Origin of the sequence: Gimesia maris, from assembly GCF_008298035.1 — a bacterium.
Classification (GTDB): domain Bacteria; phylum Planctomycetota; class Planctomycetia; order Planctomycetales; family Planctomycetaceae; genus Gimesia; species Gimesia maris.
This window is the reverse complement of record NZ_CP042910.1, coordinates 4,664,869-4,722,539: the sequence shown is the minus strand read 5'-3', so window position 1 is coordinate 4,722,539 and position 57,671 is coordinate 4,664,869. Positions and strand designations below refer to the sequence as shown.

Here is a 57,671-nt window from a genome sequence, read left to right as displayed (position 1 = left end):
GTAGTCTGTATAAACCGTGAGCCCCACCTGCAACTGCTCAGGCATATCAGTGCGACGATATCGCTGATGGATATTCCAGTTTCCTTCCGGTGTTTTTTTCAGCAGGATGAAGTCATTGCCAATCCGAGCAATCTGTATCATCGCGGCTGGCGTTCCTGCGTCGGTGACTGCGAGCGTCGATCGACTGTTGACCGTGGTCTTGACTTCAAACTGAAAAGAGCCTGGTCGATTCGCAGCGCCAAGAGAGAGGAAGATATAATTCTCGCCACCTGGTTTCCACGTTTGCGGAGTGACATCGCGGGGAGTACGGATCATGAGGCCTGCCAGTGAATAATTACTGCGCGGTGCGCCATCGCCATCCCGTCGCGCGACGCGGATACTGGATGTGACTACAAAATCTCCTTTGACTTCTTTGTAGACCAGAACTCCCCGATAGTCCATGTACCAGGTACTGCTGTAGGGGACCATGACCATCCAGCCCGGTTTGGTTTTGGCGATATCAAATTTCTCGAGCTGGTCGGCATGGCTCTGTTCTGTCTGATAAATCCGAGACCACTGTTTCAAAGTAGAGGCGTCATCAAAGTCATCACTCAATCCTTTGAGGTCGTCTCGCGGGTTACCGGTTTGCTGTGCAGTAACATCAGCGATCATCAGCAAGCTGACTGCGAGTGATACGTAAAAGAAAAGACAGGCTCGGAATTGAAGTACGTGAAAATGGAACATGATCTCTTTTCCTGGAAGTCGACGGATGATGTACGCAGTTCAATGCTTTTCAGTCTGTTCGGACTGTTATTGGAGTGAATTCGTCAAAGATTGTGAAGATGCGACAAAAATTACGCGAAAAAAGATACTTTGTCTGAAATGAGGTGGAAGCTGTTGAATGCCCGTACTCTACGATATACTGGTATGCTGAAATTCAGAAAAGCCATTCATGAAAGCATGTCTCAATGTCTGTGATTGAAGAAACCGTCACACAGTGGATCGATCAGTTGAAATCAGGAGACGCTCAGGCTGCGCAGAGGTTGTGGGAATCGTATTTTCTGGAGATGGTGGAAGTCGCGCGGCAGAAATTACGAGGTGCACCACGGACGATGGCGGATGAAGAGGATGTGGCGCTGAGCGCTTTTAAAAGTTTCTGTATTGGGGCTCAGAATGGCCGCTTCTCACAGGTCACCGATCGGCAAAATTTATGGCCGCTGCTGGTGGCAATCACATCACATAAATCAATCGACCTGATTCGGCTGGAAAACAGACAGAAGCGGGGCGGAAGTGGACAAAATGACGCAGCTGGGACGAGTAAGAAGCAAACGTCCATGCGAGTTGATTTTGAAGAGATTATCCAGCAGCAACCCTCTCCCGAATTTGCCGTTCAGATGGCAGAAGAACTGGAACGGCTATTGAATTTATTAGACAAAACAGGTGATTCAGCCTTAAGACAGGTTGCATTGGCCAAAATGGAAGGGGAAACTACAACTGAAATTGCGCAGAATCAAGGTTGCGCCCGCCGAACCGTTGAACGAAAACTCCAGTTGATTACCCGTCTGTGGCAAGAGGATTGCAATTTGTGAAATCGCGAAATGAAACTGGTTTCGAACAGCTGCCTTCAGACCTGATGCTGCGAATTAACCAGCTGTGTGATCGGTACGAGTCACAATTGAGGCTGGGGGAACTCCCTTCAATTGATGACTACCTGGAACATATCGCGGTTGAATACCGGGATGTGATTCTCAGAGAATTAATTCCTCTGGAAATGGAGCATCGTTGCCAGTTGGGTGAATCTCCCGATGCTAATGAATACCTGGAGCTGTATCCCGGACTCGATCCGACCTGGCTGGCTTCCTCTCTGAAAACGACACAGACTGAACTGCTGACCGCTACAGGCATTTCTGCTGACCACAAACAACAAAGCCTGCCAGAGCCCGTCCTGCTGGAGCAGTGTCAACAGCGGATTGTGAAAGAGGGCATTCTCTCGCAGGAAGAATTGACGAAACTTCAGGAAGCGTCTGCAGCCGGTCAAGACTGTCAGACGTCTGAGGGGCTGACAGAATTACTGGTGCAGTCCGGAAAAATTACGAATTACCAGTCAGATGTGTTGTTGTCCCAAGACGAGCGACGGTTGTTGATAGCTGATTACCTGATTCTGGAACCGATTGGCTCCGGAGGAATGGGAACCGTTTACAAGGCGCTGCACCGCCGGATGAAACGCATTGTTGCCTTGAAAGTCATTCGGACTGATCTGCAGCATGTTCCTGATCGGCTGAAACGTTTTGAACGCGAAGTACAGACGGCTGCGCGGCTTTCACATCCTCACATCGTGACGGCATACGATGCGGGAGAAGATCGGGGAATTAATTACCTGATCTGCGAATATATCGATGGAGAAAGTCTGACGCAGATGGTCCGTGATTCCGGACCGCTCGACTTTTCTGATGCCTTGAACTGTATCATGCAGGTCGCACGGGGGCTGGAGTATGCCCACCGTCAGGGAGTGATTCACCGCGATGTTAAACCGGCTAATATCCTGGTCGATGATCAGGGGGATCTGAAAATCCTGGATATGGGACTGGCACGGCTGCAGCAGCCCGATGATGTCATCCTGGGCGGGGAGACGCAGCCTGAATTAACTTCCAGTCAGTTTTTTATGGGAACCATTGACTACATGGCTCCCGAGCAGGCGCGGAATACGAAGCTGGCAGATCATCGGTCTGATATTTACAGTCTGGGGTGTACGTTCTACTTTCTGTTGACCGCCCAGCCCGTCTATCCGGGAGAAACCACCGTCGAACGAATTCTGGCGCACCGGGAAGAACCGATTCCCCGACTGTCAGAGCGGCTCCCTCAGGTTCCATCCGGATTCAATGCGATTTTCGAAAAGATGCTGGCAAAGTCTCCCGATGATCGCTACCAGTCTGTAACCGCACTGATTTCTGATCTGGAAAAATTCTCTACGGACTATGAAGGGCAGACTACGGTAATTTCACTGGATGAGAGTTCTCAATCGCAGGTGACCGATGCCAACTGGGCAAGTGCGCCGACCGAAGTCCAACCCGCTCCCGTTGTCCCCGAGTTGACCATGCTGGCAAGTACCAGCGAGCAGCAAATGGCAAACTCTGCTGCTCTCCCTAAACGCGGACTGTTGTGGGGAGGGCTGGCTGTCACCACTGTGATACTGATCGTTGCTTTTTCCTGGAAACCGAAGATGACGGAACGTTCGGTTGCCGACAGTGATGTGGCAGCAGACTCGTCGACAATAAATCTGAATGGTGCGACAGTCGCTCCCCTGCAGCAGACGTATGCTGCCAGGATGAAACTGCCGGTTAAGGTGGAAGTTCCCATCGGTGCGGGAGGAACAAAAGTCAAACTGGAACTGATGTTGATTCCCCCCGGAACGTTTCAGATGGGTGATCGGATGGGGACATCAGCAGAATCGGACGCCCCACTGCATCCGGTGAGTCTCACCCGACCATATTACATGAGTTCAACAGAAGTCACGAACGAGCAGTTTCGTGAATTTGTCAACGCGACGAATTATCAGACCGATGCAGAGCGGAGTGGCGGTTATGGGATGACTGGTGGCAACTGGGTAAAGACGATGGACTACTCCTGGAAAAATCTGGGTGACTTACCGGTTCAGGATCAGGCACCGGCGGTCAGTATCAGCTGGAATGATGCGACCGCATTCTGTGACTGGCTTTCCGATAAAACGGGAGATCGCTATCGTCTGCCTACAGAAGCAGAGTGGGAATATGCGTGCCGGGCCGGAACCGAGACACCCTGGTTTTTTGGTGAGCAATCTGACCAGATGGATCAGTATGCCTGGTTCCTGAATAATTCCGGCGGGCGGGTTTATCCTGTCAAACAGAAACGCCCCAATGCCTTTGGCCTGTATGACATCTACGGGAATGAATGGGAATGGTGCCAGGATTATTACAGTCCCGGTTACTATTCTGATTCCCCTGTTGAGAATCCGACGGGACCCGCGCAAGGGCGAGAACGTGTCCGGCGGGGAGGGGGGTTCCAGCAACCGGTGGCTCAGCTGACTTCTTATGTCCGCGGGCATGGCGTGCCGGAGACACCGTCCCGCGGAGCGTTCCGCATTGTTCGTGACACACAGCTTGACTGATACCCGCGTTGTGAAAAACTGCCGGGAAAGATGCGGGATGTTTATCTACGCATGATCTGAAACAGTTCTGGAGTTGCCTGATGACCCCAAACGTGAAAAGTTACTTCCTGCCGAGGCAGAGAGAGGTACATAGGGCCGGCTGGGGGAGCGTTAGTGGACCCTTTTGCCGTAAAACTTTGTGAGGTGTGCCTGATAGATTTCGAGTGTCGCAGGAATCTGTGCTGCCTCCAGTTTGCCTGTTTCAACCAGACATTCTGCGAGTGCCTGAAGAGTCGCGGCTTGTAACGTTTCTTCGAAGATCAGCATCAGGCGACGTTCGACGAGATCGCCGATGGTCTCGACCCATTCGTGATTGATCGTCCAGAGTACGTACTGGCGGGGAATATTCGTTCCGGGGAGCAGGTCTGTGGAAAAGTCGGGGAGGGAATCCAGGATTTCTTCAATCATGGTTCCCTGGAGTGTCCAGAGGGCCTGGATGCTTGCCTGCGAAAGTTGATACTTTTCAGCGAGTCGATCCTGTTCCGCTTTGAGAATATCTGCGGTTTGCGGGTAATGCTCTGCACCGGGGATCAGACGGGTTTTTGATTCGGAGTGATAGCTCTTCCCCAGTTTTTTCAGGATGCGACCGGTGACGTTTTCTGCAAAGGCACGCCACGAAGTCAGTTTTCCCCCTACGAGAGTGACGATCCAGCCAGAAGGGCCTTCGCGTTCTTTAATTGAGTGATCGCGCGAAATGGAAGCGGCTTTGCCTTCCGGTTGATAAGGCAGAGGCCGCACGCCGCTGTAGTGCAGGTTGATATCGTCATTTGTCAGCTTTACCTGCGGGAAGACCATGTTGACCATGCCGACGAGGTACTCCAGTTCTTCAGGACTGGCAGTGACATCAAGCGGATTTCCTTCGACGCGGACATCGGTTGTGCCAATCAGGGTACAATCTCCAAACGGGAGAATGAAAACGAGTCGGCCATCACTGGCTTCGGAGTAAATCGCCTGTTCGCCCAAAGCATCCCTTAGACTCTGATTGAAGGTGATGATGTGACTGCCTTTGGTGCCTCCCATCAGACGGGGAGAGGCAACGTCAACCTGCTGGAGCGTGAGGTCTCCACAGGCTCCGGAAGCGTTGATGATGACTTTAGGAGCAAACAGTTCGTGATTTAAATTGGGGTTCTGCAGAGAAGTCAGTTGGGCGTTTCTGTTTTTCAATGAAAGCTGATGATAGGTGAAGAGTTCAAATTCGAGGCCTTTCTGCCGGGCAATTTTCTGACAGTCATGTAATAACGCGACGACGAAACGCTCGGGAAATCGCATTTGCGCGTCGGAATAGCAGGCGAGCCAGCGGAATTTCTCTTGATTGATATCGGGTAATCCCGGTTCTCCCACATTGTGAACTGAATGGCGGGGGAGGTTTCCTTTCGAGGCGAACCAGTCGTACATGGACAGTCCCATGTCGACGAGATACATACCCCGCTCAGAAGAGAAGGAGAACTGGTTGTTGAGCCAGTGCGCTCCCGGTACCCGAAACCCACTGAGAAAACGCAGGCCGGAGGACATGACACCCGTGGCGCGATGGGCCAGCGGAATCGCGAACCTCAGCGGTTTCACAAAATGCGGTGCCAGATCCAGCAGGATACCGCGTTCATGTACCGATTCTTTCACCAGCGAAAAATCACCATATTCCAGGTAGCGCAGGCCGCCATGAACCAGACGGGAGGATTTGGAAGTTGCTCCCTGAGAGAGATCTCCCTGGTCGATCATGCAGACCGGAATCCCGTTCAACAGCAGTTCACGGGCAATGGCGACGCCGTTGATACCTGCTCCCAGTATGAGTACCCGCTCTGTCTGATTCATAAACAGTCCATTTATTTTACGTAGAAGGTTTGAATTCCATTAACAGCCGATGTTCATGGGGGCGATAATAGCCTTCGATTATTTTTCTGATTTGAAAGCCAAAGCTTTCATACAGCTTCACCGCCGGTGTATTCTCGGGGTTCACAGTCAGTAATACAACTTGATCAGCTCGCTGCAGCGCCTGTTTCATCAAAGCAGAGCCGATTCCCTGTCCGCGAAAATCGGCATGCACCATGATTTTATGCAGAAAAATTTCGTCAGTATTCGTCGGAAACATCAACAGGGCACCGGCGAGTGTCTGTGGACTCTCTTTCCGGTAAGAAATCGCGATTAAGACGGTCGCGTATTCGCACCAGAGCCTCCAGGCATGTTCGCCATCGGGGATAAATGTGTCCGGTTCGATCGGCCATGCGATTCGATCCAGTGCTGCAATTTCCAGAAAATCCTGGGCGTGTGCCTGTTTGATCTGATAGTCCACGAAAGCCTTTCACGGTCAAGTCTTGTCTGTCATGGTGTAAATAAAGTTCATGAAGAGTATTGTACGAAGTCCGTCTATCTGTTTCGATCTTGATTGAACAGAAATCAGACTTGCTGTAAAAGATTACAATTAAAAATTGAAAAACGCCTCGCGCCGCATTCCACATAGTGATAACAACACGATTGATTCAACCATCATGGCGAAATCCAGCATACCACATGTGGCCTTATTGATCGAAACGTCCCGCTCTCACGGACGGGGTTTGCTTAATGGCATTCGTCAGTTTATTGCCGAAAAGGAAGAATGGTCGGTTTTCCTGATGCCTCGGTCACTCGATTCACAGGTTCCCGAATGGATCTCCCGCTGGAAAGGGGATGGCATACTCTGCCGGACGACCAGCCAGGAAATGGCGGACGCGATCACGAAGTCGGGGATTCCAGCATTAGAACTGCGTTCGACCAAACTTAAACATTCCTTTCCCTTCCTGGGGATTGATAATCGTGCGATGGGTCGCATGGTGGCGGAACATTTTCTGGAACGGGGAATCCGTCACTTCGGCGTCTATGAAATCGGTTGCGAAGTTTATTTCGAACAACGCTGCGAGAACTACATCCAGACCATCAATAACGCCGGTTATGAAGTGAGTGTCTTTTCTTCTCCCGATGATTCTGAAGTGCCGCGTGAATGGGAAAAACATCAGGAAAAAATGGTGAAATGGGTAAGTGGACTTCCCAAGCCGGCAGGCGTCATGGCATGCACCGACCTGCTGGGGTTCTGGCTGCTGGATGCCTGTGATCGCGCCGGAATATCTGTTCCTGATGAAGTTGCCGTCGTCGGAGCTGAAAATGATGATATTCTATGCATGATGGCGCGGCCGCCTTTGTCGAGTGTGGCTTACAACTCGACGCGTATTGGTTATGAAGCAGCGGCGCTGCTGAGCCGCATCATGAAAGGAGGCTCAGTTCCCGAAGAGCCCTATCTGCTTAAACCGCTGGGAATTGTCACGCGTCAGTCCTCCGATGTGGTGGCCGTGGATGATCCTGAACTGGCGCTGGCGCTACGGTTTATTCGCGAAAATGCCTGCAAGGGAATTCAAGTTACCGATATTCTGAAAGCGGTTCCCATGTCCCGGACTGCATTGGAACGCCAGATGAAATCGGCGATTGGCAGGTCTCCCAAGGCGGAGATCATCCGGACGCAGATAGAACGGGCCAAGGAACTGCTGGCTTCGACCGATTTATCACTCTCCCAGATCACGCAACGTATAGGTTTTCGCCACACGCAGCACTTCAGCACGCTGTTCAAAGAAAAAGTGGGTGAAACTCCCGGCGAGTTCCGTTCGCAGATGCATTGATCACATGCATACTCCTGTTGCCCGGGAAAAGCCTGAAATCAGAGACTTTCTGCATTTTCAGGTGTTATAATCTACGCAAAACCTGATAATGTTTATGAGATTCCGTAATGACCGGTCTGGATTCCTCAGTAGAATGGAATTCAATTCAATGCTTGAATTTAACGTAGAAGGAATGTTTTGAATGAATAAAGTGTTAATCATCGTTGGTGATGCAACTGAGACTGTCGACACACTTTATCCCTACTATCGACTGATTGAAGGGGGATACGAGCCCGTCGTTGCTGCACCGGAAAAACGATTGTATCAGATGGTCCTCCACGAAGTGAAACCGGGATGGACGATTACCAAGGAGTGGGAAGGCTATACGATTCAGGCAGATATTGCTTTCAAAGATATCAAAGAAGAAGAGTACCTGGGCATCTTTTTCAGTGGCGGCCGTGCTCCTGAGTACATTCGCGATGATGAAGACCTGATCCGCATCACTCAACACTTCTTTGAGATGAATAAACCCATTGCTTCAGTATGTCATGGCGTAGAAATTCCAGCACGCGCCGGTTGCGTGAAAGGGCGTCGTATGGCGACCGTTCCCAAATGCCAGTTTGATCTGGAAGTCTGTGGCGGCATTTTCGTGAATGAAGCCTGTGTGATTGACGGGAACATGGTTAGTGGGCGTACGTATCATGATCATGGTCAATACATCGGCCCCTGGATGAAGATGCTGGATGAGGCACGAAATCAGTACTGATCATTAAATTTGAAATCACTCGATCATCAGAGGAGACTGCGATGACTTCACAAAAACTATCTCGTCGAACGTTTGTTAAAACAGCGGCTGCCGGGCTGCCCCTGGCCTGTCTGGCGCCGGGAGTTTTTGTGAATACGGCTCGTGCTGCAGAAAAGGCCCGCAATCCGAATGAACGGTTGAAAATCGGTTCGATCGGCATGCGGTACCAGGGTTCGGTCATTGCGGACAAAGCCCAGCAGTATGGCGACATCGTGGCGATCGCCGACGTGGACCGGGAAATTGCAGAGAAGGCCCGCAAGCAGTTCGGCGGCAAAGCGACCTTGTTCGAAGATTATCGGGAGATGCTGGAAAAGGCGGACATCGATGTCGTCACGATTGGTGCCCCCGACCACTGGCATACCAAAATGCTGATTGATGCCTGTCGTGCCGGCAAGGATGTCTACTGTGAAAAACCATTAACGTTGACAGTCGATGAAGGAAAAATCATCAACAAGGTCGTTGCTGAGACCAAGGCCGTCGTTCAAGTCGGTACCTGGCAGAGAAGCGATCACCGTTTTCGTCAGGCCGTCGAAATGATCAAGGATGGCCGGATTGGTGATTTGAAGAAAGTAACTGTCACGCTCAGTAAAAACAAAACTGGAGGCCCGTTCAAAACTGAGCCGGTTCCTTCCGTCTTGAACTGGGATCTGTGGCAGGGGCAGACACCCGAAGTCCCCTATATCAAGGAACGCTGTCATTACACGTTCCGCTGGTGGTATGAGTATTCGGGGGGACAGATGACCGACTGGGGCGCCCATCATATTGATATCGCCCAGTGGGGGGCCGGCATGCAGGAAACCGGTCCCGTCGATATCGAAGGAACGGCGACATTCCCGAATGTCGAGAACGGCTATAATGTGGCCCTCGATTATCATCTGAAAGCCCGTTATGCCAATGGCGTGATTCTGGAAGTCAATGATACCGGACGCACCGGAGTCATGTTTGAAGGAGACGAGGGACGCATCTTTGTCAACCGGGGTACGATTGCCGGTAAACCCGTTGAAGATCTGGCAAAGAATCCCTTGCCTCGCGAATCGTTCAATGTTTATGCCCATGATAATCTTTCGCGACCGCCTCGCATGGGCAAACTGGATGCGATTGTGAATCACATGGGGAACTTCTTCGACTGCATCGAGACGCGTGCCACACCGATTTCCAGTGTGCAGAATCAGCATCGCTCGGTGACGGTCTGCCACATTGGGAATATCTCACAGCGTCTGGGACGCAAACTGACCTGGGATCCTCAACAGGAGCAGTTCGTCGGTGATGCCGAAGCCAATACATGGCTCAAACGCGAACAGCGCGCCGGTTATGAGATTAAGGACACATAACGTTCTTTGACTTCTATTGATCGTGATTGCTTAACCATTTCTTTTGAATTCAGGAGAAACGATGACTGTCTCGACCGGGATCATTACCGAAGAACATAAAAGACAGTTTCAGGAAGAGGGTTACTTCATTCTGGAACGGGCTATCTGTGAAGAACATCTGCAGATTGTTCGCGACGCCTGTGATCATCTGATTGATCTGATGCATCAGGAAATGGATCGACTGGGTACCGATCATATTCACATCAGCCATCGGGGTAAACGCTATCATATCGCGAAGAAATATGACCAGGCGCCCCGACTGGAAGAGTACGTATTCAGCGATCTGATGGCAGAGATCTGTCAAGCCACGATCGGGGATACATCGTACCTGTTCTACGATCAATATGTCGTGAAAGCGGCGGAAAAAGGAATCAAGTTTTCCTGGCATCAGGACTCCGGCTACCTTGGGTTCCTGCATCGGCCTTACGTGACCGTCTGGGCCGCCGTCGATGACATGACACTGGAAAACGGGACGGTCGACGTACTGCCTTATTCCACGGTCGGCATTCGTTCGCTGGTGGAACACATTCGCGATCCCGAAACCGGCGACAAAACCGGATACTTCGGCAAAGAACCGGGGGTGACCGCAGTCGTTCCCGCAGGCAGCCTGGCCGTGTTCAGCTCGTTGACGTTTCACCGCAGTGGTGCAAATACGACCGACAAAATGCGGCGGGCCTACGTGACTCAGTATTCTCCCGAGCCGATTATCGATCCCGAAACTCAACAACCCAAACATCTGGTGGTTCCCTTTCTGCAGGATGGGGAAAAGGTCGTTTCTTAAGCAGCAACTGATTTATCAGCAACAGAAAGATTCCGAATCATGAACGCTCAGCTCAGTCGACGCGATTTTAATAAACAGCTTCTGGGAACCGCCTGCTCGGCGGGTTTACTGGGAACGGCACTGGGAGCCGGAACGGAAGCTTCACAGAAGCCTTTCCAACTGAACTATATTGTCGCGTCCTGCATGTATGGCACACTGCCATTAGAAACGATTCTGCAGGAAACTCCCAAAACGGGAGCCGAATATATTGAGATCTGGGCAAAGCGTCACGGTAATCAGCGCGAACAGATTGACGAACTGGGTGTCGAAAAAACAAAGCAACTGCTCGATAAGTATAATGTCAAGCTGGGGAGCTTCACCTGTTTTAAATACGGCCTGTTTAACATGCGGGGCGAAATGGATCTGGTCAGTCAGCTGGGTGGAGACATGGTGATCTGCAACAGCGGTGGCCCCAGAGGATTAAAAGGGGCCGAGCTGAAAGCGGGGATCAAAGCGTTCGCCGAAAAACTCAAACCGCACATCGCTGCTGCCGAAGAAAAAGGGGTGATGATCGGTCTGGAAAATCATGGCGGCGGACTGATCAACGATCCAGACACACAACGCTGGCTGATGGAAATGCTGCCGGCGAAGAATTTCGGTATGGCACTCGCTCCTTATCACCTGGAACAGGACCCCGAAATGATCGGTAAGCTGATTACCGACCTGGATGATCGACTGCTGCACTTCCAGGCCTGGCAGCATGGCATGGGCTGTACCAGAAAACTTCCGAAAGAACAGGAGCTGCTGCAGTTACCCGGACGGGGGGATTTAGACTTCGTGCCTCTGCTGGCGGCGCTGAAGAAGATCAATTACCAGGGACGGACGGAAATCTTCATGCACCCGGTACCGCGCGGCATTCCCATTCAGCCGACAGCAGAACAGGTAACCGCGGAGATTAATCGCTCCCGTGAATATCTGGAAAATTGCCTGAAGCAGGCTTAATTCAGATAAATAAATAAGAGAGAACTGGTGAACAGTTCGATTAGCGAATATGATTTCGATGAGGAGGGACTGCTCATGTCCGAAAATCTGACCATCGAAACCAACAAGCTCGAATATCATAATCGGGGCTTACAGGCCATCGTATTACCTTCATTATACGTGCTCGCTGTCTGGGTCCCAGAGATTTGTTTTGTTCTCTATTCTTTTCTCGTTCGCGGCGTCTCCAGCAATGACCTGATTTATGCATTGTTCATCATGATTACATTTATGGCATCGCCAGACGCAGTCTTGATTCAGTGGGAAGCCTTAATCTTTACGGTCACTTTGTTAGCCGGAATCGTATTCGTCTGGCCTGAGTCCCTTAAGGGAAAAACCTGGTGTGCCGGACTCGTCCTGTTGCTTCATGGTGCTGTTGGCGGCTACTTAATCTATCTGCGAACTCGTTAGAGGATGCGATCTTTTGTTGTGAATCCTCTGTCTGAATAGTGAAACCTTAAGAATGACTCTGCGAAGGTAATCTGACTTATGAACCCGCGACGTATTCTTCTGAGTATGATTCTCCTACTTGTTTCCAGTCTGCTTAGTCTGGACAGCCAGTCGCTTCATGCGAAAGAAAAATCCCGGCAGCCGAATATTATTCTGGTCATGACCGACGATCAGGGGTATTGGGATACGGAGATATCCGGTAACCCCAAGATCAAAACTCCGACGATTAAAAAGCTGGCAGCCGAAGGAGTCACCTTTACGCGGTTCTATGCCAACATGGTTTGTGCGCCGACCCGGGCCGGGTTGATGACGGGCAGGCATTATCTGCGAACCGGTCTGTACAATACCCGCTTTGGCGGAGACACACTCGGTCCGAATGAAACGACGATCGCGCAGGTCCTGCAGAAAGCGGGTTATAAAACGGGACTGTTCGGCAAATGGCATCTGGGGCGTTACGCGCAGTATCAGCCGCAGCGTCGCGGGTTCGACCATTTCTTTGGACATTATCATGGACACATTGAACGCTATACCAACCCGGATCAGGTGGTCGTCAACGGGACTCCCGTGGAGACGCGGGGTTATGTGACCGATCTGTTTACGGATGCCGCCATTGATTTCATCCAGCGAAATCAGCAGCAGCCTTTTTTCTGTTATCTGGCTTACAATGCACCGCATTCTCCGTTTCTGCTCGATACATCCCATTTCGGTCAACCCGAAGGGGACAAACTGATTGAAAAATACCTGGCGAAAGGGCTGCCACTGCGGGAAGCCCGGATCTATGCCATGATAGAACGCATCGATCAGAATCTCAGTCGATTGCTGCAGACCGTACACGATCTGAAGCTGGATCAGGAAACGGTGGTCATCTTCACCAGCGATAATGGTGGTGTGAGTCGGGGCTTCAAAGCCGGACTCAAAGGGAGTAAAGCGAGTGCCTATGAAGGGGGAACCCGCGTCCCGTTTGTTGTCCGCTGGACCGACCATTTCCCGGCGGGAAAAACAACCGATGCCATGGTGGCACAGACCGATCTGTTTCCCACGTTCTGTCAGCTGGCGGGGGTGCCGGTCCCCAGTAATGTGAAGCTGGATGGAGAATCGATCCTGTCATTGATGGAGCAGGGGGGCGGAAAATCACCTCATCAATATTTATATCATACCTGGGACCGTTACACGCCTAACCCGTATCATCGCTGGGCAATTCATGGTCCACGCTTCAAGCTGGTGGGACATGATCCGCAGGGAAAGAAGAAAAAAGAGGGTGAGCCTCAGGGGCAGCTCTATGATCTGCAAGAGGATCCGGGTGAGAAAAAAAATGTGGCTGATCAATACCCGGAGAAGGTCAGTGAATTACGCGGTGAGTTCCTGCGCTGGTTTCAGGATGTGACGGCGGGCCAGGTTTATGAGCCGGCGGCCATTCCCGTAGGAGACGAGCAGGAGCCGGAAGTGGAACTACAACCGAGTTGGGCCCTTTTGAAGGGGGACGATCTGGAGTACTCATTTGACGGCTATGACTGGGATACAATCGACAACTGGAAAACGAATTCCGACACTGCCACCTGGCAGTTGGATGTACAGAAACCAGGCCGCTACGAAGTGGAGTTGAGTTATGGCTATCGGGCAGAGCCTCCGGCACCGGGACAGTTGCAGATAGCCGTGGGGGACCAGAAGCTTGATTATGAACTGCCGATGAGTACGAGCCAGAATGTATTTCTGAAAACGGACGTCGGGACTCTCGACCTCAAACAGGGGAAACAGTTTCTGTCAGTACGGGCAACTCAGCCTGAGGGGGTCAAGGGGCTGCGTCTGAATTCCCTCTGGTTGAAATCACTGGGTCATCCATAAGTAGATATTTCAGGAATCGATTCAGAGCGATTTGCGAATCCGCTGAAAACTAGCCTGGATCTCTTTTCCCACGTTGAACAGGGCATCAGTCACGCTACCGGCAGATTCCTTCATGGCGTCTTTGACGGGCCGATAATCGTCTTTTAATTTATCCAGCCGATCTGTGACTTGCCTCCATTCATCTTTCGCTTCCTGTTTACCCAGATGAATTTTCAAGGCAAGTTCGTCTTTCTGTTGCTCCAGAGCTTCGATCAGTTCATCCATTCGATTGCGATTGGTCATGATGCGGTCCTTTTATTGATTCGATTTTCCCGGTTCACGATTCAGGAATCATTGACAGACAATTAAGAATGATTCTACAGCATTCCTGGTGCAGGCTGTCCGTCCTCACCATTTATTATAGCATTTCTCAATGGGCGCCAACAGTTGGCAATTTGAAAGAATCTCCCGTTATGGCTGTTAAAAGAATTCAACTCAGGAAACCTTGATGGTGATTAACTGACTGCTTGACTCAATCAATCAGAACCAGGGCGTCATGTAGCTCATTCTGATCGTCTGAGGCACGGGGAAGAGGTGTAGAAGCCTGGCTGCCGATTTCCAGGATTATTTCACAGAGTGTGGTCGTTGGGTTTCCAGCATGCAGTCCCGTGGTGAGTTTCCGGCAGATTTGATCGAGGAAAGGTTGTCCGAGTTTATCAATGACGGACTGGTCAGCCAGTGCGACTGCCATATGCTCGAACAGGGAGATGTAGATCAGGATGCCCGTGCCCCCTTCGGTATGGTGAATCCGTTTATCGAAAAAGATTTCCCGGGCACGCGCGGCGACTTCATCCTGCATCTGAAGACGGGGAGTGAAAAGTCGTCTGAGCCAGCCAATCCGACTTCCGGCGATTGCTCCCAGAATGAATGCGAGGGCAAGCAGAATCGCAGCCAGAAACAGTTCAACGATCACGGGCATGCCGCCCCAGTCTCCTGCCTGACCGCCGTTGCGGGGGAAGAAAAACCAGAGACAAAGTGCAGTGATGATGGTCAACCAGAGCCCGACGACATCTTCCGGTCGGTCGTACCTTCCTGAGGATGTTGCGATGACGGGTACGATTTCACAGGATGTCTGCTGTTCCGCATCGACGACGGCCTGCTCCACCTGTTGCTGTTGTTCTTCATTTAAATAGTTAAATGCGCTTTGCATGAATTGAATCTTTTCTTAAGGCTGGAGCATGTATGGGAATGAGTGGTCGGGAATTACCATGAGCCCGTCGCGCCCCCGCCACCGGAGAAACCACCGCCGAAGGAACCACCACCAAAGCCTCCGCCACCACCTCCTCTGTTATTGAGCATCTGGTATAGAATGGTGCCAATGACCGCAAAGACGACTCCCCAGAACAGCCAGGCCCAGCCACTGGAGCCACGACGGATAAGGGAGACGACCGTAAAAATGACCAGACCAGCGGCTACTGCCATAATGACGTAGGTCCAGGGAGAAACCGGTTTAGTGGGCAGTTCCAGTTTTCGTGCCATTTTATCGAGTGCTTCGACCCCTACGAGGATTCCCTGGTCAAACTGCCCCTGTTTGAAATGGGGAATGATGTATTCATCCATGATCTGTCGGCATTGTTCGTCTTCACGACGTCCCCAGCCAGCTCCCAGTTCGATGCGGGCCTTGCGATCATTTTTGGACACGAGCAGCAGGATACCGGTATTCCAGTCCTGATCTCCGAGCTTGGCATGTCCGATCTGCCATTGATTAAAGAGGATCGTGGCGAAGGTCTCAATCCGCATGTCCGCACCGCCGTACTCGGCCATCGAATCGATCGTAACCACAATGATCGGGGTCGCTTTGTCTGTGAGCAGCTTATCGCAAAGCTCTTTGATCTTTTTTGTGGTCGGCTCATCGAGCATGCCGGCGAGATCGCGTACAAATTCCCGATCTCCCGGCGGTTCCAGAGTCAGTTCCAGCGCCTGGACGGAAGACAACCTGCTGAAGCCAGTCAGAATGAGGACCAGACAGAAAACGGCTGATTTGCTGTTAAGGTGATATTTCACATGATCTCGCTTGAAGTATAGAGCGGGCAGAAGAGATGTATCTAAGGCCAGTCTATGAATCTGAGCGAATAATTTCAATTCCACTTAAAGCTGCAGGTGTCTGCCGCGCTGATTCATTTTGCGGAACCAGTTCGAGCTGTAGATTATCTTTAACGGAAACTCCATCGAATTTGAGTGTCTGGGTTGGCTTAGTAGTCTGTGGGTTAAAGTCTTTCTGAACAACTTTTCCCTGCAGTTTGATCTCATACAGTGGTGGTTCCTGCTGATTGTTTAAAGAGACCGGTTCCAGGCCTGAGAAGGAGAGCTCCACCGTATAGTTCGTGGGAGAATCGCTTTTCCCCAGTAGAGGAATCGTACATTTCTTCAGCCCTTTGGCCCAGGATGTATAGACCCAGCCCGGTTCGGCGTTTTTGACAGGATGAGTGATTTCATTGAGGCTCTCATAACCTCCCCCTTCACTGAACTGGGGTTTGATATCAAATTTGAAGTCGAGACCGGTTTCCCGACTTGGCCTGGGTCGGGGATAAGCCATCCAGACTGTCCCATGCGCGTCGCGGCGGTCACCGGGGGCACCCATGTTCAATGCCATATGCTGGACCGGAGTTTTGGGGCCGACAGAACTGAAGATCGTCCAGTGAGTCCGTTCTTCGCGCGGTTCCAGCACAATGGTCGAAGAGATCGAGAACAGACAGACACAGCCTGCAGAGGATTCGGGAATCATTACCAGTCCGTTGGCAGGGATGGCATTGATCCAGCAGCCGGTACGATGGCCGGCGAAGTGCCGGGTGCCGGCGTCTTTTTCGAGGTCGTAGAAGCCTGTGTAGCCGGAACGGAACATCAGCAGATTTTCCGAGGCAGACAGCATGCCGCAATGATGACCTTCCCGCATGATGCTCCAGGGAACTTCCTGTCCGGTCAGGGGGTGTTTGCGTGTATGTTGAATGCCAGTGTAAAGATCGTAGGACCAGGGTTCTGCGATAATTTTATCACCGACAACGATCGGGCGATGACGATAGTTGGCGTCTTTTTTCCAAAGCAGGGCACCATCGCCGGCATTGAGGGCCACCAGGCGTCGGCGGGAAAAGTCACCGGCGATAAACTGTTTCCAGTAATGACCGTTGGCATTGGCTCCACAGAGCAGCAGTACATTGTTCTGGTACAGTAATGTCAGCTTTCCACCGCCGATCCCGATTTCGCTGCAATCTGTCACGTCGACAGGTTTGGACCAGAGTTTCTTACCGGTTTTGATGTCGAGTGCAACTGCCAGCCGCAGATCCTGTTTTTTGAGTCGGTCTTCGGCGATTTCACGTTCTTTGCCAGTCAGTTTTTCCAGATGAGATTTGTCCTGACGCAAAATCTCAGCACGTTGCTCGCTGGTGATCGAACTGTCAATGAAGTAAGCCGCTTCCGGTCCGATGGCGATCGTGTGATGGGCGATGTTTTTGCCCTGATAGCTCCATGCTGGTTTTCCGGTTTTGACATCGATGGCGAATAATGCATCTGTGGAGTCTTCAGTTTTGCGACCGCGGCGCACCTGTCGGGCTTCAAGTTCCTTGCGTGTAGTGGCGGTCCCGAAGATCAGTCCATTCTGGTAGGCGAGATAACCCCATTCATGTTTGCCATCGTTGAGTTTCTCAGGCAGGGGGATTTTGGCGACCGTTTTGCCCGTCGCAGCATCCAGTTGATAGCAGCTTTCTTTCATCATAAAGAACAGACTGTCATCGCTGGCGACCAAATTACCCGGGTTCTGGTTCTGGAACACACCGGTACGAATGGCCTGAGGGTTTTCTCGCTCCCAGAGAAACAGGCCATTGTAGGCATCAAACGCCATAATGGTACTCTCACCCTGAATAAACAGACGGCCGTTAATTGCGAGAGGCCCGACTGCGCCATCATGACGGTTGACCATTTTCTTTTCACCGGGGTCTCCAAACCAGAGTACTCCCAGACCACCTCTCACCAACTGGTCTTTACTACTGGCGGTATTACCCGGATCGCCGTACTGGTGGGACCAGCTGCCTGCACCCGGTAAGGCACCTCGAATCAGTGTGGCGTAACCCTGAAGATCCTTGATTTTTGATGTTTCGGCAAGTCCGGTCTGTTTCAACCAGTCCATATGATTGTTGGAATTCTCTGTCTGTGAATTTGCAGGAACGCCCAGGCAGATGATTCCCCCCAGTGGTTTGACATGTGTGGCGATATCTTTGGGGATTCCCGGGATCTGTCCCGTTTTAAGCAGAGAATCTGAAACGATCAGGTTCGCGAAGTATCGTGAATAGGGGAGTGGAGAAAGTTCGGTCTGATGCACGGTCACGCGATGACCATAATAACCTGCCTGGGTGAGCTTCTGCCGAGCCTGTTCCACTTTTGCTGGATCTGGTTCGATACAGTAGATTTTCAGATTACTGTTGCGGGCCAGTTCATAGGCGAGTCGGCCTTCTTCACCACCCAGTACCAGACAAAACCCATCTTTAATATTTGTGTGTGCTAAAATATCTTTAGCTGCCTGTTGATAGACAGGGGTCAGCTCATCTGCAGGGTAGGGTGAGGTCGCTGTCAGGGGGGTGATTTGTGAAGCGGGTTGATGAGGCTTCGAACTGCCATAGCCGATGACTTCGCCAGCTGAAGTGCTGACCACCAGTTGCCCCTCAGAAACTGCCAGCCCACGTGCATGTCCTTTGACTTTTAAAGTCTCGCGAAGTTTTCCCGTGGCTTCGTCGAGAATCAGAACCTGACCTACGCCACCCGCAATGACTTTATCACCGGCTACAATCAGTGAATCGCGGGCAGGGGCTGCGATCTCCCAGATGACACCTGCTTTCGCATACGCTTTATTTTCTTCCTTTAAGGTTTTGATTTCAGCACGTGCCTCTTCTGCTTTTTTCCCTTTGAGGCTACGGAGTTTTCTAAGTAGCCCGTTCATGGTCATGTCATTATTGTGAGCTTTCTGCGATCCCACAGCGTGCTCACCCCGGTTGACTTTCAGAATCGAAGATCCCGTGGCAAGGTAAGCGAACTCTCCCTGAACCGCCATCTGCTGTCCAGTGATCCAGGCAAAACCGATGTCGCCTTCATCCTGTGTTAATGCCAGAATATGGTGGGCCCCCATGGAATAGATCTGGCCATCCGCGAGCAAAGCCTGAGTTCCTCCCACGACTCCGCCGGCAGTACTTCTCCAGCTGTAAGACCGTTTGTGTTCTTCCTCGCCGGTTTTTTTATTGAAGGCAGCCGGCAGTGAGCGCCCTGAAGGGAAAAACAGGAACTCGTCATTGGCCAGAATGTATCCCTGGGGAGAAAGTTCATTTCGACCCGCTGAGGTCTGACTGAGGTTATCGATTTTCCAGATAACATTTCCGGTTTTTGCATCAACGGCGTACAGATAGATATTTTCGTGTGGAAAGATGCCGGCACCAAAATAGGCGATCCCCTCATCGACCAGGACATTCGTCCTGACAGGCCAGCGCGAGACCATTTCCCCGCGGGCAATAATCATTTCCTCGTTCAGCCCGGCCCGCAGCTTCCAGACTTCTTTTCCCGTGCTGGCGTCCAGGCAGTACACAAATCCATCATCGGAACCGAAATAGACCCGAGATTGACTGACAGTCGGAGAGAGTCGAATGGGGCCGCCAGTAAAATAAGACCAGAGTTCCTTGCCTGACTTCAGATCGACACAGCGCATCAGATGATCGACGGAGGAGCCGAAGTAAGCACGTCCGTCTGCAATGGCGACCTGAAAGGCATCATCAAAATCAACGCGTGCTTCCAGATCGTGTCCTTCCATCACACGCTCGCCCGGATTGGTCTGGCCCATCTTTGGTGGGCTGGGAGCGACATATTTCCAGACGGGAGCCAATGGAAGAGAAATCGAGTCTGTTGTGGCTCCCGCACGTTCGCGCCCCGCGAGATAGGTATTCCAGTCTTTCGCTTGAATTCCCTGAGGAAGAAACGCGAATAGGGAGGTCAGACAGAAAAGCAGAAGGGCGGAAGAGGCGAGGCGATGTTTCACTTCAAGATCCTTGAATGGCTGGCGGCGATCGAACTTACCGGGGAGGTAAACGGAACAAAATTCCAAGTCAACATATCGAAGTCTGTTTATACTATTGAGTATAGCCTGTTTGGTCTCGGAATCGCAAGTAGTTACAGAAAACTGAGTCATTGAATTGCAATGTTTCGGTCTGGGCTCTATTTTGGGGATCATTGTTAGCATCTTAAGAGGGTTCGGTGAATCTTTGATGTCAGGCAGAATTTCGTTTAGAAAGCTGGTCGGCATTTAGAGCCCGTGAATATAGAATGCGTCTGGAAAACTCACGGAACAGAGACAGTTCGAGCAGTACAAAGGATATCAGGATGAAGACAAGAGTATTTCTTTCTCTGGCAGGATTATGTCTGTTAACAGGATGTCCCAGTGCTAGTACTCCCCCTGCTGATCCAGAGAAAGCCGCTACTTCTGCGAAAAGTGATCCCGCTCCAGAAGCTGCGACACAAAAGCCTGCCGTTGAGCCAGACTCACCAGAAGCAGTCAAAGCATTCAAGGACCTGGATGCCAAACTGGGAATGTCTGATGATGGTCGCGTTCTGATTCTGGATCTGAAGGGGACGAATGCGCAGGATGCAGATCTGAAGCATCTGGCAGGTCTGCCTTCCCTGGAACGGTTGATACTCTGGGGACCAAATTTCACAGATGTCTCGACAGAAGAAATTGGCAAAAAAAATAAACTGTGGTTTCTGAGCCTCGAGAGTACTGCGATCGGAGATGAAGGAGTAAAAAATCTGTCGGACCTGCAAGGCCTGCAGGTGCTCTCGCTTCGTGCTACCAACATTACCAATGACGCTTTGAAAGTGGTTGCCGCGTTTCCAGAACTCAAAGATCTGGATCTGCGCTTTAATAAAGAGATTAACGATGAGGGAATGCCTCATATTAAAGGGATGAAGAACCTGAAAGTACTCAAAGTGCAGGCGACTCAGGTAACGGATGAGGGAATGAAGGATATTGCCGCACTTCCGAATCTGCAGCGTTTGAATACCTGGGGAAGAAATATTTCTGATGAAACTCTGGAGTTGCTGAAGGATAAAAATCTGGTATCACTGGAACTGGATGATACGGAAATCTCAGACGAAGGGATGAAGTATCTGAAAGACATGACAAATATGGAGTCGTTGCATCTGCGGCGGGATTTTGTCGGCAATCCGGGGATTGAAAATATTCAGAATATGAAAAAACTCCAGACACTTCATCTGCGGGATACCGTGGTTACCGATGAAGGGATGAAGTATCTTTCCGGGTTGACCGATCTGACGTACCTGGACCTGGATGAGTCGATGATTGGTGATCAAGGACTGGAACAGATCAAGGACCTGAAGAAACTGACCCGGCTTGGCTTGTGGGGGACAGAAACGACAGATCAAGGTTTAAAGGTCATTTCCGGGTTTACGGAACTGAATCGTCTGAACCTGGAAGGAACTCCGATCACCGATGCAGGTTTGAAGCAGCTGCTGCCGCTCAAGAAGCTGGAGTATCTGAATTTGAGTAAAACAGAGATTTCAGATGAAGGTTTGAAGACACTCGCAGCTTTGAAAAACCTGAAAGAACTGCAGTTGAGCTTTACTCAGGTTACCGATGACGGTGTCAAACAATTCGAAGCTGCGGTACCCGGCTGTAAGGTAAAGCGTTAAAGGCTGGTAAAGACTGATGAATCAGGATGCAAAAACACGCTCGCAGCGCGCAGTCCGGCAGTTGCTGGAAAGCTGGCAGCGATCTGGAGTGACGTATTTAAGGCAGATGGAACCTCTTCCTGAGTTACCTGCTGAAACAACGTCCCCTGTGGAAGCTCCCCAAGAAAAACCTGTTCAAACTGTCGCTCCCACTACTCCATTACCCCGGCAATCAATCGTACCGCCGCCTCAACCAACTGAAACTTCAGAGGAGCCGACCCTGGAGTCGGAACAGGCTCGAAAGGAAATGAGTGTGCCTCGAACGACCAAATCGAAAATGAACAAAGGTGATCGCCAGGCTGAACTGGATATCCTTGCTACTCAAGTATCCAAGTGCACCAGGTGTCCGGAACTGGCCGAGACGCGAACACAGACCGTGTTTGGGGTAGGAAATCCCCGGGCAAAAATCATGTTCATCGGGGAAGCACCGGGTGCGGATGAGGATAAACAGGGGGAACCGTTCGTAGGGCGGGCAGGGAAGCTGCTGGACAAAATCATCGAAGCGTGTCAGATGAAACGCAGCGATATCTACATCGCGAATATTCTGCGGTGTCGTCCGCCGGGAAATCGGAATCCTACCGATCTGGAAGCTTCTAACTGTCGCGGATATCTGGACGCGCAAATTGAGATTGTAGACCCGGATTACATCGTCTGCTGGGGCTCTGTGGCGGCGAAAAACTTATTACACTCGGATCTTCCCATTGGAAAAATGCGGGGTGATTTCTACGAATACGGGCGGGCCAAAGTGGTGTGTACTTATCACCCCTCCTATCTGTTGCGAAATCCTTCCGCGAAGAAGAATGTCTGGGAGGATATGATTTACCTGTTTGCCGATATGGGTATTAATTTAAAAGCCCAGGTCTGATCAATCGGAATTATTTAACGGGGCTGTTATTCAGCTGCAGTCGGTTGACTGGTGTACTATAACGAGGTAAATGCGGCGGGTTGATAGTGGAGGAGGCAGAGTGGGTGATCTCTTTGTCTGAACTGGCTGGCTTTGATGTCTGCTCCTGATCATCAATCGCATCGAGTGTCAGCATCGCGCGAAACAGATCGCGGCAGGTTAATTTTCCCACCAGCTGACCGTTGTCGGTGACGGCCATACAGCTGTTACGCCGATCTCGAAACAGAGAGGCAAGTTGCAAGGCGTCATCTTCCGGCGAAAGCGATTCAATCTGAACATACATCAGGGAATCAATGGGGGCTTCGAGGTGATAATGTGTCAGCCGGTATTTGAGAAGATCGTATTCGGGAACCACTCCGACCAGTCTTCGTAGCTCGTCTACCACATAAATTTCTGAAGCTTCTGCCTGGACCATTTGTTCTGCGGCTGCCTGAAGCGTAGTTCCCAGGCAAACACTGACCGGATTAACGGTCATCAAATCGCGAACTCGTACCCGCATCATGACTCCCCTGATCTTTTTTTGTATTGTTCGAACTGAACAATAACGAATCACCAAAGAGACGGATGAACCACTTTTATCTAACAGGAAGATAAAAGAACTGGCCCGCTGGAGAACTCAGTTTCGGATAAAGTAATAAGGTAATCCACTCATGAGTCTCTACTGAAAGAATAAGTTGCCCGCAGACAACATGATGCCTTTTTTCAACAGAAACTTATGAAAATGTGAGTATTCAAATTGCAGGATTGCTGGTCATGCAGATTGTAACGGTTGCATTTTCTCTACATGCTACTACGTATTGTTCACGGTCGAGGCAGCAATAGAATCTACGGGAATCTTCCTGAAATGAAGAATTTCTTCTGCGACTTGAGCGACCACCTTCGGCCCCGTCGTGGCTTCAATATGTCCCAGCGCATGGTGGGTCAGTTTTGTGTTCCATTGCTCTGCCAGTGCCTCTATTCGGAATGAAGGAACAAACCGGTCATAATTGGCTACATGCAGATGAATGGCAGAGCCAGGCAGTCGCGGTTTCCAGAGGGGGACTCGCAACGGCTGACAAATCTGTTCGAGCTGCTGTTCGCTGAAGTCGGACTCTCGAATACCGCGGCGAATGGCATTGACTACTGTTCCTCCTTCATCAAGAATGTGAAAGAGGTCTACGGGAGGCGTGATCGCCATCACGAACTGGAGCTGCTCGATTAAGAGTGACGCTGTCAATGTCAACCAGGCACCATGGCTGATTCCCATCAGGCCGATCTGATGTCCCTGTGATTGCAGATGCAGAATCAGGCTCCAGAGGTCCAGGAGGCCCTGTCGCGCTACAAACAGTTGATGATCCAGATTACCGCCTGCAATCAGCTGACCGGGACGGTATCCAGGTGGGGTCCTTCGATAGTTAAAGGGGCTGTCCAGCATGACAACGTCAATTCCGTATGGCGTCAACCGTTGCGCGAGACTGTTAAAGCTGCGTACGCCCAGTTGAACAATACCGTCAATCGCCACGACTGTGCAACGGGTTTCTGAATTCGTGACAGTTGACGGGATCGTAGATTTCCAGTGTCGCCCTTTCACCAGATCGTTTTCCGGAAAACCAGTCTGGATCGGGCTCTGAAACTGAAAGTCCTTTACCTCTGCCGCTGCAAATCGTGTCTCCGAAGCAGGGTAAAGATCTGACTGATAATCCAGATTTGCCGGGTCAGGAACCGGTGAAAAGAAGGAATGCAGATCGCCGCTGAACAGGCCTGGAGTCTCTTGCCCTGCATCCGAAATGATCAGGGGCTGTTTTTTATGATAGAAAAACCAGTGCAGCAGATAAAAGCCTGTGATTTCATCCAGACAGGTCGACCAGAGTTTGCGTATCATGGGCATCACTTAACCTGTTGAACCTGTACTATTCTGGTTTCTGTTTCAGAGCTTCCTGAATGGCGGTCTCTATATCTTCCTGGGTAAATAGTTTGTCCGGGTCCGCGAAGGAAAACTTCTTGATCAGCTTGCCGGTGCGGTCATAAATCCGGTAATGAGGCAGGGCACCACCATCTATACCAAATGTGTCCATGGGATCCTGGTCATCGGCAGCGGTCGCAAGCACATTCGTGAATTGGGCATCTTCTTTTTCCAGAAACTTGAGAACTGCCTGCTGAGTTTCTTCGTCCGACTCATCCATGGAAACGGAAATCACACTGAGCCCCTGATCGGCATACTTCTGATTCCATTCAACGGTGTGATGAAAGTTCTTGATGCAGGGGACACACCAGGTCGCCCAGAAATCAACCAGGACGACTTTTCCATTCTGCTTTGCGAGAATTTCCTTGAAACCTTCCGCATCGCTTAAGGTCAGGGTGATTTCAACCGTTTTTTCGGGCTTAATATCTGCTGAATTATTCTCAGATTGTGCCGCTGGCTCTGCTTCAGGTTGGGACGTCTCTGTTGATGTATTTGAAGAACAACCCCAGCAGATGATTCCGAGGATCAGCACGCTGAGTGTGTGAGAACCGATTCTGGTGATATGTTGATAAATGGACTTGCTGTCTACCATGATTCGTCCCTGAAATAATAAAGGATTGTTGATTTACCTGAGTTAATTTTAAACAAAAACCAGATATGAACATAGTGTGAAGGCGGTGAACTTCTGTAAGATTATTATTCCGCTACGATTTCCATTCTTCAGACGAAAGCAGGCATTTCTGATGGGCAGCCTCAAGAAAAAAATATTGATCAGAATACTTGTCTTTGGACTGGTATGCACCGGGATCGATAATATCAGCCGCGCTAAAACTCCCGCGATCAATTTTAAAATTGATCGCCTGGAAGACACCATGCTGCAGGAAGTCGCAGAGGGTGACTTTCGGATCATGGTGGCAGGTGCGCCACTGGATCGGTTAACAGGAGCCGAGTTTACCGCGCTGCGCGAACAGGAATTAAAACTGCAAAATAAAAAAAACAGGGATGCGGAATCGAAACGCAAACTGAATGCCTTATTGATTGCGATGGCGCGAATCGCTGATGAGCCCACGCTGATCTATCTGCATGAGCTGTTTGAATCTTATCCGGAGCGGAGAAATGATGTCGCAGAAGCGATCAGCTGGTATGCTAAAGAAAACCAGCGACGTGATGCCGACTGGCGGATTCTGGTTCGATCGTTGAATATCATTGAGGGAGATCAGGCGAAAACCGTCATGCGTGCTCTGACACGTTTTCGTCGTCGTTCGAATAAAGCGCAATGGATCCGACAGGCGATACTGGTCGGGCTGGAACAGGATCTCGCGGGACAACAGATCGCTGATAGACTGCTGACACATTGGACGGGGCAGGAATTCAAACCGGAAAGCGATTCAGCAAACTCGATCATGCAGCAGTGGCAGGACTGGTTTGCATCGAAATATCCTGACGAGCTTCCCGCGGAACTGCCGGTCGAAGTTGCCGATAGTCGCTGGAAGTACAAAGGGCTTCTGGCAGAACTGCAACAGCAGACTAAAGACACGCTTGATTTAAAACTCGGAGCACAGGCATACGTCAAGGCGACTTGTGTCAAATGCCATCGCTTTGGAGAGCAGGGAGAAAAGGTCGGTCCTGATTTGACTTATGTCAGTCGACGGTTTCAGCAGAAAGAAGTACTGCAGGCCACCCTGTTTCCTTCCCATTTCGTATCGGAAGAGTATCCGACTTTTACAATTGTGACTGATGCCGGTAAGACGTTCACCGGAATGATGGGAGCAGCGGGACCAGATGAAATCATGCTGTTGACGGAGGCCGGCAAGCGGCAGATGATCAAAAAACAGGAGGTCGATGAAATCATACCGGTCAAAAAATCTGCGATGCCGGATGGCTTGCTGAATCTGCTGTCGAAAGCAGAAGCGATTCAACTTATCAGGTATCTGGGGACGTTGCCTGAAGGGGCTTCAGACAAATATCGTCATAAACTCCCTTAGGCTATCGAGCTCATCACATGACAGGCGCGAATAATCGACACAGATTTTGCAGCAAGATTGTGGGTTTGCTCCGTTTGTCCCAGTCTGTGTGTGTGATCTTGATCGCGGTCAGAAAATCCTGTTCAATGGATTCTCTGAGACGCTGAGCGAATTTACGATCATACAGCGCCAGGCCGACTTCAAAGTTCAGGATTAAGCTTCTGAAGTCAAAGTTGGGGGTGCCGACCAGCGACCAGCTGTCGTCTATCGTTAAAGTTTTCGAATGCAGGATCCCTTTGGTGTATTCGAAAATTTCGACATCGGCATCCAGCAGTGAGTCATAGTACGAGCGACCTGCGTGAACCGTTGCCGGATTGGCTGACTTACTGGACAGCAGGAGTCTAACATGCACGCCACGACGTGCTGCCGACTCCAGTGCGGTGGTCAGAGATTCGGGGGGAACAAAATAGGATGTCGTCAGGACAATACTGTGTCGTGCTTCGTTGATGGCTGCAAACATCAGTGTTAAAAAGACATCGGCATTCTTTTCCGGCCCTGAAAGCAGGGTCTGGGCAGTAATCGTTCCCGTCGGGTCCGGGTGTGGATAATATTTCTGCTGAGTCAAAGCTTCGCCCGTTGCAAAAAACCAGTCTTCAGCAAACACCTGTTGAAGTTGTAGCGTTTCCGGTCCCTCAATTTTCAGATGTGTATCTCGCCAGAATCCCAGGTCCTGATTTAATCCCAGGTATTCATCACCGATATTCATACCGCCGGTGAAAGCCATTTTGCCATCGACAATGACAATTTTACGGTGGTTTCTGAGGTTGATGGACCAGCGCTCGCGAATGGAGGCACCAGGCAGGAACGGGGCGATCTGGATGCCCGCTTCCCGCATTGGTTTAAAAAAATGTTTACCTAATCCGAATGATCCCAGGCCGTCATACAGAAAACGGACTTCCACTCCCGCGCGGGCTTTTTCAATCAGCAGATCGCGGAGCAGTGTCCCGGACTGATCGGGCTGCCAGATATAATATTCCAGGTGTAACGAGTGCTCGGCATTCAAAATCGCCTGTTTGATCAAACCCAGAGTACGATTTGTATCGGTTAACAATTCCACATGATTACCGAATGTGGGAACGGTATGACCGATATTTTGAGCCAGACGCATCAGATTCTGGTTCAGAGGGAGATAGTCTTCACTGGAGAGCAGTTGGTTCTGGACAATCTGCGGAAGTTTGGGAGCAAGAGACTGATTTGCCTTTTCTTTGGAGAGAGAGCGTCTTTGCACTCGATTGATACCGAAGAACAGGTATGTGATTCCTCCGAGTCCCGGCAGAAGAATAATAGTCAAAATCCACGAGACGGTAGAAATCGGATGACGGTTCTTTTTTAAAAGGATGCTCGGAATTAAAGCCAGGGTAATCAGGTAGCCACAGAGCGATAGGGCTGCTGTAATCCAATCCATGAATCTGTCTCTTTGGCGCTATACAACGGAATTCAGAATAAGTCGGCTGCGGTTGAAGTCGGATTATGGAGTAATCTGCCTGTTTCTCATACCTCGTTCCCATGCAGTTCATTTAAAATTATGAGAATTCCGGGAACCGAACGCAAATCTGTCTCGTCAAACAGACGTAACGTATTATGATCCCGTCTGACATTCAAAACTGAATCCCATCTATATATACAGGTTTCACTATGTTTTCGCTCAAAATGCTTCGCAGTAGCGCCGCCGCATTCTTTTTAATGTTGTTGACAACTTTGGGGGTTTATCTCTTCGCAGATGAGAAAAGCGTAACGGAATCCCGATCCCTGGCGCAGACGTATCAAAAACAGGGGAATTATCGTGATGCCTGGCAAATCTACGAGAAACTGGCTGTCCAATCCGGTAATTCTAATACGGGAGTCGTTCATGATTTACAGAACGGAATTGAGTGCCTGCAACGACTAAACAGAATCAGTGAAATGGATGAATTTCGCGACGCGGTTTTAAAAGTGCATAAGAATCGGTCGCTTGTCCTATGGAAACTGGCTGAAACTTATATCCAGGGGCCTCATTACGGATATATTATTAATGGCGAGTTCACTCGAGGTCATCAGAGAGGGGGAGGGCGATATATCAATACTATTGAGCAGGACCGATTGATTGCCTTGAAACTGACGCAGCAGGCTATTGAAAACTTAAAGCAGAATGACAATGACCTGGCATCAGATATCTTTTTTAATACTGCAGAATATTATCTGTCCGGTCGGCAGGGGCGGAACGCCTGGAAGCTGCAGATTTTGACAGACCTGACCGAGACCCCGGATTATGAGAGTGTGGGATCGGAACCCGGCAGTTTCTTTCGCGGAGGCCCGAGTGGGGGACCAGAGGGAGCGCCCGTGGATGATGCCGGTAATCCTGTTTATTACCGGGTTCCCGCTTCATTTGAGACTGCGAAAAATGATGGGGAACGCTGGCGCTGGATGCTCGATCAATCCATGAAACAGAAGCCAGAGCGAAAGGCCGAGGTGATTCTGCAGGTTGCTGATTTTAATCGCAGCCAGTTTGGCGTACAGACACTGCAGGACTTTATGCCATATTTCTTCCGCCAGAGAAATGACCAGGACCCTCAGGACGAAGAGCAGGTAAATCCTTACTCGCTGGAGAGCCTCAAGGAAACCGAAACGTTAACCCGTCTGGCGACGGGGATTCAGCGGATCAACCTGCCTGAGGATCTGAATTATATTCGCCTGTATCAGCAGGTAGTAGATCTGGGGAAAAGCAGTTCGGGCGAAAATGCATTGGGGCAGTTAACCGGCATTTTCGAGAATCGTCGACAATATCCCCAGGCGGCAAAGTACATCCAGCAGAGTATTCAGGAATACGGTGACCCCCATCAGAATAAACGGCAGCATTTGAATCAGATTGTGGGGAACTGGGGACAATTCGAACCGAATCCATCACAGGTCGCCGGGCAGGGGGCTCAGGTCGATTATCGATTTCGCAATGGAAACCATGTGGAGTTTGAAGCCTATCAGGTCCACGTTGAAAAACTGCTGACGGATGTCAAAAACTATCTCAAATCACATCCTCAAAAACTGGACTGGAATCAGACCAACATTTCGAATCTTGGTTATCGACTGGTTCACGAACACCAGAAAAAATATCAGGGGCCCCTGGTTTCACGCTGGGGGCTGGATCTCCAGTCTTTATCAGGCCATCGAGATCAGCACGTCACGGTGACGACGCCGCTGCAAAATGCGGGCGCGTATCTGCTGGTTGCCAAAATGCAGAATGGCAATACCAGCCGCATTATAGTCTGGCTGGATGATACCGCCATCATTCATAAAAGAATGTCGGACAAGACGTATTATTACGTATCCGACGCACGGAGCGGTAAACCGGTGGCCGGTGCGAATCTGGAATTTTTTGGCTATCGACATACGAGTGTCGGTCGAAATCAACAGCAGACTCAGACCATTAATTTTGCAGAAAAAACAGACGAAAACGGACAGGCGTTCCCCACGGAATCCCAGTTAGAGAAAAACTATCAGTGGATCACGATCGCCCGGACAGGCGAGGGACGGTTTGCCTATACCGGCTTTGACCGTTTCTGGTATGCACACCCTTCTGACCAGAGATTGGATGCTATCAAAATTTACGGAATCACGGATCGTCCCGTGTATCGCCCCGATCAGAAAGTCGACTTTAAATTCTGGGTGCATAATGTGGGTTATGACCTGTCCAAAGCAGAGGACTCTGAATTTGCTAACCATAGTGTGAACCTGAAACTGATCGGAAAAAATAATAAAACAGTTTTTCAGAAAACATTGAAGACAGACAAATTTGGTGGCTGTCAGGGCGACTGGAGCATACCGGCAGATGCAGACCTGGGCGTTTATTATTTACAGCTCACTGTTGACACGCGTGCGCACGCAGGCAGGAAACGACGATCTCAAGTTTCTTCTCAGATTTCATTCCGCGTGGAAGAGTACAAAAAACCGGAATTCGAAGTGCTCGTTGAGGCTCCTGAGGATCCTGTATCTTTAGGGGATGTCGTCACGGCAAAAATCAAAGCGAAGTATTACTTCGGCAGCCCGGTCATTAATGGACAGGTCAAATATAAAGTGACGCGTACCGCCTACGATCAACGCTGGTATCCCGTGGATCACTGGGACTGGTTGTATGGTTCCGGTTACTGGTGGTTCACCGGGGATTACACCTGGTATCCGGGCTGGGGCAAATGGGGGTGTGTAGCGCCGGGACCGTGGTGGATACATCGTCCTTCACCACCGCCGGAAGTCGTGCTTTCCAACACGGTGGAAATCGGTTCCGACGGGGAAGTCGAAATCAAAATTGATACCGCCCTGGCGAAAGCAATCCACGGGGATCAGGATCATAAATACGAAATTACAGCGGAAGTGGTCGATGAATCACGGAGGACCATCGTCGGTCAGGGATCGGTGCTGGTTTCGCGTCAGCCTTTCAAAGTATTTTCCTGGATGAATCGCGGTTATTATCAGGTGGGCGATGCGATGACCGCTTCTTTTAAAGCCCAGACGCTGGATTCCAAGCCAGTGACTGGTAAGGGCAAAGTGGTACTGTATCGCATTTCCTATAATGATCAGGGAGAACCGAAAGAGACTGCCGTTCAGGAGTGGGAAGTGGATCCAAAGGAAGATGGTACGGCCAGTCAGAAGATCGCGGCGACTCAGGCAGGGCAGTACCGCGTTTCGTATACGGTAACTGACAATAAAGGGAATCAGATCGAAGGGGGCAGCCTGTTTTCGATCCGTGGCGCAGGATTTGATGGCAGGGAATACCGTTTCAACGATCTGGAACTCGTCGTCGAGAAAAAACATTACCAGCCAGGCGAAAAGGTACGGCTGTTAATCAATACCAATCAACCGGGCAGTACGGTCCTCTTGTTTGTTCGACCGGTCAACGGAATATATTCCAAACCGGAAGTCCTTAAGCTGGCAGGTAAGAGTACGGTTTATGAACTGGATGTCGCAAAGCACGATATGCCTAACTTCTTTGTCGAAGCGGTCACGATTCATCAGGGATCCGTGCATACGGTTGCAAAAGAAATCGCGGTACCGCCAGAAAAACGGGTCGTAAATCTGGAAGTTGAACCTTCCGAAACCGAGTACAAGCCGGGCGAAGAAGCCACCGTCAAACTGAAAGTAACCGACGCGGATGGAAAACCCGTACCCGGCTCACTGGTAGTCAGCGTTTATGACAAGAGTGTGGAGTATATCAGTGGTGGTTCCAATGTGAGCGATATCAAATCGTTTTTCTGGAAGTGGAAACGGTCTCATCATCCTGCCACAGCCGACAGTCTGAGTCGTTATTTTCACAATCTGTTACGACCACAGGAAATCGGGATGCAGGTGATTGGAGCCTTTGGGCATCTGGTGCTGGAATCAGAGTCGCAGGTCCCTGGAAATGCGGTAGGCGGAGGTTTCGGCGGCCCTGGTGTGGGCGTATTACCTGCAGTGGGGGCGATGAGAAAGTCCAGGGCGACGGACGGGATGGCGGCAATGGAAGGTGCGGCCATGCCGATGGCTGCGAAATCCATGATGGCGGACGCAGCTGCGCCTGCCGATTCCTCCGCAGTGGTCGAGCCTGTCGTGCGCCAGAACTTCGCTGACACTGCCTATTGGAACGCAGCGATCACAGCGGATGCCGAAGGTCTGGCAGAAGTCTCGTTTAAAATGCCGGAAAATCTGACCAGCTGGAAAATTCGCAGTTGGGCGATGGGGCAGGGCGCACGCGTCGGTGATGTAGAACAACTGGTTGTCACACGCAAAAATCTGATTCTGCGATTGCAGGCACCGCGCTTCTTTACAGAGACCGATGAGGTCGTATTGAGTGCGAACGTGCATAATTACCTGAAGACATCCAAAGAGGTGAAAGTCGTTCTGGAACTGGACGGCGATACTCTGAAACCTTTAGATGACGTTACTCAGACAGTCACGATTGAGGCCAACGGCGAACAACGAATCGACTGGCGTGTGAAAGCGGTTCGTCCCGGATTTGCTGTGATTCGGATGAAAGCATTAACTGATGAAGAGTCGGATGCGATGCAGATGACGTTTCCCGTCAAAGTGCATGGTATCCTGAAAACCGAGTCTTTTACCGGCATGATTCGCAGTGATGCTGATCAGGCACTGATCAGTTTTCAGGTTCCCGATCATCGCAAAGCAGAACTGAGCCGTCTCGAACTCCGCTACTCACCTTCGCTGGCAGGAGCAATGGTTGACGCACTGCCGTACCTGGTCTATTCACCGCATAAAACAACCGACTGTACCCTGTATCGTTTTCTGCCAACGGTGATGACACAGAATATTCTTAAACGAATGGGTTTAAATCTAAAAGAGATTGAGGAGAAACGAACCAACCTGAATGCACAGGAAATTGGCGACGATCAGAAACGGGCCGAACAGTGGAAACGCTATGATCAGAATCCGGTATTCAGTCAGTCGAAGGTGGAACAACTCGTCAAGCAGGGTGTTGCTGATTTAACCAGTATGCAGCTCTCGGATGGAGGCTGGGGCTGGTTTTCCGGCTGGCAGGAACGTTCTTCCCCCTACTTCACCGCACGCGTGGTTCAGGGACTGGCTTTGGCGAAACAGAATGATGTGGCGCTCGTCCCCGGCACTCTGGAACGGGGGATTGAATGGTTAAAAGGCTATCAGCAGAAAGAACTGCAGAAGCTGCTGAATGCTGCGTCGAAGACAAAACCGTATAAAACGTTGGCTTCCAATCTGGATGCGTATGTTTTTCTTGTGCTGGTCAACCAGGGCGTTGTCGATGAGAAAATGTATGATTTCCTGTATCGGGATCGAACGAAACTCTCGGTGTATGCTCTGGGAATGTTGGGGCTGGCATCTCATGAGCTGAAAAATCAGGAACGCATGACGATGATCATGAATAATATGGATCAGTTTCTGATTCAAGATGCGGAAAATCAGACCGCTTATCTCAATCTGCCTCAGAGTAACTACTGGTGGCACTGGTACGGCAGCGAAGTCGAAGCCAATGCATACTACTTAAAACTGCTTTCGAAAGTCGATCCACAGAATCCCAAGGCGGCTCAACTCGTCAAATATCTGTTGAACAATCGCAAACATGCGACTTACTGGAGTTCTGTTTCCGATACTGCGATTGCCATTGAGGCTTTAGCAGAATACTGGTCAGCCAGCGGTGAGAATCAACCGGACCTGACGTTAGACATTTTTTTGGATGGAAAGAAACAGAAAACGGTTCAGATCAACGCGGAGAATCTGTTTACCTTTGATAATAAACTGGTGATTGAAGGAGAAGCACTGACATCAGGCGCCCATCGACTGGAGATTCGCAAGCAGGGGAGCGGACCGTTGTACTATAACGCGTACGTGACGAATTTTACGAAAGAAGATTTCATCACCGCAACCGGACTGGAAGTGAAAGTGCAGCGGAGGTATTACCGGCTGATTCCGGAAGAGGCTGCCATTAAAACCTCTGATTCGAAAGGTCAGGCAGTGGATCAACGGGTGGAAAAATACCGTCGTGAGGCCATTGACCATGAAACAGAACTGACCAGCGGAGATCTGATTGAGGTCGAGCTGATTTTCGAAAGTAAGAATGATTATGAGTACCTGGTGTTCGAAGACTTCCGGCCGGCGGGTCTGGAAGCGGTCGACCTGCGCAGTGGCTATTCACGTAACGGACTGGGGGCTTATCAGGAGTTTCGCGATGACCGAGTGGTAAATTACCTGCGTCAGTTGCCTCGTGGAAAGCATAGCCTGAGTTACCGTCTGCGAGCAGAAATTCCGGGTCGTTTCAGTGGTCTGCCCACGCAGGGATATGGAATGTACGCTCCAGAACTGAAAGCCAATTCCGACGAAATCAAACTGAAAATCAAGGATTAGTCCCTGGCACGATTATCAGACAGGTTCCCAGAAACGGCCGTTCCAGCGACTGAGACGGTTTTGAGCGACGTCGAACAGATAGAGCGTTCGATCCGGAAAGAGGGACTGCAGTTGCGCTGGAGTATGTTGCTCGGGACGGTAACGGCCTGTCAGGACCGACGTGTTTAATTGAGGATCATTGATGACATAATCAATGTGGCGATCCGAGGGATCGTGGGCAACCAGAATCAATGCAGGTTGTTTGATTTGAGGATGGTGGTGAATCATCTGTTGAAACTGGAAATGTTTCAACTTCGAAAACGCCACATTGTTGATGACAATTTCCAGTTTGGAAACAGTCCAGAGCGGCGGGATCGCAGTTAGATTTGTGGCAACAGCGATTAATATCATGGCGGACCAGAGCCAGCTCATCAGAGGTCGTTCCAGATCACGCCAGATGCCAAACAGGGTCTGTGTCACTCTTGCGAAAATCAGTGCCCACAATGGTCCGGTTTCGAATACATAATGCCAGTGCATGATACCATCGTACCAGTAGGGGATATGAACCACATGCAGCGAAATGATGGAAGCATAGATCAGCCACCAGCGACTCCAGCGCCGGCATTCGGTGATCAGGAAAAGCAGGCCCGCCAGTAAGAGTGGGACCAGCCCCAGAGTCCACTGCAGGCTGGCCAACAGGCGGTTTTGGACGTTCTGTGCCGCTAGTGCCGGCGTCAGATTCTCGGCCCATTTGTCGTAGTTCTCCAGTACCTTCGGGCCGAGCTTCTGTTCTCCGCGCACCACATTGTCGAAGCCATAAACGTGTCGCGGGGTGTAGATATCGGTATAAAGCTGGTATGGCATTTTCCAGCCACTGTCTGTGATCGACTGATTGTAAAAAAACAGTCCGATCAGGCCGCAGGCCAGGGGAATCGCCAGGCCGGTGATCTGGGGGACGACTGACTTTTCAGTCGCAGAGTCAGTCGCTTTGTGATTGACTCTCGTCCGGCACCAGCGAATGATTTCCACTCCCAGCCAGATCCCGAAGGGGAGCGCAAAGCCGGCTGCGGTCATGGGGCGACAGAGCATGCCGAACGCCAGGCCGACTCCTGCGAGCAGGGCATCTCGAAAGGATCGTGTTCTCTGCATTCGTAAAAAGAAGAACAGAAAGGCTGACAGCCCGACCAGTGTGGGGTGGTGTGCCAGCAGCAGGTTACTGAAGATAGCCATGCCGGGCGAGAGGGCCACAATGAGTCCCGCCAGTAGTCCGACGCCGTTTCCGGCCAGCTCTCTGCCCGACCAGAAGATAAAAAACGTCGTGAGCGCTCCAGCCAGCCAGTAAGCCCGGTAAGGATGTCCCCAGGCGACGAACGGCGCCAGCCAGAGTCCTGTACCCGGAAAGTAACGGCTGGCCATCTTGCCTTCGTTGAGCACATGGACCTGATCAAACAGCTCGGGAGCGTCGGCGTGACCGGGATGCCAGGTTCGCCCTTCCAGGAAGGTTCGGGACTGAAACAGATAGCTGTACTCATCATGATAAGCAGGAGGCAGGTCGCCAAGTGTCAGGTGGAGGTCCGGGTTGACGGTATGCGAGGCGGTCCAGAAACTCATTGCGAAGGAAGTCACAGCAACCAGCAGACTGAGCAGGAGGGCAAAAACGTCAATTTGTTTTTCTGACTGTCGGTTGCGGACCCATTCCTGTGATAAGCGGGGACGCAAAACACGGGTGAACAATCGAAATTGAAAGGCAGGACGGATCCACCAGCAGAAGGGGCTGAGTAACAGAAGCAGGAAATACGGAGTGGTATCCACATTTACATAGAGGAAAAACCGTGTGAGGACTGGCAGTTCCGACTGATCGGTCTGAATCCGCTGCCACTCAAAGTATCCAAGAAAACAGAACAGCACGAGCACAATCAGAAAATGCATCAGCGGGATCCAGATCGAATGTCCTGGACGATTCTGCTCTCTGTCGGGAGGCAGTTCTGCTGATGTCGGCTGATGGGAATCCATTGGTGAGTGGTTTTCAGAAAGATAAAATGGGATGTGTCTGGTTATGAAGTTCAATTGTCTTTGGAAAAGTATAGCTTGAGAGTTCGTTAAAAAGAAAGGGCGTGATCCCGTTCAGATCACGCCCTGCGATTGTTTTCTTATTGCAACTCAGCGGATTTATTTTTTCGCCGTTTTTTTACTGGAGGCTTCCGCAAGAATCTTTTCCAGGATTGATTTCTGTGAGGGTTCCAGAACAGTGACGATTTCCGCGTTCCGCTTTTTGTTCAATTCTGCCAGTTGCTTCTTCAGGTTGTCAATTTCGGATTTGTAGCTGGCCTGAATCTTATAAATTTTATCGCGCTGTGTATCGGAGAGATTCAGTTTACCATAATGATTGGGCAGGCGACCTTTGAACTTTTTCGCAGCCGGTTTGGTGTCTTTCGCTGTGGCTTCAGGTTTGTCTGATTCCTTCTTTTGGGCCAGCAGGGAATCTGCTGAGCAAACAGCTAAGGAGACAGTAGTAAACAAAACGACAAAAATTCGTATTACACTCTTTTCCAGCATGACATGCTCCTGTTCGTTCAATAAAGACACTGATATAAGGTACCCCTGTACCTCTACTGTGTATATTGTGAACAAGTGGTACTGCCGGGTTCAACTGTCTGGAAGTATAAAATTGAAAATATGCCATTTAGTTCAGTTGTTCGCGAATGCGGTATAATTCTTCCAGCGCGGCGAGAGGCGTCATTTCATCGACGTTTAAGTCCCTGATTTCATCTAAAACGGGATGTGCTGTATTACCGAACAGAGAGAGTTGCTGATGTGATGATTTCCTGTCGATGCGTGGCGGAATGGTCGTTTGCCCCGTTTCGTCGATGTGATCTTTTTCCAGCGTCGAGAGAATTTGATTGGCCCGCTGAATGACCTGGTCCGGAATTCCTGCCAACCGGGCCACATGAATCCCATAACTTTTATTCGCTGAGCCTTCAACGATTTTGTGTAGAAAGACGATTTCTCCATCCTGTTCGTGGACTGCGACATTCCAGTTACTGGCCTGTTTGAGTGTCTGGGTTAATTCGGTCAGTTCATGATAATGTGTCGCGAACAGGGTACGCGCTTTGATCTTGTCGTGCAGAAACTCTGTCATGGACCAGGCGAGAGAAATACCATCATAGGTGCTTGTGCCACGTCCGATCTCATCCAGAATGACCAGACTTCGTTCCGAGGCGGAATTCAAAATACGGGCGGCTTCGGTCATTTCGACCATGAAGGTACTCTGACCTTTGCTCAATTCATCGCTGGCACCGACACGTGCAAAGATTCGATCGGCGATGCCAATCCGCGCTTCACTGGCAGGAATGAAGGAGCCGATCTGTGCCATCAGCGTCAGCAGTGCGGCCTGACGGATATAGGTACTCTTTCCTGCCATGTTGGGGCCGGTGATAATCTGCACGCGACCATAGGGCTCTCCCAGTAGAACATCATTGGGAACAAATTCCCCGGAGGGTTGCAGTCGATCGAGTACGGGATGCCGACTTTCTCTGATATCGAGGACCGGTTCTTCCGTCATTTCGGGGCGCGTGTATCCAGCGTGTGTTGCCAGATGTGCCAGACCAAACAGGACATCAATCTGGGCCAGGATTTCTGCTGTTTTCTGAGTACGCGGTGCCTCTTTCGCGACCCTTTCCCGCAGTTCATCGAACATCGACTGTTCGAGTTCGACCGCCCGATCTTCCGCTTTGAGCACTTTTTCTTCATACTCTTTCAGTTCGGGAGTAATGTAGCGTTCCTGGTTTTTCAGCGTCTGCTTGCGAATATAGTGATCGGGAACTTTTGCGGCATGAGCGGCTGAGACTTCCAGGTAATAGCCGAAGACTTTGTTGTAACCGACTTTCAAATTGGGGATGCCAATCCGTTCGGATTCTTCATTGCGATAGCCGGCGATCCATTCTTTGCCCCCTTTGGAAAGTGAGCGGAGTTCGTCCAGTTCCTCGCTGAACCCCGGACGTATGACGCCTCCCTCGTTTAAGGTTAACGGCGGATCTTCGATGATCATTGTTTCGATATCCGAGCGGACCTCGGCACACAGGTCAATGTCTGCTTCCAGAGACTGCAGCAGTTCCGCTTTGCGTCCAGACAGTTTTGCTTTCAGTTTCGGCAGTAAAGCAAGAGTCTGTGCCAGGAAACTCAGGTCCCGGGCGCTGGCGCGACCGGTTGCGATGCGTGCGGTGAGTCGTTGCAGATCGTAAGTTTTGGCCAGTTGCTCGCGTACTTCAGTGCAGAGTACCGGATTCTGTGAGAGTTCTTCGACCGCATCGAGTCGGCGTTCAATTTGCGAAAGACTGGTTAATGGATTGGCGATCCAGTCGGTCAGCAGACGCGCCCCCATGGATGTGACCGTTTCGTCCAGGACCGATATCAGGCTGCCTTCCCGCTTGCCTTCCCGGATGGTTCGCGTCAATTCCAGACTGCGACGGGTGGCTTCATCGATCAGCAGTCGATCGCCGCGTTCATAAGGTTCGATCTGATTGATGTGCGGGATCGCGCTTTTCTGCGTGTCCTGGACATATTCAAGCAGCGCGCCGGCGGCTGTGATTGAGGGAGTACCTGCTTCCAGGTTGAAACCTTCCAGCGTTTTTGTGCCAAAGTGATCCAGCAGTCGTTTTTCCGATTCCCCTTCCGCGAATGACCAGGGAGGTCGCTCGGTCAGCATCGTATCGAGATGGCCCACCGCATTCTGTAAAGCCGTATTACCTTCTGCAAAAATACATTCTGCCGGATGAATGCGGGCCAGTTCGTCAACCAGATGCTCGGCTGTCGTGTTGGAAGTCAGAAAGCGACCGGTTGAAAGTTCCAGCCAGGCCAGACCGATATTGGATTTGCCAAAATAGATACTGGCCAGGAAGTTGTTCTCATGCGGATCCAGCAGGGCATCATCTGTCAGAGTTCCGGGAGTGACGACCCTTGTGACTTCCCGTTTGACCATGCCCTTGGCTTTTTTGGGATCTTCCACCTGGTCACAGATCGAGGCCCGGTAGCCGGCATGAATCAGTTTATACAGATAGTTGTCCAGAGAATGATGCGGGAACCCGGCCATGGGAATCGGGTTACTGGAAGTTTTATCACGACTGGTGAGTGTAATTCCCAGAATGCGGGCTGCGATCTCGGCGTCTTCATGAAAGAGTTCGTAGAAATCGCCCATTCGAAATAAGAGGAGTGTTCCCGGATTCTGGCGTTTGACTTCCAGATACCGCTCCATCATCGGGGTCAGCTTCTTGCCTGATTTCGTCATGCGTCCTGATCTTCTCTGACTTTAAGCTTTTAAAATACGTGATTATTTCTTCGATCGTTTTTCCGGAAACAGCGTGCTGACACTGGTCCGGTCGTGAATCGATCGGATGGCCGCGGCGAATGAATGCGCGACTGACAGTATCTCAATGTTGTCCGGCAGCGGGTCGACCTGGGTTTCCAGGGTATTGGTCATAAACATCTTTTTCAAAGAACTTTTCCCGATCCGCTCGGCTGCTCCCTTGGAAAGTACTCCGTGGGTCACAGCGGCATAGATGTCTTTGGCACCCTTCTTCTTCAGAACCTCAGCCATGCTCACCAGTGTGCGTCCCGTGATGGTGAAGTCGTCCACCAGGATCACATTTTTGCCTTCGACTTCACCAATGACTTCCAGAACTTCCACGGTTTCGGAATGATCTTTGCGAAGTTTGTTACCAATCACGACAGGAGTTCCCAGCAGCTTCGCGAAATCGGAGGCTTCCTTGGCAAAGCCGACGTCCGGACTACAGACCACCAGGTCCTTGATATTCAACTTGCGAATATGATCGCTGATCACGTGCCGCCCGTAAAGATGGTCCACGGGAACACTGAAAAAGCCCTGAATCTGTGGACTGTGCAGGTCCATCGTCAGCACGCGGTCGGCTCCCGCGACTTCAATCGCGTCGGCACAGACACGCGCCCGGATGGATACCCGGGGTTCATCTTTTTTGTCCCCCTTGGCGTAGCTGAAAAAGGGGATGACCGCGGTGATCTGCTGGGCGCTGGCGCGTTTCAGTGCATCAATCCAGAACAGAAGTTCAACAAAGTTGTCGTTTACCGGGTAGTGGACGCCTTGAATGATATAGACGTCGCGTCCTCGGACATTCTCCAGAATCCGGACGAAGATATTCCCTTCACTGAACTGGTGGGCTTCACAGGGTGTCAGACGGATGCCAAGCTCGTCGGCAATGGCCTGTGCCAGGATGGGATTACCGGAACCGGCCATGATGGTCAGGTCGCCTTGAGGAGGCTGAAAGGATTGGACGCGGGGTCCTCTGGAAAGTGGATTGGGAGAGCTGGACATTAAATAACAGATCAATCAAACAGGGCAATGATTCGCCGGAAAACGTGACTATTCTTGGGAATTCTGGATAATTTGGCTCGGCTCCATTTATGAAGAAAAGCAGACTCCATAATATCGATGCTGTATAGCAAAACAAGCGAACGCTTGCCAATATCCTCAAGGATGGTTCCAAGAGGTACGGTATCGTCCGTAATATTGACACATAACAGGTGACTCAGGACTGACGCATCAGTCAGTCCGCAATTGATGTTGAGATATCTAAAATGACAAAAAGAATTTATAACTTTTCTGCGGGACCGGCGGCTCTTCCCTTACCAGTACTGGAACAGGCTCAGAAAGACCTGATTTCCCTGGGCGATACCGGAATCGGGGTACTGGAACACTCGCATCGAAGTAAAGCATTCCTCGCCGTTTATGAAGAGGCCGAGGCCCTGGTCCGGGAACTGGCTTCCGTTCCCGATAACTACAAGGTTCTGTTGCTGCAGGGCGGGGCATCAAGCCAGTTTTTCATGATTCCCATGAACCTGTTGAAGAAAGATCAGACCGCCGATTACCTGGTCACCGGTTCCTGGTCGAAAAAAGCAGTGAAAGAAGCCAAGAGCTTCGGGAATGTGAATGTCGCCTGCAGCAGTGAAGACAAGAACTTTTCATACATTCCTGAAGAGGTCTCACTCAGCGAGAATCCGGCTTACGTGCATTTCACTTCCAATAATACGATCTATGGAACCGAGTTCGCGACGGAACCGACTGTGCCAGCAGGAGTTCCTTTGATCTGTGATGCGAGCAGCGATATTTTCTCGCGTCCCCTCGATATTTCCAAGTACGGAATTGTTTACGCGGGCGCACAGAAAAATCTGGGTCCCAGTGGCGTGACGCTGGTCATCATTCGCGATGATCTGATTGAACAGGGGCCGACAGACATTCCGACCATGCTGCAGTACCGAACCCATTCAGAAGCAGGCTCAATGTATAATACGCCTCCCACCTTCGGGATTTATGTATTAGGTCAGGTACTGAAATGGTTGAAAGATCAGGGCGGGTTGGCTGCCATTCAGGAGAAAAATCAGGCCAAGTCGGGTAAACTGTATGATTACCTGGAACAGAGCAAGCTGTTTAAAGCGACCGCTGCGAAACAGGATCGTTCGTTGATGAATGTCACCTTCGTCACCGGCGATGCGGATCTGGATGCCCAGTTCATTTCCAAGGCAACCGCAGCCGGGCTGGATGGTCTGAAAGGCCATCGCAGTGTTGGCGGAATGCGTGCCAGTATCTACAATGCATTTCCCGAAGCTGGTGTAGACAAGTTAATTGAAATGATGAGTCAGTTCGAACAGGAACACGCCTCTTGAATCAACCCAAAGTCGATAAAGCGCATGCGGATATAGGGCTGGTTTGTGCTCTGCCGATGGAGATCCAGCCTTTTCTGGATCGCTGTGAGCACGTCAAAAAATATACCGGCGGTTCGTATGTGTTTCGGGGTGGTTTTCTGGATCGAATCAAAGTCGCGGTCGTGCAGACGGGAGTGGGTTTTGCCCGCGCCCGTGCTGCGACGCAGGCATTAATCGACGCGCATTCGCCCCCCTGGGTTTTATCAGTGGGATTTTCCGGCGCTTTGAAACCCGAAATGAAGAATGGCGACATCGTCGTAGCGACTTCCGTGTGCGACCTGCATGGACAGGAACTGCAGAACGATGTGCATTTCCCCGAAGATCCGGAACACGGTTTGTATGTCGGGCGAATCATCAATACGGACGAAATCGTTCGTACCGTCGACGAAAAATTAAAACTGGCAGCGCAGTTTGATGCGCTCGCGGTTGACCTGGAAAGCCTGGCAGTGGCGCAGGTCTGCCAGGCAGCTCAGAAAGGCTTCATGGCGATCCGGGCGATCAGTGATGATTGTTCTGTCGACCTGCCTCCCGAAATCATGTCAATCCTGGGGGAAACCGGGGCTGTCAGAGCGGGAGCCGCGCTGGGGGCCGTCTTCAAGCGACCGGAAAGCATCAAGGAAATGTGGAAGATGCGCGGCGATGCTTCGCGGGCCGCAACCCGACTGGCCAGTTTTCTGGACGGGGTTGTCGTCCAGCTTTACGAAGCCCGGCATTAGACTGTCTCCAGTTTTACTGTAGCGCTTCCAAGGCCATTTGGACTGAGTATTGCAGATCGGGAGACGCTACGGTTAAATGTGATGCGCTCTAAGAGGTTTCATCTCTGCGAGATGAAGAACCGGGGCTAACGCCCTTCGGCTAATAGCGAATGACTTGCTGTCGCCAGCGGGGAGCAGGGAACGCCAACTGACAAAGTTCTTAAAAAAATTAGCCGCACGGCGTTAGCCTAATGGCACTTACTTTAGATCAGTGTGTTTCAATTTCTCTGGGGGCTTTTTTCTTTTTTCGAAATGGTCTCTCTTTGAACGTTTGGCGTAGCATTCTCTTTTTACGCTTCGGTTGGCAGCGCGATTGGGTAGTTTATCTTTGGTCGCGTAGAACAGTGCTCGCTCGAAGGATTCACGCCATGATTCTGGCTCAGTGTGCAGGTGCTTCAACAGGAACGTTTGGAATGTTGTCCAGGTTCGCTTAAAGCTCATCCGCCGCGGAGCAACCTGATTCAGTTCAGCTGCCTGTCTGCGGAATTGACCAACTAAATTGTAGGCGACCACTGACGTATACAGCTCTTTCAAAAACGTGTCTACCTTCTTGGCGCGAATGTTCTCGGTGTCTAATACGACCTTCAAGTTACGGATATCAACTTCGACATTGACCCTTTGATTGTAGAGGTTGCCCAGGGTGGCAGCGTCTTGCGGCAGGCTGGTAACGCAATACAGCGTCAAGGTTTCATTGACGATGATTTCGTGCAAAACAACAGCCAGCGAAGCGTCCCTGGGGAGCCCGGGTTGTGTTTTACGGTTTTTGGGGGTCGGAGTCCACTGGTGTTGGTAGGTCTTATGTTTTGGGCTTTGCGATACGAGTTTTGCTTTGGCTCGAAGTGACTCAAAGTTTAACTTCTTCATGCGTAGAAAAAAATCATGCCCCAGGAGTTGTGCCTGGTAAGCAACGCCAAAGATCCCAAATCCTGCATCAGCCATGATGATCGATTCGTCTGGCAGGCAGTGCATGCCATTTCGGGCAAGTTCCGTTTCGGAAACCGCTTCAGGTCCATACATGGCCCCCAGCTGTGGCAGCAAGGCACATCCACTACTGAGTTCGTGAAAAACGGTCAGATTGACAACAGGCCAGACACTTTCACCGTGCTGATTTGAGGCGGGCGGAAATTTCGTTTGTAATTCTTTTTCCGGTGCTAATGTGATCGTGGTTCCATCGAGTAAAAATATTTGACGACCGTCCAGCAGGGTTTCAGATTGCCCGACGATGGCACGAGTGATTTCATTGGAAAACCATTTCACAACATCCAACGGCAGTTCGCTGCGAGCCCGGCTGTATGCTGCACTGTTGGACGAGAGGGTTCCCTGGCTTAAGCGTTTGTTTTCAGGAAGGTAGCCAGGTTGATTTTCAATCAGATGCTTCACCGCTGCTTCGAGTGAGGCATCTGGTTTGAGGCGTTGAAAAATCAGCATCCACAGCACAACACAGGCGGTATAGATTGCATTGGGTCGCCTGGGATGCAGCTGATCGGCTTGGCGTAAGTCCACCAAATCTTTAAGTTGTTCGAAGGCACGATCGAATTCAAGATTCTGTTCCGGTGATTGTTTCACAGCGTGGTTACTCCTGGCAAATTGGCAGTCTATTTTCAAGAATAGAATCCTGCGCAAATCCCATGCCAAACGGCTGGGGTAACCAGCTTAATTTAAAGTAAGTGCCATTAGGCGTTAGCCGCGGTTTGTACCAGTCCTGGTGAGCGTCACTTTCCTGAGAATTACCCTCGAAACAATTAAAAAATGATGCCTAAAAATCGCGAACTTCTTCGCCGCCAGCGGGTGTGCTCAAGGCTTTCAGCACAGCGGGATCTGTGAGTTCTGAAAGAAACTGCACATGCCCATCTCCGAACAGGACGTGTTTACCTCCCGCGTAGGGGGTGTTTTTTCCGGGGGCAAACATTTGAGCGGGGTTGGTGAGATTCGTGGGATCGCCCCAGGCTTTGAAGTCTTCGCCCGCTTCAACTGCAAAGATGGTATTTGACACCCCGTCACCGATTTCACTGATATGTTTTCCCTGGTTCGGTTGTAAAACCAGTTCGTTTCCCTGGTAACTGCTCAGCGCATAACCAGCGGGGGAGACCGTTTCCTGAATTTTGGGATTATGATAGACATTGATTGACTGTTGAAACGGACGCTGATTGGCGGGGTCATCCCAGGCTTTGTTAAAATCGATCTGTTGATGCAGATTCCATTGCTCGAGATAGGGCAGCAATGCAGTCAGCCAACTGTGGCCGGGCTGACCATCCGCTGTTTCGATGGAGCCGGGAGGAAACAGGTCATGCTGGTCATGATAGAGATGGAACGCCAGTCCGATCTGTTTCAGATTGTTTTTTGAAGTACTCCGCCGGGCCGCTTCTCTCGACTGCTCAACCGGAGGGAGGACAGCAGGTATGATGATGAGTCCCAGCAGGAGGATACCCCCTGTGAGTGCCGTGTAATACAGGAAGGAACTCTGTTCGGCATTATGGTTGTCCGGTTTATCTGGTCCGAAGTTCATCAGTCACTCCCGGGCGCAGACTGATCTTGCAAAGGTTGATTGTCTTGCATGTGCCGTTTCTGCTCTGCCTCTTGTGCATGGTAATTCTGTAACGCGATTCCAATTTGTTTCAGATTTTGTTTTATATTTTCACGTTGAGTAGCTTTGCGCGCTTCACCGATTCCAGTCCTGATGAAGATGGTGAGAACAACGAGGCTATACAAGGCAATCACGGCAATCAATATGATGATCACGAAACGGGGGACGCTCATTTTCTGTCGTGCTGGTTGAGAGCGATTGAAGTCCTCTTCAGATATATGACCGCCGTCAGGCATAGAATGTGTCTCTTTTTCGTGTGAAAATCAGATTCGTAGAATTATAAATCGCATTTGGCTTCTCCCCCGTCGGGGGTGCTGAGGTCTTTCAGGATTTGCGGGTTGATTTTATTTGAGACAAATTGAACGCGACCGTCACTGAAGAGGATCAGATTTCCGCCGGGCAATAGTGTTTTCTTGTCGGGGCCAATGACATCAGCGGGCCTGGCAAGATTGGTGGGATCTCCCCAGGCTTTGAAATCATCCCCTCGATCGACCGCAATAATCGTGTTCGATTTTCCATCGGTGATCTGGCTCAGCTTCATACCCTGATTCTGTTTGAGCAGAAGTTCGTTCCCTACATAATGAGACAGCGCATAACCCTCAGGCGAGCTTTTTTCTTCACTCCAGGGTACGACATAACTCCGGACTATTTGTTGAAAGTGCTGTTGATTTGCCGGATCGTTCCAGGGTTTCTCTAAATCAATCTGCTGATACAGTTGACCCTGATCGACAAAAGGCAAGATCCGGGTCTGCCAACTGTGCTGTGGAGTTCCATTGGGGGCTACTGTTGCCCCCGGTGGGAACGTCTGGTTCTCTTCCTGGAAGCGCCACAGGGCTAAGCCCATTTGCTTCAAATTGCTTTTCGAAACAGCCCGACGGGCGAGATTGCGTTTATGAATTTCCATCTTTTCGAAAACGGGAGTGAACAGGAAAATCATTAAGCCAACTGCAAACAGGCATCCAGCCAGGATAATGAAAAAGGTACTGGCAGAAGGTGCGAAGTTGTCAGGCTTCGCTGGCTGGACCAGGGTCTGTTGTGAATTAGTATTCATCGATTCGTTCGCCTCCGTTTGGTGTACTCAAAGCTTTCAACACGGCAGGATCAATATTCTCTGACACAAAACGGACGCTGCCATCTCCCATCAGTACCTGGTTTCCGCCTGTAGTGGAAGACCGGTTGGGGCGACCGATGCGATCCGCCGGGACAGCGAAATTAGTGGGATCTCCCCAGGGTTTGAAGTTTTCTCCCACTTCAAAGGCCATGATCGTATTGGCCAGACCATCGTTGACCTCGCGAAATCTGGCGCCTCGATTGGGGCCCATCAACAACTCATTTCCCATATAATGGGAGAGCGGCAATCCTTCCGGGGAGACCTTTTCTTCGATATTCGGGTTCAGGTAGAAAGGCATCTCCTTTGTGAAAATGTCCTGGTTAGTATGATGGTTCCAGGCGTAGTGGAAGTTGATCTGGTTGTAGAGAGGAGCCTCATCGATGAAAGGAAGAATAAACGTTTCCCAGCTTTGCGATGGTGCGCCGTCAATCGTTAAGGTTCCACCCGGCGGTAAAATTCTGTGGGTTTCATGATAGTTATGCATCGCCAGGCCAATTTGCTTCAGATTGTTTTTTGATTGTGATCGCCGTGCCGCTTCACGTGCCTGCTGCACTGCCGGCAGGAGTAAAGCAAGCAGTATTCCCACGACAAAAAGTCCCCCCACGCCGACCACTGCCAGGATGATTATCAGTGACATCTTGCTGCTTTTGGGAGCGGGTTGTCGGGAGAGAGATTCTGTTTCCGGGCCGGACTCGAATTCATCCCAGGCAGAGGTTTCGGAACTGGTGAAGAGATCACTCACTTCCGCAGCGGCGTGAAACTCTCCCTCTTCACCCTCTCTGACGAGGTCTGTTTTTTGAACTTTGCCTTCGGCCGCCAGTTGATTCAGTCTTTCCCGAGTGAGGGGGCCTGCTACCTGACTTCCCCGTTTTACGTACCAGTTCGCCATAGATCATTGCTTTCTATATTTTATTGCTGTCAAAGTTGGTCATGAAGTCAAAAGTGATCCGCGGGAGAGAAGTCAAAACTCACCAATGAATTCTCCACCACCGGGAGTTTCCAGTTTTTTCAAAATCGCGGGATCGATGTTCTCCGAAACGAAGCGGACACTGCCGTCTCCCAGTAAAACATGACTGCCTCCTCTGAACGCCTTTATGTTTCCTGATTTCATACGATCTGCAGGAGATGCGATATTGGTCGGATCTCCCCATGGTTTAAAATTCTCACCGACTTCGAATGCCAGAATCGTATTGGAAGTACCATCGCTGATATTACGAATTCCGAGCCCGTAATTTAATTTCATTACCAGTTCATTGCCCACGTAATGTGAAAGTCCCAGACCCTCCGGTGAGACGCGTTCCTCGATATTGGGATTCAGATAAACCGGGATTTCCTGTTTGAAGTAATCGATATTATCCGGGGCATTCCAGGGTTGATCAAAATCGATCCGATTATAAAGGGGGGCCTGATCGACGAAGGGTAAAATGGATGTTGACCAGCCCTGGTAGGGGACACCGTCTGTGGTCTGGGTTCCTCCGGGGGGAAATACACCATAAGTATCGTAGTAATTATGTAATGCCAGTCCGATCTGCTTGAGATTATTTTTGGAAGTGGATCGGCGGGCCGCTTCCCGGGCCTGCTCTACTGCAGGCAGCAGCAACGCGACTAAAACCATCACCATAAAAATGCCGCCGACACCGATGACCGCCAGGATGACGATCAGAGTGGTATTACTCTTTTTCGGCGCAGCGTGACTGGGCTGTGGTTGTGTTTCCGGACCAGCTTCAAATTCATCCCAGGCGGGTGATTCCGAACCGGTGAAGAGATCATTCACATCAGAGGCAGGATGAAATTCTCCCTCTTCACCCTCTCTGACGAGGTCCGTTTTTTGAACTTTCCCTTCCGCAGCCAGCTGGTTCAGCCGTTCTCGTGTCAGAGGGCCGGCGATTTGACTTCCGCGTTTCACATACCAGTTAGCCATAGCGGGATTCCTTCAGTAGGTAATGACATTATATTAAAGTCTGTTTTAAACAGAGTGTGATTTCTCAATCCTTGAATTGATCCATGCGTTCTCTTCCCGTGGGAGTACTCAATGCTTTGAGTAATTCCGGGTCAATCTGATCTGTGACAAAGCGAACCGATCCATCGGAAATCAAGAGATGGTTTCCGCCGGTAAAGGATGATTTCTTACCGGATCCGAAAACCTTAGCAGGCTCTACCGTGTTTGTGGGATCGCCCCAGGGTTTAAAGTTTTCCGCCACTTCCACTGCCAGGATGGTATTCGCTGTACCATCTTTAATATGACGGTAGTTCATGAATCCATTAGTTTTGAGTACCAGTTTATTGCCTGCATAATGAGTCAGGGCCAATCCTTCAGCGGAAACGGTCTGTTCGATTGCCGGATTTAAATAGACATCAATTTCAGATTTGAACAAGGGATGGTTTTGGGGATGGTTCCATGGTCGAGAGAAATTAACCTTGTTGTAAAGCGGAGCTTGTTTAATATAAGGTAAAATCGCTGTTTGCCAGCTGAGATAAGGTTTTCCATCGGGAGTCTCTGTTCCACCAGGAGGGAAGGTACTGAAAGTGTCATGGTAATTTTTCATCGCCAGACCGATTTGTTTTAAATGTTTTTTTGATACAGCTCGGTGTTCTGCTTCGACTTTCTTCAGCCAGAAAAAAGTGCCGATCGCCAGGATTGTTGCCAGAACGGCAATCAGAAGTCCTGAAATGAAAGCTGTATAAATTTTGCGGGGAGCCGTTTCCGTTGCTTGAGTTGCAGGTTGGCTGGAACCAGAATCGGGAAACAGTTCCAGAACGTGAGCTGCTGTGAACAAATTGCCGACTTCGCCTCTGCGGACCAGATCCGATTTCTGGAGTTTATCCTCCTGGATCAGTTCGCGCATTCGGGCCAGCGTCAGGGGACCAGCGGTTTCATTCTCTCGTCTGACGTACCAGTTCTCCATGATTCCTCCTTTATGCGATCCTGCCAGATAGTCACATATTCAGAATACCGCTTCTGTTCATTAGGATACAGGGAAACATCGGGCAAGAATGTATATATTTATAATATCTGAAGGTGAGAGAATATGAGCTTGCCCAGAAATTCTGGTAGGATGATTGTGCTCTGAAAATGATCGATTCAAATCTAAACAGGTGAGGAGAAAACCGCGTGTCTGCTGAATCTGCAATCCGCCCCTGGATTCTGTCCGAGATCAATTATGCTTATGTGAAAGAGAATCCTTACCAGGTCGCCGTGTTGCCGATGGGGGCGACTGAACCCCATAATCTGCATCTGCCTTACGGGACCGATACCTACGAAGCCGACGCCATCAGCTCGCGGGTCTGTGAAGCGGCGCATCAGCGGGGGGCAAAAGTTGTGATGCTGCCTCCGATTCCTTACGGCACGGAAACCAATCAGGCGGCTTTTCCGCTGTCGATGAATGTGAATCCTTCGACGCTGGGGCAGATGATTATGGATCTGGTTGATTCTCTGGCGAATCATGGAGTCAATAAACTTTTGATACTCAACAGTCATGGCGGGAATGATTTTAAACCACTGCTGCGTGAATTGCATGGTTCCACGTCAGTACAGATTTTCCTGGCAGACTGGTTTCGGGGGACGTCAGCAGATGTGAAAGCGGAGATTTTCGAGAATCCGGATGATCATGCGGGGGAAATGGAAACGTCGCTGGCGCTGGCTTATTTTCCTCAGCTGGTCAACCGCGATGCAGAAACAGGTGCGTTACATGCAGACGACGGTGCAACGAATGCGACTCGCTTTTCCGCAGTCAATGAGGGTTGGGTCAGTATTACCCGTCCGTGGCATTTACTCACGACCAACTCGGGGTCAGGAAATCCACACCAGGCGACAGCAGAGAAGGGGGAGCGGTTGATGCAGATCTTAGTTGACCGCCTGTCTCAATTTGTCGTTGAACTCTCTGAGGCGAAGTTGGATGACCAGTTTCCTTTCTAATCGAACTATCAGATCGGTCTGTCTGGCTGCTTTCTGCGGTCTCCTGCTTTTTTTGATGAATTGCTCCCTCTTTGCAGAGGAGAAACCGTCGGCAATCTCCTTTCAGGATGTGACCAATGCTGCGCAGATTGCTTTTCAGCATCGTTCTCCCGTGACGGTAAAACGACATCTGCATCTGATGATGGGGTCTGGGGTCGGCTGGATCGATTTTGATCGTGATGGATATCCGGATCTGTACTGCGCACAGGGGGAAGCGTGGAGTAACGTCGAACTTAAGCAGAGTCAACCTGTCGATATCGCGCTCTCAAATCGTCTGTACTGGAATCGCAGGAACAGTCAGTTTCAGGATGTGACCGCCGTCTCCGGATTGACGGTTTTGAACTACTCGATGGGAATTGCTGTCGGCGATTATAATCACGATGGCTTTGATGATTTATATGTGAGCGCCTTCGGACGAAACCTGTTGTACTGCAATCAGGGGGATGGAACTTTTTCAGAAGTTTCTTTGGCTGCGCATGTCGACGATCCGGGGTATGGGGCGAGTTGTACCTGGGCCGACCTGAATGGTGACGGGTTGCTGGATCTGTATGTGGTGAATTACCTGGAGATCGATCGGGAACACTATCCGATCTGCAGTCGCCGGGTTGACGGGGCGCGCGTTTATTTTATCTGTCACCCGCGCTACGTTCCGGGCCAGTATGATGTGGTGTATCTCAATCTGGGGAATGGCTCGTTTCTGGATGTGTCCCGGAAAGCAGGCCTGCATAGCGAGCCGGCACGTCAGGGGCTGGGGGTCTTCGCAGCCGACTATGATCAGGATGGAGACATCGATCTGTACGTCGCCAACGATTCGGTGGCGAATCAGCTCTGGATTAATAACGGCCAGGGTGTATTTACCGATCAGGCGCTGGTCGCCGGTCTGGCTTTCAATCGGAGTGGCGACCGGGAAGCGGGAATGGGACTGGCAGGAGCCGACTATAACGGTGATGGTGAAGTGGATCTGTTCGTCACTAATTATTTTGGCGAAACCAATACACTTTATCGAAATGAAGGCGCGTTGTTTTTTCTGGATGTGACTGATGAAACGGGGTTGGCTGCGCCGAGCCTCGCGCGACTTGGCTTTGGAACATCGTCTCTGGATGCGAATAATGATGGCTGGGAAGATCTGTTTGTCACGAACGGACATGTGCACGATCGATTGTCTCAACTGGGGAAAACGGAGCCCTACGAACAGGAGCCGCAATTATTTCTCAATCTGGCTGGTTCGCGATTTGATGATGTTTCCGCTCAGTCTGGGGAATTCTTCCGAACGAAACAGGTGGGCCGAGGTTGTGCCGTGGCTGATTTTAACCAGGATGGACTGGTGGATCTTGCCGTCTCCCATTTGAATGAGCGACTGGTTCTGCTGGAAAACCGCTCGGAACAGATTCACAAAAGCATGGCGCTGCAGTTAGTGGGAACCAGAGCCAATCGGAGTGCGATCGGGGCCGTCGTGGAAGTGGCCTGTGATTCACGAAGAATCACCCGGCTAAGAAAAGGGAGCAGCAGTTATCTTTCCGCTGATGAAGCCTGGATTACCTGTGGACTGGGAGACTGCCGGTCAGAAGTCTCCGTCAAAGTCAGATGGCCAGGGGGGAAAACCGAAAACTGGGCTGGATTACAGCCGGGAGGCCGTTATACATTGATAGAGGGAACCAGCGTTTTACCAGACCAGTCTCAAACCCAGCCCTGAAAATGAATCACCTGACCGATCCTGAAAATATGACAAATGCTTTTGCTCAGCAGAAGAGAAACCCCTTCTTCTCAAGTGGTTCCCTGATTCTGGCTGGGGGCTGCATCGTGCTCTTACTCTTTCTCCTGCTTCAGGGGGAATCAGGATACTCCCGGCCTGATCAGTCTGCAGTTTCGGAACAGGAATCCCGGCAATCAGAGAAGGCAAAGCGTAAAGAACTGATTGCCTATCTGCAGGAGTATCCCGATGACGAATTTGCTCATTTTCAGCTGGGAGAACTGATTCAGGATCGTGCTCCTTACCAGGCTCTGGAAAACTTTTCGCATGTGACGGAACGGCATCCTCGCTATTACGAGGCGGTCGAAGCAATCGCAGAGATTGCATTGGAGCAGGGGCTCGATGATCGGGCGACAGCGGCGTTAATCATTCTGGTGCGCGAGTTTCCTGAAGAACGTCGTTTTCAGAAAAGTATGGCAGAATTATTGCTTCAACAAGGCAAATCCAACCGGGCGCTGAGATACGCCAGGCGTAATATCGCTCTGGGGGGAGAGCAGGCAGAAGACTATCTGCTGGTCGCTGAAATATTAAAGCAGGCGGGACGCACCATTGAAATGACAGGGCCTTTGAAACAGGTACTCTATCAGGAACCTGGTTTGTTTGAAGCCCATTTAAATCTGGCATATGCGGCTTTGTATTCGGGCGACCTGGAAACAGCGACGCGAGAAGCAAAATGGTGTCTTGCCGAAAAGCCCGAGTCGACGACTGCGCTACGGTATCTGGCTTTAATCAATCGAAACCAGGGAAACATTGAGCAGTCGATTTCGTATATTGATCAGGCATTGGGTATCGATCCTCAGGATCTGGAAGGCCTGTTGCTGAAGGCCGACCTCCTGATTTATCAGAGAAAAGGTGAGCAGGCTTACGCGCTGTTAAAGCCTCTCTATGCGACTCAACAGACAGACAGACGCTATGTCACAGCATTGGCGCGCGCGGCCGGTTTAGCGGGAAAGCGTGAAGAAGCCCACGAACTGCAGCAGCTCAATCAGCGGCTGATCAAAGAAGAAGATTTACGGCCTTCTTCCCTGCAGAGCGAGAGTGTGCAGAAAACGCAGGCTGGCCGAAAGTGAAGTATGAGAAGAGTTGTGAGACGCAGCTCAGCCTGTATTCACCTGGATGCGGCGCGGCTCTGCTTTCGGGGCTTTCGGAAGAAATATCCGCAAGACACCGTTTGACAGCTTGGCTTCGATTTCACTGTGAACAATTTCTCCACTCAGAATAAAGGACCGCAGATAATTGCCGACTTCGTATTCTTTATGTAAGGGACGTGCCCCTTCGGGGATTTGCGGTTCGACTTTTCCCAGGAGCGTCAACTTATTGTCCTGAACCTGAAGTTCCAGCGATCCGACCGAAACGCCGGGAAGATCCGCGTAGAGTACAAGACCTTCGTCGGTTTCATAGATATCAATCGGAGGTGTAAAAACAAACTGCTCCGGAGTGGAGAGTTCCCTTGGTTCATCATCGCTGTGTTGTCGGCTCATTGCTCTGTCCTATTCTCCTGAACTCACAGGAATCTGGCGGGGAAGTTCCTCTTCCAGTTTGGGAAGATGAATTTTCAGCACACCATCATTGAATTCGGCGGAGAGTTGCTCGTCCGAAATTCGATCAGGGATACTGATCGATCTTTGCCACTCACCAAAGGTACGCTCTCTGCGTCGAAATCGCTCTTCGGGGATATCTCGATTGTCTACAACCGGAGAATCCCGATGACCTTTCAGTGTCAGCACACCGTTGGCAATCGTCAGCTCCAGATCCTGAACCTGCATTCCTGGCAACTCAGCTGTGATCAGGAACTCATGCTCCAGTTCAAATATATTGACGGCAGGATACTGGCGAGGCATACGAATGCCCTGAACAGTGAATTCAACGCCCTGGATCAGGCGATCAACTTCACGCTCCAGGTCTCGTAATGGACTCCATGACTGGTCCCAGCGAAATATTGGCATCTTCCTCAATCCTTAGTCTTCAGTGTAATATAACAGTCTGGATTATAAGCAAAGGGCATACCATTTGATGAGAGTTAGTGTTTTTAAGAATCAGAGGTTGTAAGTGTATAATTCATAGGATATTAGCCGCGATCGGAGTTTGTGGAAGAAAGCAGGGAAGTGCTGGTGAATGTCAATCTGGCATATCGTTGCCGTCATGTTTTCTACCTGGGGGCGTGCCAATCTGGCAGTCAGATTCAGTGTGTGTAAAGACTCTGTTCACATCATTCCCATTGAATGGGCTGGATCCATCCCGCCGCCAGTGCTCCCCCAAACAGGATGCCGGTGAGAAATATCACGCGCAGGATCCAGAGTGCGCGTACCGGTCCAAAGGAATGCGTGAGCCTTTGTCCTTTGCGGGTATTGGCCAGAAACCACTGTTCTTTGATCAATCCAATCAGAGACAGAACCAAAACGGCTCCACCAATCAGTTGATGTTCGGCAATATGGAAAGGCATCAAGTCAGCGTCCTGGTTTATGGTAGTGTCTGCAGTGCTGTTGCTGTTCGAACCAAGTCCTGATCCGGGGCATTGATTTAATTTTATCCCAGGTCTTCTGTATGCGCCATGCGTTGAGATGTGTCCGTTTTGGGAAACAGGATCCAGAACATGAGCGTGGCGAATAAGGCAATCGCAGCACTACTGAGCCAGATTCCCGGCCAGTCCCTCAGCATCTGTGACGTTTCGCCAGCCAGGTTTCTCTGCGTAAATTCGATGATGCCCGTCTGAGAGGGGATATTGAACGTCGTGCGCAACAGGGTATCTTTTCCAGTGGAAGTGAAATAGTCGCCGATCGTTCCGCTGATAAATCCTCCGGCAAACATTCCCAGGCCGAACACGAACGTTCCGAAAAACGTCTGCATGCTGCCGCGTACATCCAGGGGCGCGACTTTATCCACATAGATATAAGCGGCGGCCAGGAAGCAGCCGAAGCAGAGGCCGTGCATGGCCTGTCCCAGGCAGGTGAGGGCGATAGCGACATTGAATCCCTTGAAGAGCATGACGGTTCCAATTGTGGATGCATAAGCAAAGATCAGACTGCGAACCAGGTAGGAGAGCAGGCCGACCAGCATGACCGTTTTAAACCCATATTTCTTGATCCCGAAACCGAGGACTGCCATGACCAGAACTTCGAAGACCTGTCCAATGGAACTGATACGCTGTTCCCAGGCACCAGTCACGCTGGCCTGTTTCAAGACCGTACTCAGGAAGGGGCTGTTCCACTGAAAGTAAAACTTATGCACGATTGAAATGATAAACGCCACCAATACCAGTACCAGAAAGTGCCGATACTTGAGCATTCTCAGAACTTTACCTGGTGCCAGGTCTTTTTTGTCGCTTTTCACCGGAGGTGTATGTGGCAGTGTTAGACAGTAGGCCGCCATACACAGGCCGACCACTCCTGCCATAGCGAGCACAACACCCCGGCCTGTGTTGAGCGCTTCTCCTTCGAGATTTGCCAGAAAGACGCCCTCAGCGATCCAGGCGGGAACAACAAAACCGATTGTGCCCCACAGGCGGATCAGAGGAAATTCCTTATCGCTATCTTTAAGATGCTGAAAGGACAATGAATTCGTCAACATCATAGTGGGAACATACAGAACGGAGTACAGCACACCCAGGGTGACGACCGGCCAGAAACTCTGTTGTACGAACAGCGCCAGCATGATGATGCCACCTGACAAGTGACAGAACGCAAGCACGCGTTCTGTGGCGTAGTGCCGGTCGACGATCTGACCGAACAGAAAGGGGGCCAGTAAGGGACCCACGGCCAGCGCTGCCCCAAAGACACCAATCTGCCAGGCGGAGAAGCCCAGGGCCTGAATCAGATACAGAGTGATGATGGGCAGGTAGCATCCCTGCACAAAATACTGCAGAAACATCATCAGGCAGAGTCTGGTCTTAAGTGCCGATTCTGTACTTTCCGCGGGCAGATTGTCCGTGTCTGTCATCTGGGTGTGGCCTCTGGTTAAGAAAGATCAGGGAGTGAATGCGGTAAAAAGACGCGTCTGTTACTTTTCCACTACCCAGATATTTCGGAAACGGACCGGATTGGAATGGTTCTGCAGAAACAGCGGGCCTGCAATGGATTCGTCCTTGTTGGTGCCGCCCGGAGTTGGTTCATTAATTTCCTGATCGTCCTGTACGGTTACCCCATTGTGTTTGACTGTGATGCGTGCTTTGGCTGTTTTGTTGCCATCTTTGTCATATTTCGCGGACTGGAAATCGATATCATAAGTCTGCCAGGCCAGCGGGGGGAAGCACATGTTGACACTCGGAGCACCCAGTTTGTAGATGCCTCCACATTCGTTGTCTTTGCCTTCCAGGCCGAACGAATCGAGGATCTGAACTTCATAGCGGCCCAGCACATAGCAGCCACTGTTACTTCTGCCCTGTCCGCGAGCCTGTGGCATGAACGGTAACTGAAATTCCAGGTGCAGGTGACCATCTTTGAATTTCTTTTTGCTGGTGACCCCTTCTTTCAGCAATCCCTCTTCGGTGATCTGGCCGTTTTCAAAATTCTTGACCGTTTGTTCTGCCTTGTCTGAGTCAAACAGGACAGTGGCTCCTTCCGGCGCTTTTTTACCGAGTGTGGGGCTTTTTCGATATACTTTATCCAGCACGCCGACCTCATTGCCCTCTGAGTCGAACAGCGTCATTTCTTTATCACCCAGTTCACCTCGTCCGTGTTCAGAGACGAAACTGATGACTCCGCCCCTGGATTCCCCTTTGGCTTTTACTTTTTCTTCCTGTTTCCAGCCATCACCGGGCAGGCCGCCGGGATAACCGACTGCCTCGAATTCTCCATTTCCCAGTGCGATGACCTGAACTCCGTATTTCAGGGCTTCGTCACCTGCACCGATGATTCCCGAGTATTCTCCCTGTTTCTGAAAGTCAGGTCCTGCCTGTTTCACGTTTGTGGCAGCCCACTTTGGAGACTTGGAGTCTGCATGACCGAGGTGTGTGAAAAGGAATAGAGCACAGCAGCCTGAAAGGGCGCAAATCGAAAACTGCTTCATGGTATTCTCCAATAGGCGTTGATTGACTCGGATGATGAATCTGTTTCATGAGTGGAGTGCGGAGCCAGACAGGCTCACGGTTTGAAATCTATTGTGGGTTTCGGCGATCAGAGATGCAAGTACCGGGCAGAGGTTTCTGGTGTGAACGGTACGAGTGTGTATTAAAATTAAGTAAAACTTGTGATGGCAAGGTGTTAAAAAATCTTGTAAGATGTAACACTGGTGCATAAGGAAATGTAACCACTGGAAGTGCGGTCATGTCCAGCGAATCGGTACGAGACGGATTCGTGGGAG

Annotated in this window: 45 protein-coding genes (1 of these 45 running past the window's edge); 18 read left to right on the top strand and 27 right to left on the bottom strand. The window is 50.6% G+C overall.

The window, feature by feature from the left end:
* Positions 1 to 723: the 5' portion of a hypothetical protein gene (locus tag GmarT_RS17275; RefSeq protein WP_002645147.1), read on the bottom strand. It extends 201 nt beyond the left edge of the window; the window shows 723 of its 924 coding nt (coding positions 1–723); its start codon is at positions 721 to 723; the stop codon falls past the left edge of the window.
* Positions 724 to 947: 224 nt separating this feature from the next.
* On the opposite strand from GmarT_RS17275, the gene GmarT_RS17270 reads away from it, so the two are divergent.
* Entirely contained in the window at positions 948 to 1,568 is a 621-nt protein-coding gene (locus GmarT_RS17270; RefSeq protein ID WP_149303012.1) for an ECF-type sigma factor, read from the top strand.
* Entirely contained in the window at positions 1,565 to 4,123 is a 2,559-nt protein-coding gene (locus tag GmarT_RS17265) for a bifunctional serine/threonine-protein kinase/formylglycine-generating enzyme family protein (RefSeq protein WP_002645150.1), read from the top strand. The genes GmarT_RS17270 and GmarT_RS17265 overlap by 4 nt, the downstream gene beginning before the upstream one ends.
* A gap of 150 nt (positions 4,124 to 4,273) precedes the next feature.
* Here the strand turns inward: GmarT_RS17265 and GmarT_RS17260 are convergent, their stop codons facing one another.
* Both GmarT_RS17260 and GmarT_RS17255 read right to left on the bottom strand, forming a co-directional pair.
* Positions 4,274 to 5,971, bottom strand: a complete 1,698-nt coding sequence (locus tag GmarT_RS17260; protein WP_002645151.1) for a glycerol-3-phosphate dehydrogenase/oxidase — start codon at positions 5,969 to 5,971, stop codon at positions 4,274 to 4,276.
* Positions 5,972 to 5,987: 16 nt separating this feature from the next.
* Positions 5,988 to 6,449 (bottom strand): GNAT family N-acetyltransferase, encoded by a 462-nt coding sequence (locus GmarT_RS17255; RefSeq protein ID WP_002645152.1) that lies wholly within the window; start codon positions 6,447 to 6,449, stop codon positions 5,988 to 5,990.
* 136 nt (positions 6,450 to 6,585) lie between these two features.
* Between GmarT_RS17255 and GmarT_RS17250 the strand changes: the two genes are divergently transcribed.
* From GmarT_RS17250 to GmarT_RS17220, 7 genes are all read left to right on the top strand, one after another.
* Complete coding sequence (locus tag GmarT_RS17250) at positions 6,586 to 7,803, top strand: XylR family transcriptional regulator (protein ID WP_002645153.1); 1,218 nt, start codon at positions 6,586 to 6,588, stop codon at positions 7,801 to 7,803.
* Positions 7,804 to 7,984: 181 nt separating this feature from the next.
* Positions 7,985 to 8,548, top strand: a complete 564-nt coding sequence (locus GmarT_RS17245) for a DJ-1/PfpI family protein (protein WP_002645154.1) — start codon at positions 7,985 to 7,987, stop codon at positions 8,546 to 8,548.
* A 41-nt stretch (positions 8,549 to 8,589) separates the two neighbouring features.
* Positions 8,590 to 9,918: a Gfo/Idh/MocA family protein gene (locus tag GmarT_RS17240; protein ID WP_002645155.1), complete on the top strand. Its 1,329-nt coding sequence runs from the start codon at positions 8,590 to 8,592 to the stop codon at positions 9,916 to 9,918.
* Positions 9,919 to 9,979: 61 nt separating this feature from the next.
* Positions 9,980 to 10,738: a phytanoyl-CoA dioxygenase family protein gene (locus tag GmarT_RS17235; protein ID WP_002645156.1), complete on the top strand. Its 759-nt coding sequence runs from the start codon at positions 9,980 to 9,982 to the stop codon at positions 10,736 to 10,738.
* A 39-nt stretch (positions 10,739 to 10,777) separates the two neighbouring features.
* Entirely contained in the window at positions 10,778 to 11,719 is a 942-nt protein-coding gene (locus tag GmarT_RS17230) for a sugar phosphate isomerase/epimerase family protein (protein ID WP_002645157.1), read from the top strand.
* A 75-nt stretch (positions 11,720 to 11,794) separates the two neighbouring features.
* A complete protein-coding gene (locus GmarT_RS17225) occupies positions 11,795 to 12,166 on the top strand; it encodes a hypothetical protein (protein WP_149303010.1) in 372 nt (123 codons plus the stop codon).
* A gap of 78 nt (positions 12,167 to 12,244) precedes the next feature.
* On the top strand, positions 12,245 to 14,047 hold the full coding sequence (locus GmarT_RS17220) for an arylsulfatase (RefSeq protein WP_002645159.1): 1,803 nt from the start codon (positions 12,245 to 12,247) through the stop codon (positions 14,045 to 14,047).
* A gap of 21 nt (positions 14,048 to 14,068) precedes the next feature.
* On the opposite strand, the gene GmarT_RS17215 is transcribed toward GmarT_RS17220, so the two are convergent.
* From GmarT_RS17215 to GmarT_RS17200, 4 genes are all read right to left on the bottom strand, one after another.
* A complete protein-coding gene (locus GmarT_RS17215; RefSeq protein ID WP_002645160.1) occupies positions 14,069 to 14,329 on the bottom strand; it encodes a hypothetical protein in 261 nt (86 codons plus the stop codon).
* A gap of 229 nt (positions 14,330 to 14,558) precedes the next feature.
* A complete protein-coding gene (locus GmarT_RS17210; RefSeq protein ID WP_002645161.1) occupies positions 14,559 to 15,236 on the bottom strand; it encodes a TPM domain-containing protein in 678 nt (225 codons plus the stop codon).
* A gap of 53 nt (positions 15,237 to 15,289) precedes the next feature.
* A complete protein-coding gene (locus GmarT_RS17205; RefSeq protein ID WP_149303008.1) occupies positions 15,290 to 16,090 on the bottom strand; it encodes a TPM domain-containing protein in 801 nt (266 codons plus the stop codon).
* Positions 16,091 to 16,142: 52 nt separating this feature from the next.
* The gene (locus tag GmarT_RS17200) at positions 16,143 to 20,096 is read right to left on the bottom strand and encodes an outer membrane protein assembly factor BamB family protein (RefSeq protein WP_044236926.1); all 3,954 of its coding nucleotides are present in this window, start codon (positions 20,094 to 20,096) and stop codon (positions 16,143 to 16,145) included.
* 341 nt (positions 20,097 to 20,437) lie between these two features.
* Between GmarT_RS17200 and GmarT_RS17195 the strand changes: the two genes are divergently transcribed.
* Positions 20,438 to 21,763 (top strand): leucine-rich repeat domain-containing protein, encoded by a 1,326-nt coding sequence (locus GmarT_RS17195; protein ID WP_187782303.1) that lies wholly within the window; start codon positions 20,438 to 20,440, stop codon positions 21,761 to 21,763.
* A gap of 16 nt (positions 21,764 to 21,779) precedes the next feature.
* Positions 21,780 to 22,667, top strand: a complete 888-nt coding sequence (locus GmarT_RS17190; protein ID WP_002645165.1) for a uracil-DNA glycosylase — start codon at positions 21,780 to 21,782, stop codon at positions 22,665 to 22,667.
* A gap of 10 nt (positions 22,668 to 22,677) precedes the next feature.
* On the opposite strand, the gene GmarT_RS17185 is transcribed toward GmarT_RS17190, so the two are convergent.
* The 3 genes from GmarT_RS17185 to GmarT_RS17175 all read right to left on the bottom strand — a co-directional run bounded on the left by GmarT_RS17185 (position 22,678) and on the right by GmarT_RS17175 (position 25,240).
* Entirely contained in the window at positions 22,678 to 23,208 is a 531-nt protein-coding gene (locus tag GmarT_RS17185; RefSeq protein WP_081459418.1) for a CBS domain-containing protein, read from the bottom strand.
* A gap of 288 nt (positions 23,209 to 23,496) precedes the next feature.
* Entirely contained in the window at positions 23,497 to 24,573 is a 1,077-nt protein-coding gene (locus tag GmarT_RS17180; protein ID WP_002645167.1) for a hypothetical protein, read from the bottom strand.
* 22 nt (positions 24,574 to 24,595) lie between these two features.
* On the bottom strand, positions 24,596 to 25,240 hold the full coding sequence (locus GmarT_RS17175) for a TlpA family protein disulfide reductase (protein ID WP_002645168.1): 645 nt from the start codon (positions 25,238 to 25,240) through the stop codon (positions 24,596 to 24,598).
* A gap of 175 nt (positions 25,241 to 25,415) precedes the next feature.
* On the opposite strand from GmarT_RS17175, the gene GmarT_RS17170 reads away from it, so the two are divergent.
* Positions 25,416 to 26,633, top strand: coding sequence for a c-type cytochrome (locus GmarT_RS17170; RefSeq protein WP_187782302.1), 1,218 nt, complete (start codon positions 25,416 to 25,418; stop codon positions 26,631 to 26,633).
* 13 nt (positions 26,634 to 26,646) lie between these two features.
* Here GmarT_RS17170 and cls read toward each other — a convergent pair whose 3' ends face one another.
* Entirely contained in the window at positions 26,647 to 28,077 is a 1,431-nt protein-coding gene (cls, locus tag GmarT_RS17165) for a cardiolipin synthase (RefSeq protein WP_002645170.1), read from the bottom strand.
* A 230-nt stretch (positions 28,078 to 28,307) separates the two neighbouring features.
* Here cls and GmarT_RS17160 point away from each other — a divergent pair, with 230 nt between their 5' ends.
* Positions 28,308 to 34,508 carry an alpha-2-macroglobulin family protein gene (locus tag GmarT_RS17160; protein ID WP_002645171.1) on the top strand — a complete coding sequence of 2,067 codons (6,201 nt, stop codon included), beginning with the start codon at positions 28,308 to 28,310 and terminating at the stop codon, positions 34,506 to 34,508.
* A 15-nt stretch (positions 34,509 to 34,523) separates the two neighbouring features.
* Here the strand turns inward: GmarT_RS17160 and GmarT_RS17155 are convergent, their stop codons facing one another.
* The 4 genes from GmarT_RS17155 to GmarT_RS17140 all read right to left on the bottom strand — a co-directional run bounded on the left by GmarT_RS17155 (position 34,524) and on the right by GmarT_RS17140 (position 40,830).
* Entirely contained in the window at positions 34,524 to 36,500 is a 1,977-nt protein-coding gene (locus GmarT_RS17155) for an ArnT family glycosyltransferase (protein WP_002645172.1), read from the bottom strand.
* A gap of 156 nt (positions 36,501 to 36,656) precedes the next feature.
* Positions 36,657 to 37,043 (bottom strand): hypothetical protein, encoded by a 387-nt coding sequence (locus GmarT_RS17150; RefSeq protein ID WP_002645173.1) that lies wholly within the window; start codon positions 37,041 to 37,043, stop codon positions 36,657 to 36,659.
* 127 nt (positions 37,044 to 37,170) lie between these two features.
* On the bottom strand, positions 37,171 to 39,771 hold the full coding sequence (gene mutS, locus GmarT_RS17145) for a DNA mismatch repair protein MutS (protein ID WP_002645174.1): 2,601 nt from the start codon (positions 39,769 to 39,771) through the stop codon (positions 37,171 to 37,173).
* A gap of 42 nt (positions 39,772 to 39,813) precedes the next feature.
* Positions 39,814 to 40,830 carry a ribose-phosphate diphosphokinase gene (locus tag GmarT_RS17140; RefSeq protein WP_081459419.1) on the bottom strand — a complete coding sequence of 339 codons (1,017 nt, stop codon included), beginning with the start codon at positions 40,828 to 40,830 and terminating at the stop codon, positions 39,814 to 39,816.
* A gap of 263 nt (positions 40,831 to 41,093) precedes the next feature.
* Here GmarT_RS17140 and serC point away from each other — a divergent pair, with 263 nt between their 5' ends.
* Together serC and GmarT_RS17130 are read left to right on the top strand one after the other, a co-directional pair.
* Positions 41,094 to 42,179, top strand: coding sequence for a 3-phosphoserine/phosphohydroxythreonine transaminase (serC, locus tag GmarT_RS17135; RefSeq protein ID WP_002645176.1), 1,086 nt, complete (start codon positions 41,094 to 41,096; stop codon positions 42,177 to 42,179).
* A complete protein-coding gene (locus GmarT_RS17130; RefSeq protein WP_002645177.1) occupies positions 42,176 to 42,934 on the top strand; it encodes a phosphorylase family protein in 759 nt (252 codons plus the stop codon). The genes serC and GmarT_RS17130 overlap by 4 nt, the downstream gene beginning before the upstream one ends.
* A gap of 237 nt (positions 42,935 to 43,171) precedes the next feature.
* On the opposite strand, the gene GmarT_RS17125 is transcribed toward GmarT_RS17130, so the two are convergent.
* From GmarT_RS17125 to GmarT_RS17095, 7 genes are all read right to left on the bottom strand, one after another.
* Positions 43,172 to 44,539, bottom strand: a complete 1,368-nt coding sequence (locus tag GmarT_RS17125) for an IS4 family transposase (protein ID WP_002645178.1) — start codon at positions 44,537 to 44,539, stop codon at positions 43,172 to 43,174.
* Between the two features lie 190 nt (positions 44,540 to 44,729).
* Positions 44,730 to 45,479 carry a DUF1559 family PulG-like putative transporter gene (locus GmarT_RS17120; RefSeq protein ID WP_002645179.1) on the bottom strand — a complete coding sequence of 250 codons (750 nt, stop codon included), beginning with the start codon at positions 45,477 to 45,479 and terminating at the stop codon, positions 44,730 to 44,732.
* Positions 45,479 to 45,793, bottom strand: a complete 315-nt coding sequence (locus GmarT_RS17115) for a hypothetical protein (protein WP_002645180.1) — start codon at positions 45,791 to 45,793, stop codon at positions 45,479 to 45,481. Before GmarT_RS17115 ends, GmarT_RS17120 begins: the two co-directional genes overlap by 1 nt.
* A 41-nt stretch (positions 45,794 to 45,834) precedes the next feature.
* Positions 45,835 to 46,608: a DUF1559 family PulG-like putative transporter gene (locus GmarT_RS17110; protein WP_002645181.1), complete on the bottom strand. Its 774-nt coding sequence runs from the start codon at positions 46,606 to 46,608 to the stop codon at positions 45,835 to 45,837.
* Positions 46,598 to 47,557: a DUF1559 family PulG-like putative transporter gene (locus tag GmarT_RS17105; protein WP_002645182.1), complete on the bottom strand. Its 960-nt coding sequence runs from the start codon at positions 47,555 to 47,557 to the stop codon at positions 46,598 to 46,600. Before GmarT_RS17105 ends, GmarT_RS17110 begins: the two co-directional genes overlap by 11 nt.
* 72 nt (positions 47,558 to 47,629) lie before the next feature.
* The gene (locus GmarT_RS17100) at positions 47,630 to 48,589 is read right to left on the bottom strand and encodes a DUF1559 family PulG-like putative transporter (protein ID WP_002645183.1); all 960 of its coding nucleotides are present in this window, start codon (positions 48,587 to 48,589) and stop codon (positions 47,630 to 47,632) included.
* A gap of 64 nt (positions 48,590 to 48,653) precedes the next feature.
* Positions 48,654 to 49,574, bottom strand: coding sequence for a DUF1559 family PulG-like putative transporter (locus GmarT_RS17095; RefSeq protein WP_002645184.1), 921 nt, complete (start codon positions 49,572 to 49,574; stop codon positions 48,654 to 48,656).
* 206 nt (positions 49,575 to 49,780) lie between these two features.
* Here GmarT_RS17095 and GmarT_RS17090 point away from each other — a divergent pair, with 206 nt between their 5' ends.
* The 3 genes from GmarT_RS17090 to GmarT_RS17080 all read left to right on the top strand — a co-directional run bounded on the left by GmarT_RS17090 (position 49,781) and on the right by GmarT_RS17080 (position 53,443).
* Entirely contained in the window at positions 49,781 to 50,584 is an 804-nt protein-coding gene (locus GmarT_RS17090) for a creatininase family protein (RefSeq protein ID WP_002645185.1), read from the top strand.
* A 55-nt stretch (positions 50,585 to 50,639) separates the two neighbouring features.
* On the top strand, positions 50,640 to 52,316 hold the full coding sequence (locus GmarT_RS17085) for a CRTAC1 family protein (protein WP_187782301.1): 1,677 nt from the start codon (positions 50,640 to 50,642) through the stop codon (positions 52,314 to 52,316).
* 107 nt (positions 52,317 to 52,423) lie between these two features.
* On the top strand, positions 52,424 to 53,443 hold the full coding sequence (locus GmarT_RS17080) for a tetratricopeptide repeat protein (RefSeq protein WP_187782300.1): 1,020 nt from the start codon (positions 52,424 to 52,426) through the stop codon (positions 53,441 to 53,443).
* 27 nt (positions 53,444 to 53,470) lie between these two features.
* Here the strand turns inward: GmarT_RS17080 and GmarT_RS17075 are convergent, their stop codons facing one another.
* From GmarT_RS17075 to GmarT_RS17055, 5 genes are all read right to left on the bottom strand, one after another.
* A complete protein-coding gene (locus GmarT_RS17075) occupies positions 53,471 to 53,854 on the bottom strand; it encodes an Hsp20/alpha crystallin family protein (protein WP_002645188.1) in 384 nt (127 codons plus the stop codon).
* 9 nt (positions 53,855 to 53,863) lie between these two features.
* The gene (locus GmarT_RS17070; protein ID WP_002645189.1) at positions 53,864 to 54,319 is read right to left on the bottom strand and encodes an Hsp20/alpha crystallin family protein; all 456 of its coding nucleotides are present in this window, start codon (positions 54,317 to 54,319) and stop codon (positions 53,864 to 53,866) included.
* Between the two features lie 263 nt (positions 54,320 to 54,582).
* Complete coding sequence (locus GmarT_RS17065; RefSeq protein ID WP_002645190.1) at positions 54,583 to 54,816, bottom strand: hypothetical protein; 234 nt, start codon at positions 54,814 to 54,816, stop codon at positions 54,583 to 54,585.
* A gap of 83 nt (positions 54,817 to 54,899) precedes the next feature.
* Positions 54,900 to 56,309, bottom strand: coding sequence for an MFS transporter (locus GmarT_RS17060; RefSeq protein ID WP_002645191.1), 1,410 nt, complete (start codon positions 56,307 to 56,309; stop codon positions 54,900 to 54,902).
* 60 nt (positions 56,310 to 56,369) lie between these two features.
* Complete coding sequence (locus GmarT_RS17055) at positions 56,370 to 57,377, bottom strand: 3-keto-disaccharide hydrolase (protein WP_002645192.1); 1,008 nt, start codon at positions 57,375 to 57,377, stop codon at positions 56,370 to 56,372.
* Between the last annotated feature and the right edge of the window lie 294 nt (positions 57,378 to 57,671).

Coding starts and splice junctions, on each gene's coding strand:
- GmarT_RS17155 (WP_002645172.1), bottom strand. CDS start 36,500: ATGGATTCCCATCAGCCGACATCAGCAGAACTGCCTCCCGACAGAGAG.
- GmarT_RS17180 (WP_002645167.1), bottom strand. CDS start 24,573: ATGCCCATGATACGCAAACTCTGGTCGACCTGTCTGGATGAAATCACA.
- GmarT_RS17105 (WP_002645182.1), bottom strand. CDS start 47,557: ATGGCGAACTGGTACGTAAAACGGGGAAGTCAGGTAGCAGGCCCCCTC.
- GmarT_RS17060 (WP_002645191.1), bottom strand. CDS start 56,309: ATGACAGACACGGACAATCTGCCCGCGGAAAGTACAGAATCGGCACTT.
- GmarT_RS17225 (WP_149303010.1), top strand. CDS start 11,795: ATGTCCGAAAATCTGACCATCGAAACCAACAAGCTCGAATATCATAAT.
- GmarT_RS17110 (WP_002645181.1), bottom strand. CDS start 46,608: ATGAATACTAATTCACAACAGACCCTGGTCCAGCCAGCGAAGCCTGAC.
- GmarT_RS17055 (WP_002645192.1), bottom strand. CDS start 57,377: ATGAAGCAGTTTTCGATTTGCGCCCTTTCAGGCTGCTGTGCTCTATTC.
- GmarT_RS17245 (WP_002645154.1), top strand. CDS start 7,985: ATGAATAAAGTGTTAATCATCGTTGGTGATGCAACTGAGACTGTCGAC.
- GmarT_RS17150 (WP_002645173.1), bottom strand. CDS start 37,043: ATGCTGGAAAAGAGTGTAATACGAATTTTTGTCGTTTTGTTTACTACT.
- GmarT_RS17115 (WP_002645180.1), bottom strand. CDS start 45,793: ATGCCTGACGGCGGTCATATATCTGAAGAGGACTTCAATCGCTCTCAA.
- GmarT_RS17210 (WP_002645161.1), bottom strand. CDS start 15,236: ATGCAAAGCGCATTTAACTATTTAAATGAAGAACAACAGCAACAGGTG.
- GmarT_RS17175 (WP_002645168.1), bottom strand. CDS start 25,240: ATGGTAGACAGCAAGTCCATTTATCAACATATCACCAGAATCGGTTCT.
- GmarT_RS17070 (WP_002645189.1), bottom strand. CDS start 54,319: ATGCCAATATTTCGCTGGGACCAGTCATGGAGTCCATTACGAGACCTG.
- GmarT_RS17085 (WP_187782301.1), top strand. CDS start 50,640: ATGAATTGCTCCCTCTTTGCAGAGGAGAAACCGTCGGCAATCTCCTTT.
- GmarT_RS17100 (WP_002645183.1), bottom strand. CDS start 48,589: ATGGCTAACTGGTATGTGAAACGCGGAAGTCAAATCGCCGGCCCTCTG.
- GmarT_RS17215 (WP_002645160.1), bottom strand. CDS start 14,329: ATGACCAATCGCAATCGAATGGATGAACTGATCGAAGCTCTGGAGCAA.
- GmarT_RS17195 (WP_187782303.1), top strand. CDS start 20,438: ATGAAGACAAGAGTATTTCTTTCTCTGGCAGGATTATGTCTGTTAACA.
- GmarT_RS17095 (WP_002645184.1), bottom strand. CDS start 49,574: ATGGAGAACTGGTACGTCAGACGAGAGAATGAAACCGCTGGTCCCCTG.
- GmarT_RS17230 (WP_002645157.1), top strand. CDS start 10,778: ATGAACGCTCAGCTCAGTCGACGCGATTTTAATAAACAGCTTCTGGGA.
- GmarT_RS17260 (WP_002645151.1), bottom strand. CDS start 5,971: ATGAATCAGACAGAGCGGGTACTCATACTGGGAGCAGGTATCAACGGC.
- cls (WP_002645170.1), bottom strand. CDS start 28,077: ATGGATTGGATTACAGCAGCCCTATCGCTCTGTGGCTACCTGATTACC.
- GmarT_RS17270 (WP_149303012.1), top strand. CDS start 948: ATGTCTGTGATTGAAGAAACCGTCACACAGTGGATCGATCAGTTGAAA.
- serC (WP_002645176.1), top strand. CDS start 41,094: ATGACAAAAAGAATTTATAACTTTTCTGCGGGACCGGCGGCTCTTCCC.
- GmarT_RS17240 (WP_002645155.1), top strand. CDS start 8,590: ATGACTTCACAAAAACTATCTCGTCGAACGTTTGTTAAAACAGCGGCT.
- GmarT_RS17065 (WP_002645190.1), bottom strand. CDS start 54,816: ATGCCTTTCCATATTGCCGAACATCAACTGATTGGTGGAGCCGTTTTG.
- GmarT_RS17235 (WP_002645156.1), top strand. CDS start 9,980: ATGACTGTCTCGACCGGGATCATTACCGAAGAACATAAAAGACAGTTT.
- mutS (WP_002645174.1), bottom strand. CDS start 39,771: ATGACGAAATCAGGCAAGAAGCTGACCCCGATGATGGAGCGGTATCTG.
- GmarT_RS17185 (WP_081459418.1), bottom strand. CDS start 23,208: ATGATGCGGGTACGAGTTCGCGATTTGATGACCGTTAATCCGGTCAGT.
- GmarT_RS17160 (WP_002645171.1), top strand. CDS start 28,308: ATGTTTTCGCTCAAAATGCTTCGCAGTAGCGCCGCCGCATTCTTTTTA.
- GmarT_RS17140 (WP_081459419.1), bottom strand. CDS start 40,830: ATGTCCAGCTCTCCCAATCCACTTTCCAGAGGACCCCGCGTCCAATCC.
- GmarT_RS17075 (WP_002645188.1), bottom strand. CDS start 53,854: ATGAGCCGACAACACAGCGATGATGAACCAAGGGAACTCTCCACTCCG.
- GmarT_RS17190 (WP_002645165.1), top strand. CDS start 21,780: ATGAATCAGGATGCAAAAACACGCTCGCAGCGCGCAGTCCGGCAGTTG.
- GmarT_RS17120 (WP_002645179.1), bottom strand. CDS start 45,479: ATGAACTTCGGACCAGATAAACCGGACAACCATAATGCCGAACAGAGT.
- GmarT_RS17220 (WP_002645159.1), top strand. CDS start 12,245: ATGAACCCGCGACGTATTCTTCTGAGTATGATTCTCCTACTTGTTTCC.